Raw genomic sequence first — 47,462 nt, 5'->3', positions numbered from 1 at the left:
GGGCGGTGAAGCTGCCGCATAACACACCGGGGAAAGCGGTCGCTTATCTATTGGAAGATCATAAGAAATACTTTATTATCAAAGCGGTTGTGGAAATGAAAGATCGTGAATTGATGGAAGACAAGCAAGACGGCGTGATTGGAATCGATATCAATGCGGGTCATATCGCAGTGAGTGAAACGGATGCCTGCGGCAACTGTGTCCTGTTGAAGACCGTTCCGATGCCCTTAAGAGGAAAGAAGAAGAATCAACGGAAGCATCAGATTCGTCAGACAGCGAAAGAGGTCGTGCTGGAATGTGTGAGAAGTCATAAACCGTTGGTGATGGAAGCGTTGGATTTTGAGAATAAGAAAAGCAACATGCGATATGAGAATCAAAAGCATAATCAAATGTTATCCGAGTTTGCGACGAAACAGATTCAGGAAGCAATAGAGAGGAGATGTTGGAAGGAAGGGTATGGCGTTATTCAAGTAAATCCAGCATACACAAGCCAAATTGGGAGAGAAAAATACAGCCGGAAGATGGGCTGTACAGTGCATCTGGCCGCTTCGTTTGTGATTGCAAGACGAGGAATGGGATATCAGAATTAAATAGAAACGCGGTTCTTCAATCTGTCCAAAGATGACAGTTTCCAGAGGAGAAAGCTGGAATTCGAGGCAGTATGAAATTGAAGAACCGCAAGACAGAGAATACGCCTGAAGGAAGAAATCTTCGAACCAGCCTTGAACTTTGGGAGCAGGGGGAGAGGAGGAAGAACTCGGAAATCAGGAATACCCTCCAGGCAAGAAACTGACGAGGGTTCTGAAAGGCTTTGCCTTTTAGAATGATGCTTGCATCATTTTTCTTGTTGTCTTCGCTAAATCTCAGAATGAAACTTAGCTTAATAATAATAGCCAACTTCAAGAGAAACAGTTTCATAATGAATCCTTTCTAGCGAAACATCCGCAACGGGCTTGACTGGAGCGGATTTTTTCGTTGTTTCCCTTGCTACGTCTATACAATAATACATGTGTTGCCATATATTAATAACTTTTAAAAATTTGGTGTAACGCGCATATAAGGATAAATCAATATAATAGACAAAAAGAAAAAAACAGAAATTTCCAAATGTAACTTTGCTGAATCAGCTCGTCGATAAATCGGATCGCACGCCGTTTGATCCTCCCTGGTAAAGTAAATTCTTGTAAATATGCTGTCAGTCGTCTGGCTTTTCATCCATCACTACTTTACAGCTGCGTTTAACGAGCGACGGTTAGACATCGTTTCTGACTTTATCATATCATAAGCCGGCGGCGAACTTCCATGATATAATCAAGCTAACAGAGAGAGGGAGGTCAGACCTATGCGAATTGACGATTATGCAAAATGGCTGCGGACGTTGGTTTCCGAAGCTGTCGTTCAGAACTATATCAAGCGCTGCCAGCGCGTAGAAAAGAATCTGGACATCAGTCTTGATCTGGAATTCAGAAAAGACAGGGGGGCTTCCCTGCTGGATCAATTAACGTATACGATGGAAGACTGGCAGAAACATCGGCCGCTGCGCTGCTCCATAAATTTCAGGGCGGGATCGGACTGGTATAAGGGATTGGCTTCTTTAAAAACAGCGGTGAATAAATATTTTGAATTCTGTCAGGTTTCCGACGCCTCGCGGGACTGTTGAGCTTTTGATCAGAATCAAAAAGAAGGAAATGCGCGGTACAGACAGTGCGGGTTAGCTTGATGAAAAGCTGGAAATGGAGGATCAGAAAATGAATGAAACACTGCAATTTGCCACGCGCGGAGAATTCAGGGCATGGCTGGAAGACCATAGCTTGTCTGAGGAAGGGGTCTGGCTGATACTGGGCAAGGCCGGAGGACCGAAAACGATCAAAGCGGGCGAAGCGCTGGAAGAAGCGCTTTGTTTCGGCTGGATTGACGGTCAGATGCAGAGTCTTGATGATAAAACGTATCGCAAATACTTTTCGCAGCGCCGCGGGAAGAGTAAGTGGTCGGAAAAGAACAAGCAGCTTGTTCAAAGGCTGGAAGAACAAGGCTGGATGACCGATTCAGGCCGGAAAAAGATCGCGGAAGCCAAAGCGAACGGACAATGGGACGCACCAAAATCGGCGGCGGTCACCGAGGAACAAATCGCGTCGCTTTCCGCTGTTTTGGAAGCTTATCCGCAGGCGTATTCCAACTTTCAGTTGATGTCCATGTCGGTTAAGAAAACATACACCCGCGCTTTCCTGGATCCTAAAACCGAGGCCGGGCGGAGAAAGCGGATCGCCTGGATTGTCGACCGGCTGAACAAGAACTTAAAACCGATGTGAAGAGAAGCAAAAATAAACAAGTATGAAAAAACGCTGTCGAATTCAAAGGCAGCGTTTTTCCTGGAATTTAAAGATTAATTTAACGGTATGAAATAAAAACTGGCGTTCTGTTGCAGAACGCCAGCCGATGCCTGAGTTTAAAACAAATTTAACCAGTTAATACGGGAATCAAAACAGGTTTTTTATTTTCCGATCGCCTGAGTGAAAAATTCACGCATATCCGCTCCGAGTAGTTTCGCGCTTTCTTCCCCCAGATAAGCCATGTGGCCCGACGGATATTCGCCGATCACCACCCGGCTTGGATCTAAATGGGAATGCGTTGCCAGATAACGGGCATTGCCGGCCGTCGTGCAGAGATCGTACAAACCGCTGGCAAAGAAGACGCGCAGTTTTGGATTGCGCCGCATCGCTCCTGCCAATGCCTGAGCCGGCGAGGATTTCGACTTCCGCTGCCACGTTTCGTTGACGTCGAAGACTAGTCCCTTACTGCTGCGGTTGAAGCTGATGTTTAGCTCCTTGCAGATCAGTGCGAAAGCCGTCTGGAAGGCCGGCGTGTACTGACCCATTGCCGGGTCGTCCGCAATGACGTTGGAATCCCGGATCGCCGGATCGTCTTTCCAGGCGTAACGTCCGTCATAGAAGCCGACGGCCAGTCCCTGATCCTTTAACAACAGGTGGGCGAATTCCTTCTGCATGTCGATCCGCAGATGATGGCGAATCCAGAACTCGGTTTCAATGCCGGTAAAATATGCCAGCTTTTCCGCGATCGCTTTCTGTTCCTCTTCCGGCAGCGCGTCGCCCTGAAACAAAGCGCTCAGGTATTCTGTCTTGGCAAAATCGAAAGCCTGGGCGATAAAGGTATCGCGATCCGGTTTGCCATCCGGGTGATGATAATGATTCGTTGCTGCCATCGTGATCAGATTTACGGCTGACGGTTCCGCCGGATTGGCTTCAAAGAAGGTGCTGCCTAAAAGCATGATGCCGCTGACGGACAGCCCCAGCGTATCCGGCTTGATCGGTCCTGCGCCCAACAGCTCGGCCGCTAACAAAGCCGACCGGCCGGTGCCGTAGCTTTCCCCCGCTAACAGAATCGGACTGTTGCGGCGGTTGTAACGGGTCAGCCATTGTTCGATGAACATCGCCATCGCTTTGACATCGCCGTCCGCGTCATAAAAATCCGGACGGGCTTTTTCCTGGATCAGGCGTCCGAAACCGGTGCCTACGGGATCGACCAGAACGATATCGCACAGATCGAGCAGACAATGCGGATTGTCTTCCAGCTCAAACGGCGGCACGGTCGGCAGATGCAGCTCGTCTTCCAGCTTCACGCGCCGCGGGCCAAACAGTCCGGCATGAACCCACAAACTGGAGCATCCCGGCCCGCCGTTGTAAGCGAACAAAACCGGACGGGTCGACGGATCCGCCACGTCGCTGCGGAAATAAGCATACGAAAAGATCGTCGCCGTCGGCTGACCTTCCTCGTCGACAAAGAAATTATCCTCGCAGACGGTGCGGTATGGGATCGGCTGACCGTTTAAGACAATGGAACCCTGGGCTTCAAATCGGGACTTTTCAAGACATTCTTCAATTCTCATGGATTTCTCCCCCACTTTCTGATTGCTTAGTTTTTAGTATACACCACGGCTGAAGCGAATGACAAGCGGCGCATATCAAACGATCGGCATTCCGATAAAATCAAAGTCCGGCTGGAGTGGCGAGACAGGCCAGCGTGCCTATGGGCAGACCGGTGCGCAACGCCAGAACGGAACATTTTATCTTCAATAGAAAATAGCGACTTTTCTCGGGTTGATCGATCAGACACTCATAATTAGCCTGACCTTTGCATAACAAAAGATCGGCTTGATGATAAATCGCCTGGAACTCCGGACTGGTGCGCGGCAGCAGTGTGCCCAGCGCGTCGTCGCCGTTGCTGAGAATTTGGGCATAGCGATGAATACCGGCCTGACGGGCGTCCGCGGCGATCACATCGTTAACGACTGGTTGCCCGCGCACGGCATAGACCAGATTCAAGTCAGGATTCAGCTGGTGGATCTGTTCTAAAAGCAGCGCATCGATCACAACCTCGCCAAAGTTGTCTCCTAACACTAGCAAAGTCCTCGCTTCGCTCAGCGCCTGTTTCAGCGTCTTCGTTTCGAGAACGAAAGGGACGTCCAACGCGGTCTTGAATTCAGTCAGCATTCGATTGAAATTGGGATGATGAATCGGGTTGAAATCAAAGCTGTTAGCCAGAATCGCCAGCCGCAGCGCTTCCGCAAATGGATCGGGAGCTTGGCTGATCCGCAGGCTCAGCGCCGGCACCTCCGCAAGCAGGCTCTCGTTCACCCTTTGCCGCAGCGAAGCATAGGGATCCTCTGTTCGCAGCGTCTGTTTTACAAGCTGGTAAACAGCGCCAATCGCCGCCGGTGCCGGCTGATTAAAATCAAGCTGAGCTAACATGTGAAAGACCGAACGGTAAAACGCGGGGCGGTCAGATTCTGGAATCAAAGCGGCACAGCTGACCGTCTGAGCCGTTATGCAAGGCAGGCAAGCATCTTGGATCTTCATCGTATTCCTTCTTTCATGAGAGATCTTCTGCGGAATTCTGGACGCAGGATTTTTCCCTGCTTCCAGCGTAACAAAAGAATGGGGACTTCCGCAAGTCAAAGCGTCAGCTTACAGATACTTTCTGATCGCCGCTGACCTGGTTTACAAGGCATAAGAGGAAGACCTGGCAAGCCGATGTATAGAAAAAAACGACAGAGGCCGCGAATCTCGCCGGGTTTCTGCCGTTTTCTTTGTTGTGTGTTGAAGATCGATTTATTTGTTGGCCGCTGCCAGCTGACCTGCGATCCGTCCGTAGTAGACAGCGCCGCCGATCGCCATGCCGCAGCACGGATATTCGTCGCCGAACAGACCGGTGAAGGCAACTTCGCCCGCAGCGTACAGACCCGGAATCGGATTGTTTTCCGTATCCAGAACCTGCGCGTTGATGTCGGTGACCAGACCGCCGAAGGTGACGGTTACGTTTGGCCGCAGCTTCAGCGCGTAGTAGGTTTCACCTTCAACCGCGATCATGTGATCCGCCGGTTTGCCGAAGTCTTCATCCTTACCCGCAGCGCACAGCTCGTTGTAACGATCGATTGTCGCCTGCAGCTCAGCCGCGTCAACTTCCATCAGCTTCGCCAGTTCTTCGATCGAATTCGCTTTCAGTGTCTTGTCCAGCGTCATCGCGTACTGAACGGTTGGCGCCGGATCGTTGGCCGTAGCGATATACCAGCCGTAACCGCTGCCGCTCTTGGAGATCGCGTCCGCAACATGGTACTGATAAGTGTATTCGTTGGCGACACGCTTGCCTTCCGCATTGACGATCAGGCCCGCTTCTTCATTGATGCCTACGCCGGAATTGAAATCCAGGTAAACTGTCTGCGTTGCCGGTGCGTCATAAATCTGTGCGTTGACCTTTTCCGCCATCGTCAGACCGTCGCCGACATTGCCGGCTGGAACGGAGGTGACAAAGCCTTCGGTGGTCTGCGTATAGCGCTTCATCATTTCTTTATTCTGCGCATAACCGCCGGTCGCGATGATGACGTTTTTCGCATTGACCGTCAGCTTGCTTCCGTCAGCTTTCGTTCCGCTTAAGCCGACGATTGCGCCGTTGGCGTCAGTCAGAATTGTATCCGCAGTCGTATTGTAGTAGATTTCGCCGTTGTTCTTCAGATATTCTTCCGTCATCGGCACGGTGATGTTGCCGCCGAAGCCGTCGGTCATGCCGCCGCCGTGATGGCCTGCCGCATTGGTCGTGTTGTGTACGCGCCATGGGGTCAGGGACTGGTGAATCGCTTCAACGTCATAGATCATGACGCCCATGTCTTCCAGCCAGGTCATGTTTTCAACGGAATCATCGCAGAACGCCTTGACCATTTCTTCATTCAGCTGGTCCGCGCCGTCCATTGTTTTCATGTAGTCGAGCATCTGCTGCGGGGTGTCTTCATAGCCCTGCTTCTTCTGCCATTCCGTGCCGGCCGCTAAGAGCTTGCCGCCGCTGCGCGTCGTTGCGCCGCCGGTTACGCCCTGCTTTTCCAGGATGATAACCTTGGCACCCGCCCGGGAAGCTTCGATGCCAGCGGCTAAACCCGCTGCACCCGCACCCGCGATGACAACATCCGCATCCAGCGTCTGGTCTTCTGCGGTTTTCTCAACCGGAACGTTCTTCAAGGCTTCCGCGTCGCCGCCGGCTTCCGTGACCGCGCTGGCGACCGCGTTCTTGATCGCCGCGGTTGTGATCGTCGCGCCGGTGACGTTATCGACGCCTAACGACTGCGTTTCGACAATCTGCTTTGGCAGGACTTCCACCGGGGAGGTTTCCAGACCGTAGCCGATGCCGTAGGTTTCCTGATGTTCTTTGACGACGACGTCCGTGATCGCGTCCTCGCTGACGGTGACTTCTACCGTAACGTCACCCTTCATGCCGGTTGCCGTGCCGGTGTACGTTCCGGCAGTGTAGGACTGCTTGACTGAAGCGTCCGGGGTTGGTTCGGTTTTCTTACCGCCGTCGCCGCAGGCCGCTAACGACAGAACCATCGCTCCGCACATCAGCAGCGCCGCAAACTTGCTTGCTTGTTTCTTCATTTCTTTCCACTCCTTTTTGTTAAGGCTTTCGCAAGCTCATTATACAATGTCCTGTGACAGGAAGGTCAATCCCCACTTTTTTGACCCGCGGGATTAGTGTAAAATGAAGAAAACAGGGAATTACGTGAGAAGTGGAAGTGCTTTCACAAAGTATCCGTGATTAAACCGTTCCCTTAGGGAATGGTTTGGGATAAGATTTAACTCCTTCGTTCGAATTATAAAATCAGGGATGGAAACGATCTCAGGATCGTAATTTGAGGTAAAAAAGAAACGAGGTGATTTCTTTGCGGATTCAGGAAGTCTGCCGGAAGACCGGGCTGACGAAAAAAGCGATTTATTTTTATATTGATCAGGGATTGATTACCCCTGATCGCAATGCTGAAAATAATTATCTGGATTTCAGCGAAGCCGATGTCGACCGGCTGCAGATCATCGCGCTGCTTCGGCAATACAATGTTCCCGTCGGCGCGGTCGAGGAATTATTCCGTTATCCCAGCATGACCAATTTCTATCTTCACCGGCAGCTGGCGGATTTGCGGGCGCAGCTGCTTCGGCAGCTGGGATTGATTCGTTCGTTATCGACGCTGCTGACCGAGCTGCCGCCGCAGTACAACGTTGCCAATCTTAAGGAACAGGTCGGCCGTTCAACCGCCGCGACGGAAGCGGATCAGTCGATGCTGGATTTGGTGTGTCCGGATCAGGATGCGCGGATGATCTCCATCTTTATCTGGAGTTCGTTTCTGAATGTTCCCAAAAGTGAATACCGCTTGTTTTTGTGGGGGAAAATTACCGAGCAGGCGCAGCAGGAGCTCAAGGGATCGCTGCGGTATGTCGCCCGGATCATTTATGCGCTGGACAGCGAACAGATTGAAAATGACGCGCGTCAGCGTTACCACGATTCCCAGGCTATCCTGAAGATGCAGGAGGACAGCTATGGGCAGCTGCGGCAGCGGATCATGAACCGGCTGCGGCATTTAGCGGACGATCCGCGGGATCAGGCTTACTGGACGCTGAACTATGAGAAAGTGACGCTGCCGCTGGTTCGTTTTGTCAATGGCCCGTTAGGCGATTTGATCGCCGAATATAACTCGGAATATCTGATCTATTTAAAAAACATGCAGCGGCTGGCAGCCAGTGTGCGCCGCGAGCTTCTGGAAGGCGCGGAACGGGACTTGTATGAACGGCTGATACGGGTGCTGAACGGAAAGCTGGATCTGGATCAATACCCCGGACTGATCAGCTTTTATACGTTTGAAATGGGCTTGTATATGATCCTGCCGTTAGCGAAGCAGCGGCAGCTGCTGGAAGAATAGCTAGCGGCTCGCGCCGCGATGTTCGATGAGATCGCAACCCGGGGCTGAACCGAGGCAGCGATCCGGATCAAAACAGAGCTTCGCAGACTGGATATAGCTGAAAGAAAACTCCCTGCCGCCGGGAGTTTCTTTCACTTTACTTTTAAGCTGGATTCTAACTGCTGAATCCGGTCTTCAGCTCGTTTTTTCAACAGGAAGACGCTGAGTATTTCCGCGACATAGGTCAGGACGTTTATCTGTTCCTGATCCCACAGCCGTTTTTCGCGGCACTCGTCGAAGCCGATGTAACCCCGCGGACGCCCACGGTCCTGAATCAGGCATTGCAGCAGCGATTTGATTTTCTGCGGTTCCAGCAGGCGGACCTGCGCGGGATCCAACGATTGAATATCCTGGCAATAGAATAATCCATTTTCATCGAAATTGGCCAGATATCGGCCTTCGAGATCATCTTCATACGAAATGTGCCGCAAATTCTCTTTTTCCGGAGGAATCCCCTCGTTGCACCATTCAAACGTATTGGTGCAATATTGATCATCGTCGCTGTTTTCGAAAATGTAGACGCGGCTGACGTCGAAATGCCGTCCGATAATTTCAAGAATTTCCTGAATACAACGCTCTAAATCCTGAGCTTCATAGAGCTTGTTGAAAATGAATTCGCTGATCCGCGGTGTTTCGTACTTTTTCAACAGGTTGGAATCGATCCGGGCATTGACGGCCGAGGCTCCTTCAACCATTGGAAAGAACGCGTTGTCGTCCGCGAGCTGATTGTAAAAGGCATATTGATTTTTACCCTGGCTTTTCATGGAATACAAGGCCTGATCAGCACGGTGGAACCAATAGTGGAAGTTCGGGTTAGCTGGCGAAGTCATCGCGATCCCGATACTGCAGGATACTTTGAGGATCTTCTGATTGTGAAGCTCAATCGACTGAAAGGCTTCGATAATCTGCCGGGCCTTCTTTTCTGCCAGCTCTCTGTCAGGGATATTCTTCATGAAGACTAAAAATTCATCGCCGCCAACCCGCCCGAGGATATCTTCGCTGCGGAACAGCTGCCGGATCCGCGATGTCGCTTCAATCAAGAAGGCGTCGCCGAACAGATGGCCGAGCGTATCGTTGACAATTTTGAAATCGTCGATATCAATGATCATCAAGGCGTTCTGCGCCGGCTGAGTTGACAGCCAATCCTGAATCAAGGTTTGGGCTGTCTCCTTATTATAATACTGCGTCAGCGGATCGCGCTGCGCCTTTTCAAGCAGCTTTTGGGCCCGCTGCTTATCCTCGTCGATGTTGGAGAGAATGCCGATAGCCTTGATGGGTTTTTGATTTTCATCCAGCTGAGTTGTTACGCGGATTCGGAACCAGTTTGGCTGGCGATGAATGTCATGCAGCTGCAGTTCGTCTTCAATGTAGGCCTGCCCCGCCCGGATGCGGCGGCACAGATCCGCAAATAAACTTCGTTGTTCCGGATAAAAATTTGTGTTCTTTTCATCCAACAATCCGGAGACGGTGGTCTGCAGCGGATAGCCCAGGTATTGTTTCCAGTTTTCAGAAAAGGTGAGTTCGTCCGTCGCGATGTTCCACTCAAAGATAATGTCCTGGGTTTGATTCATGATGATTTCATAACGCTGCAGGCTTAACCGGAATTCCTCGGCGATCCGCTTGGATTCTGAAATGTCGACAAGAATGCAGCAGAAATACTGCCGTCCCCATTCGTCCTGCAGATAACGGCCTTTATCCAGCACCCAGATCGGCTCAGCGTTTTTGCGCAGCAGCCGGAATTGTAATTCTTTATCACATCCGTGGCGCAGCTGTTCGCGCACTTCAACGAGCGTATTTTCATAATCCCGCGGGTCGATCAAAGCGCGGAAGCTGTTGTGCAGTTCCGTGCGGATTTCTTCCCGGGTATAGCCGGTCAGCTGCAGGAAGCTGTCGCTGGTCTGTAAGAGCGTCAGGGGTTCGTCGAATAAACAATGAAAGATTCCGCCCGGCATCTGATCGGGCAGAAACGTCAGGGCCAATTCCTGATTTTGATAAGCGGCGGAGGTGATTTGCGCCGGACTGACCTGAACAAAACAAAATTTTCCGCTCTCCTGATCCTGGATCAGCGTCAGGATCAGGGAATGACAGTCTTTACCCTGCATCAGGGCTTTGACGGTAATTAACCGATACCGCTCGTCCAGCGCGGAACTGACCGGCGCTGTCGTGCAGATCAGCGTTTCGCGGTGCCGGTGCATTTGACTTTCGATATGATCGCGAACCTGACCGAGTCCGGAATAATCCCGGCACGGTTCGGTAGCGTGCCATTGAATGTTTTCATCAAGTAACGATTCTAAACGGGTCCAGTCGTTGTCGACAAACAATGCCTGGATGAGGGGAAAAACCTGCGGTTCGCCAGAGAATTCCGAATTGTTCATGTGGACGATCCTTTCTTCAACTATAAGCGTATGTTCGTTATTCTAAGTTTACACCATTTATCAGCTTTACAAAAGACAGGAATGACGAAATTGCGGTCTTTGTCGAAAGGACACGGAAAAAGCACGGAAATCCCGGTCTTCGCCAAAGCTTCGCCGGAAATTCAGTTTACGGTCATGAACTATTCAAAAACAATTCACATGGCCATGGGAGAATAGCGGTGCTTATTAGAAGTGTGGAAAGCGAGCGTGATGAAATGAAATTCCAATTCTCACTGAAATCCCTGCGATGGACCCGGAAAAAAACGGTGATCCTGGCTGTCGGCGTCTGTCTGGCCGGTGTGGGAAGTTTTTATTTTTCCCGTCAGGGAACAACCCGAAAGAACACCACTCAGGCTTCTTTTATCCGAACGACCGTCCTGAAAAAAACAACGTTGAACAATTCGATCAGTCTGACCGGCACGGTGGAAAGCGCGTCGGTATCGAACGTAACGACGAACCAGTCGCTGGCGGTGAAGTCGATTCCCGTCCAGGTCGGGGACTGGGTAGAAGCCGGGGATATCATCTGTGTTCTGGATACGGATGAAATTGACAAGAACATTGAAAAGACGCTGGAAAGCTTGCAGGAGAATATCGATAACGCGAAGGATTCACTGGCTTCCGCGGAAGAAAATCTGACCTGGGCGCAAAGCGACGCGGACAGTGCGTGGAATGCGATGGCGGAGAAAGAAAGCGCGATGAACAGCGCAAAGACGGCGTATGAATCTGCGCGCAGCTCTGTTGACGCGTTCCAGGCTAATGTCGATCAGGCTCAGGCGGCCTATCAAAGCGCGGTGGAAGCGGAAAATCAGGCGCTTTCAGCCCTGAACAGCGCGATCAGCGACGGGACCTGCACGGGGCTGGAAGATACGGCCTGCGCGGCCGGTTCAGCTTATGACGCTGCCAGGCAGGCCTCCGCCGACGCAAAATCAAAGGCTGACAGCGCTCAGCAGGATTTAAAATCCGCTCAGGCGGCGATGAATTACGATACCCTGGCGGCGGCCTACAATACAGCCCAAAGCGTCTACAACGCTGCGCTCACCGCCTGGAATACAGCCCGCAATAACCGCGACAGCTGGCAGACGAAAGTCGAGGACGCCAAAGAAGCGGTCACGAAGGCTTCCTCCAGCGATACGCTCGACGATCTGTACGAGAAAAAGGAAAACTGCACGCTGACCGCGGAAACAGCCGGCAAGGTCACGGCGATCAACGTCACAGTCGGGTCGATGGCGACCAACAACACAACGATCGCGACGATTCAGGACACAGACGCGCTGAAAATCACGGTGACGATTCCGGAATATGAAATTCAGAACGTCGAATTGGGGATGACTGCGAAAATTACGACGGACGCCACCGAAGGGGAAATCGAAGGGACGCTGACGCAAATCTCGCCGGTCGCTTCTTCGCAAAACGGCGGATTCTCAGCCGAGGTGACGGTCACGACGCCCAACAGCGGTCTGTATGTCGGCATCAACGCCACGGTGGAGATCATCCAGTCCACTGTGGATAACGTCTTCGTCGTTCCGATCGATGCGGTTGGCACCAATGATGCCGGGGAATCGATCGTGTTCGTCAAGGAATCCGGTTCCGGCAGCGACGCCGTCTTTAAGGAAGTCGTCGTGACCACCGGGGAGGAAAATGATTACTATGTGGAAATCAGTTCAACTCAGCTCAGCGAGGGCATGGAGGTGCGCAGCAGCGCAGATCCGGAACAGGCTCAGGTTAACGGCAGTGAAAGCGGCGAACAGGTTCAGATGAACGGCGGTATGCAGATCGACATGGGCGGGGCGATGCCTTCCGGAGAAATGCCTGCCGGTCAGATGCCTTCCGGAGGACCGGGCGGAAACGGAGGCGGAGCGCCAGGCGGCCGGGGAGGCAACGGATGAGTCCGGCACAGCCTGTTATCGCGATGCAGGGCATCGTCAAGCGGTATTACATTGGCAAGCCCAACGAGCTTGAGATTCTGCACGGCATTGATCTGCGGGTCGAGCCGGGGGAGTTCGTCGCGATCGTCGGTGAAAGCGGCAGCGGCAAATCCACGATGATGAACATTCTGGGCGCGCTGGACCGGCCGACAGAAGGTCACTACAAGCTTAACGGCGTGGATATCCAGATGGCCGGGGATAAAGAACTGGCAAACATCCGCAACCAACAGATCGGCTTCGTCTTTCAGACCTTCAATTTGATCGGCCGGATGAGCGCGCTGAAAAATGTCGAGCTGCCGATGCTGTACGCCGGGCTGCCGGCCCGCAAGCGATCGGAACGGGCGGCGGAGCTGCTCGATCTGGTCGGCATGGGCGAACGGAAAAAACACCAGCCTAACGAGCTTTCCGGCGGGCAGAAGCAGCGGGTGGCGATCGCCCGGGCCATGGCGAACGATCCTTCGCTGATCCTCGCGGACGAACCGACCGGCGCGTTGGACACGGCGACCAGCCGGATTGTCATGGATCTGTTTCACAAGCTGCATGAGGAACAACACAAAACGATCGTGCTGATCACGCACAATCCCGAGCTGGCAGAGGAAACCCAGCGCGTGATCACGCTGCGCGACGGTCAGATCGTCAACGTTCGGAAAGGAGCGGGCGTCCATGGGCGTACTTGATAATATCCTGATGGCGCTGGCTAGTCTGAAAGCGAATAAAATGCGTTCGCTGTTAACGATGCTGGGCATCATCATCGGCATCAGCTCCGTCATCGCGATCATGACTGTCGGCGACTCCTTGACCGGTTCGATTACCGACAGTATGTCAGGCATGGGCGCAAGCAACATCACCGTATCGCTGCAGAAAAAAAGCAGCTCGTCTTCCGACAGCGGTGGCGGCGGCCGGGTGTTGATGTTCGGCCCGAGCAGCCCTGACGAGGAAGATCTGATCTCGGAAGCGATGATCACGGAATACCGCTCGCTGTTCGACGGCCGGATCACAGCGCTATCCTGTTCAGAGAACGTTGGCAGCGGCACGATCAGTCAGGCCGGGGTGTCCGGCAGCGTTAGCGTAACCGGTGTTAATCCTGACACCCTGACTGTCGAAGATCTGGACATGATCACCGGGCGGTTTATCAACGAGAAAGACAATACGGATACGAAACGCTCGGCTGTGATTTCGGATTATCTGGCGGAAAAGCTGTATGGCTCCGTTGAAAAGGCGATGGGCGAAAAGCTGGAGGTCAGTCTCAACAACGGCGTGCAGGTGTTTTATGTCGTCGGGATTTACCACTATGATACCTCTGGAAGCATGATGGCGGCGCTCTCGGACAGCGATAATCTTTCGACTTCGATGTATGTTCCGGTTGCCACGGCAAAGAAAATCACCCAGGCCAGTCAGGGCTATCAGTCCGTCACGGTCGTCGGCGCGACGGGCGAGGACGTTGATACGCTGCTCAGCGATACCGAAGCATTCTTCACCAGCTTTTATACGCATAACGATTCTTACACGATCTCTGCGTCGAGCATGAAGGAAATGCTGGAAACGATGACCGAGATGCTGGATACCGTCAAGGTCGCGATCGCGGGCATCGCGGCGATCAGTCTGTTGGTCGGCGGCATCGGTGTTATGAATATCATGTTGGTGAGCATCACCGAGAGAACCCGTGAAATCGGCACCCGTAAAGCGCTGGGCGCGCCGAATCTGGCGATCCGGATTCAGTTTATCATCGAAGCGATGATCATCTGTATGATCGCGGGACTGCTGGGCGTTTTATTAGGCGTGGCGATGGGCGCGGGCGTAGCGAATTTGTTAGGCTATCCGGCCAAGCCGTCGGCTGCGGCCTGTGCCTTAGCGGTCGGCTTCAGTATGGCGATCGGTGTGTTCTTCGGCTATTACCCGGCTAACAAAGCGGCCAAGCTCGATCCGATCGACGCGCTGCGCTACGAATAAATTAACTTTGAAATCGATCCCGGCGGGTTGCGGATGTGTTTTCTGATGATGCTCGCGCTACTTTCAGACGGCTCCGGACAAAGCGGTTAAATTACCAGAAAGATCTGATCCTGTCCAGCCTTTCCTGTTATAATAAAGGAAAAGGGGATGACGGGAATGAAACGGATCGAAGCGGGTTTAATCCGCAAGGCCATGGCCGAACCGTGGGAGAAACTGAGCTTTGCGTTAACGCTGAATTTACTGACGCTGACAATTTCCTTTTTCAGCGGTACACTGTGGTTGTTGTTTTTTGCCAGTCTGATCATCGATGTGTTAGCGGGTTTGGAAGCGTTGGTTCAGAAAGCGCGCGCCAGACGCTTTGTCCGGGATCTCGATCTGAGCGAATCGCTGCCGTTGTGCAGGCAGGCCGACAACACGTTCTTTCTGCCCAATAAGCTGATTTCCTGGTACCGCGGCAAAGGCTTGTGCGTGCGTTACGAACAGATCAAGAACTGTTATCTCAATCAGATCAACGAAAATTCACGGATGAAATTTGACAGCCGGCGGCGCAGCTGGAAATTACAGATCAACTGCCGTGATAAGCGCTATACCGTTCTGGCGCTGGAACGCAAGGATGATTGCATGAAGGTGCTGCGGTTTCTCAAAACCGTGAATCCGGCGATCGTCGTTTATTACGAAATCCCAGCCAAACCGCTGACGCTGGCGGAACTGCCTGAATATGAATGAAACCGGGGGAGATTGAAATTCACAATCCTTCGGTTTTTTTGTACAATATTTGAAATCTGTATAAGAAAAGAATAATGAATACGAGAAATAAGAAAAATATGATACAATGAATTTAACGGAGGTGATGGTTATGAAACACATCACAGAACTCATTCAGAAACAGGTCGTCAAAAAACACAGCCGGGCGCTGATGTTCTATTTATTTTTGTTGATCGCGGCAGCCATTCTGGCCTGGATCAGTCAATCGCTTTACATCAGCTTGTTCATCGTCGCTTTCCTGGCGGCACTGGCCGTTCGCTTAATTCAGGCGGTGCATGAACTGGGTCAGGTCAAACGTTTCACCCAGAGTCTGCGGGGACCGCAGCGGCTGCTTTACCGGCAGGTCGATACGACGTTCTTTCTCGAAGACCGCTGGATATCCTGGTTTAACAAGCAGGGCGTCCAGGGGACTTATGATGAAATCACAATGTGCAGCTACGCGCAGGTGCCGCTGCGGAAGTCGGAGAAGCTGTACGCTCCATGTCAGCTGCAGATCAATGCCCGGGGACGCAGGACAACCTTGATTCAGCTGCAGCATGATCGCGACGCCCAGACTGTCATGGCGTTTCTGAAAACGCAGAATCCAGCGATCCTGTTCTCAGAGAAGCTCACCGAACGGAAAGTGCGGCTGGAAGATCTGCCGGAAAAAATGGAGTAAATTTGTGAGATTGTGTGAAGTGAAGCAGAAGTCTTGTCAGAAACGAGGACTGGAACTATAATTTTCAACAGATAGATATTCAATGCATTGAATATTTAGAAGTGGAGGATTTATGAGTGAGCAAGTCATGGAAATGATGTCGCTTTTGCGGCAGATTAATATGCGCCTGCATCATTGCCTGAAGGAACTGTACGAACCACTGGGCCTGACCGGTCCGCAGGCGGTCGTAATGATCGAGCTGTTTAAAGAAGACGGTCAGCGGATCTGTGATCTGGCGGAGGCAGCCGGCATGACCGTCAGCAATATCTCAGCGATCTGTCAGCGGCTGGAACGCAACGGCTTTCTGCATCGCGTGCGTTCCCAACAGGATCAGCGCACGGTGCGGATCTGTCTGTCGGAAAAATCGCTGCAGCTGATCCGCGACTGCGATCATCAGATCGCGCTTCAAAGTGATCAGATTTCGTTAAAGATGACGCCGGCGGAGCTGGATGAAATTAATTCAGGATTACGGAAGTTAAACGCGTTCCTGGATCGGGAGGATTTATGAAAACAGAAAAACCAAAAAATAAGAAACCGTTAATTTATTATTATTTCGTGATGTTGATCGCGCTGATGGCATTTAATTTGTTCGTGACGCCGATGATCCAGAACCAGCGGATCAAGGAAGTCGGCTACAGCGACCTGATCGCCGCCCTGGATGAAAAACAGGTTGAAGAAGTCCAGGTGGACAACCAGACCGGCAAGATCGCTTACACGATCAAGGATAACAAGAAAAATGTGTTCGTGACCGGCATTATGCCCAACGACGCGACGCTGACAGAGCGGCTGGAACAGAGCGGGGCGCAGTACACAGCGGTTATTCCGCAGCAGAATTCCTTCTTGATGGATATGTTGATGTGGCTGGTGCCGATCATCATCATTCTGGGCGTCGGCCAATTGTTCTCGAAACAGCTGGCGAAGAAAATGGGCGCGAACACGATGACGTTCGGGAAGTCCAGCGCGAAAATCTATGTGTCGGCGGAAACGGGCAAGACGTTCCAGGACGTAGCGGGGCAGGATGAAGCGAAGGAAGCGCTGAACGAGATCGTCGACTTCCTGCACAATCCGGATAAATATAAGAAGCTGGGCGCGAAGATGCCGAAGGGCGCGCTGTTGGTCGGGCCTCCGGGCACCGGTAAGACGCTGCTGGCCAAGGCGGTTGCGGGGGAAGCGAACGTTCCGTTCTTCTCGATTTCCGGTTCGGAATTTGTGGAGATGTTCGTCGGCATGGGTGCTGCGCGGGTCCGTGATCTGTTTAAGCAGGCGCAGGAAAAAGCGCCGTGTATCGTCTTCATCGACGAGATTGATACGATCGGCAAAAAGCGTGACAGCGCTAACGGCATGGGCGGCAATGATGAGCGCGAACAGACGCTGAACCAGCTGTTAGCGGAAATGGACGGCTTCGACGGAAGCAAGGGCGTCGTCATCCTGGCGGCGACCAACCGGCCGGAAACGCTGGATAAAGCGTTGTTAAGACCGGGGCGGTTCGACCGGCGGATTCCTGTCGAACTTCCGGACTTAAAGGGCCGTGAAGAAATCTTGAAAGTTCACGTCAAGGACATCGTTGTCGACAGCGATATCGATTACCGCACGATCGCGTTATCCACCTCCGGTGCTTCCGGCGCAGAGCTGGCGAACATTGTCAATGAAGCGGCGTTAGCGGCGGTGCGCAATGGTCATTCCAAGGTCATGCAGCATGATTTTGATGAAGCGGTCGACACGGTGATCGCCGGGAAGGAACGCAAAGGCGCGGTCATTTCCGAAAAGGAAAAACGGATTATCGCCTATCATGAAATCGGTCACGCCCTGGTCGCCGCGGTATCGAAAAATTCTGCACCGGTGCATAAGATTACGATTATCCCGCATACCAACGGTTCGCTGGGCTATACGATGCAGGTGGCGGAGCAGGAAAGCGTCTTAATGAGCAAGGACGAAATTCTGGAAAAGATCCGCACGCTGACCGGCGGCCGGGCGGCGGAAGAATTTATGTTCAATATCTGCACCTCCGGCGCGTCCAACGATATCGAACAGGCGACACGGCTGGCGCGGGCGATGGTGGCTCAGCTGGGCATGAGCGATCAGTTCGGCATGACGGCGCTGGAAACGGTGAACAACCGATATCTGAGCGGCGACGCTTCGCTGGTTTGTTCGAATGAAACGGCAACCTTGATCGACAAGGAAGTCATGGCGATCATCAAGAACGCGCACGCGGAAGCCCGGAAGATTCTTGAGGACAACGCGCAGCTGCTGCATGAGGAAGCGGAATACCTGCTTCAGAAGGAAACGATTACCGGCGAGGAATTCATGGAAATCTTCAGCCGGCATCAACAGCTGAAGGCGCTGCCGCAGCCGAGCGAGGAATAAAAAAAGGCAATCATCAAAAAAGCTAGACTGGGGAGAGAAGTTCTTTCCAGTCTTTCATTATGAACCCGGATGGCCTTGCAGGGCAGTGGATATCAAAATGATTCGCTATTCCCTTATCCTTAAAATGCGGGTAAACGTGTGAGTTATCTTATGGAAAAGCGCAGGAAAATACAAACTCAACCACCCGTCGGTCGATGTTTTTGAACTTCTGTTATAGAATAACGGCAGGAGGACGGAGTTATGTTTGAATTAGATAAGCAACAATTCGGAGCGTTTGTCGCCGATCAGCGAAGACAGAAACAAATGACGCAAAAAGATCTGGCGCAGAAGCTCATGATTTCAGATAAAGCGGTCAGTAAATGGGAACGCGGTCTGAATATGCCGGATATCACGCTGTTAGTGCCGCTGGCTCAGGCTTTGGATGTGAGCGTGGCGGAGCTGCTGGAATGCCGGAGAATTTCTCAATCGGAACCGATGAGCGCCCATCAAGTCGATAAGCTTGTAAAAAAAGCGATAACGATGAGCGAGGAAGATCCGCAGGTGAGAAAGCAGCGCAGCTGGAAAAACGGCTTGCTGCTTTTGCTTTGTTTCGCGATTTCTCTGGGGGAAATAGGAGCGCTGCGGCACTTTCATCAAGTGACTTCCATGGCGTTCAACGATTTATACTTAGCGGAACTGCTCAGCGTGATCTTTGGTCTTTACTTTTGCCTGTTCGCGCGGGAAAAACTGCCCGCTTATTATGATGAAAACAAAATCAGCAGTTACAGCAGCGGCGTCTTCCGAATGAATCTCGTTGGAATTTACTTTAACAACCGCAACTGGCCGCATATCATGAAGGCCGGCCGGAATTGGGCGCTGAGTTCGTTAGTGCTGATGCCGGTTTTGTACGGACTTCTGACGCTTTTGTTCCAAGGTAATCCATGGCTTGTGAAGATCGTTCTGCTTCTGACCTATCTGGCGGGCCTGTTAATCCCGATGATCTATGCGGGAAAGAAATACGAGTAAAAGGATATTTTTACAGGAATTCGATGCAATGAAAAATAAAATACTGACAGCTTCTGATTGGAAATCGGACTGTCAGTTTTTTTGTTATTCATTGTTTTCAGCGGTTCTTTGAATCCAGATTTTCAATCGTTCCAGAAATACCTTAACCGCAGGGGAAAAGGTCTGGTACTTCTTGGTGACCAGCGTCAGATCTACGGATAATTCCGGAGTGATCGGACGGAAAACGAGAGGCCGCCCCTCTGTATTGACCAGATGATCCAGACATAACGCCGCGCCGATACCTTTTTCCACAAAGAACATCGCGTTATAAATCAGATTATACGTTCCGACAATCTGCATCGAATCCAGTCCCAGTCCCTCTAAAATCTGGTGGCCGGAAAAAGTTTGTTCCGCGATGATCAGCGGCAGCTCTTTCAGTTGTTCAACCTGAATGGAGCGTTGCCCTGCCAGCTCGCAATCATCCCGCATTAACAAGCCGTAAGTATCCCTTTGTTTCAGCGTGAGATAATCATATTTCTCCTGCCGCACTGGGCCGAGAAGCAGGCCGATATCAACTAAACCCTTATCCAGCCGTTCCATGACCAAATCGGCAGCGCCGCTGTAAGTGTGAAGACGAACGTCAGGATAGTGTTGATGAAAATGAGCGTATTCATCCGCAATCATGGACATCGCTGAAGTTTCGCCGCATCCAATCGTAATATCGCCGCTCAGATGACTGCCCTGAGAGTGAAAAGCAGCTTCGGTATTGTCGATCAGTTCTAAAATATCCTGAGCTTTGTTGCGCAGAAACAGGCCTTCTTCCGTTAACGTCAGCTTGCGTTTCCCACGGATAAATAACGATTTGCCGAGCTGGAACTCCAGATCCATCATCTGTTTGGATAAAGTTGACTGGGTTATGTGCAGGGTCTCCGCCGCTTTCGTGATGTTTTGTTCCCGCGCGACGGCGAGAAAATAAGTCAGAAGCCGGGTTTCGATCATTCATTTCACCTCATTCCGTAACCAAGACACGTTCTCTTTGTATTTTAACATGTTTTTATCATTCTTAAAAACGATGATTTATGATTCATAATAACTGTTTGCGATCAGGTGAAATTCTCATTATGATACAGATAGAAGGAGGCTTGGTTGAGCTTGAGGAATTCTTCGACAGAGCTTCAGCTCTGGATGTCCGTCTGTGATTTCCCAAAGGAGATCCAGGATCAAATCCGGCAGGCTGTCCGGGATCATCAAAGCGCGGAGCTGTTATACCTGCTGCAAGGCCAACGTTGTCAATTGATGGATCAGCTGCATGCCGCGCAGCGGAAAGTGGACGCGCTGGATTATGGACTGCGGTTGGCGGAACAAGGAAAAAAGAAACTCTGACGCTTACGTTAGCTTTTAGACAAGGTTCAGACAATGCTTTTAAGATCACAGGAGGTGAGGACAATGAAAAAAATTCATATTTGTCTGTTTCTGTCGGTCTGCTTCTTGACAGCCTGTTCAGGATCTGGGAATTCACAGTCCAGTCCGGAGCCGTCCATAGCGGCGGAAATTCAACAGGAAACACATGGAGAACAGACGACACCCACCGGGATACCGGAACACATGGGAGTTCAGGATAACAAGGAGGAAAAACCGATGAGAATTCAAATTGAATCTGAAACCGTTACGATTCTTTGCGAGTTAAACGACAGTCAGGCGGCTGCGGATCTGGTTGTCCAACTGCCGCTGACCATCGAAGTGGAAAATTTCAGCACCAACGAAAAAACATTCTATCCGCCCGAAAAGCTGGATATTTCCGATGCACAGCTGGCAAATGCGGAGAAGGGAACGCTGGCTTATTATTCGCCGTGGGCAGACGTTGTTCTGTTTTACGATCATTTCGGACAAGGAAGCCAACTCTATGAATTAGGCCAGGTGATCGACGGAATCGATGAAATCGAAGCGCTGTCCGGCACGATCACGATTACTGTCAGCGAATAGGAGGAGAAAATCCATGGAATATCAGAAACTAAGCAACGGCGTGAAAATGCCGATGGAAGGCTACGGCGTTTTTCAAATTACCGATCCTGCGGCTTGTGAACAGGCGGTGCTGGATGCATTAAAAACCGGGTATCGTTTGATTGATACTGCCAGTTCTTATCAAAACGAAGCGGCGGTCGGCCGGGCTATTCGCCGATCCGGGATTGACCGCAAGGATTTATTTATAACGACTAAATGTTATATTCAACAAATGGGCTACACGAAAACCCTGCAGGCCTTTGAGGAATCTCTGGATAAGCTGGGTTTGGATTATCTCGATCTGTATTTGATCCACATGCCGTTTGGCGATGTTTACGGCTCGTGGCGGGCACTGGAGGAGCTTTACAAAGCAGGAAAAGTCCGGGCGATCGGTGTCTGCAACTTCATGCCGGACCGGCTGATGGATCTATGTTATAACGTTGAAATTCTCCCGCAGATCAATCAGATTGAACGTCATCCACATTATCAACGCCAGGAAGATCTCGTGCTGATGCGGCAGTTCGGTGTTCAGCCGGAAGCCTGGGCGCCGTTTGCGGAAGGCTTGAAAGGGATGTTTGACGAACCGGTGCTGAAGACCATCGCCGCAAAATACGGTAAAAGTCCCGCTCAGGTTATCCTGCGCTGGAACATTCAACAAGGGGTGATCGTGATTCCGAAGTCGGTGCATGTCCAGCGGATGAAGGAAAATCTGGCCATCTGGGATTTTTCGCTGGATGAGGAAGATCTTCGGAATATCGCCGCCTTGGACAAGCATTGTCCATCGATGCTGGATACACGAAAACCTTCCGAAGTCAAACGGGTTTACGATTATCTGAAGAATCCAGTGTTAACGAGTTTATAAAAGAAAGAAGAAAATACAATGAAACAAAAATTAGGAAAATGGACGTTACTGCTTGCTTTGTTTTGCCTGACCGGATGTGGAACAGCGAAACAACCCTCCACGACTGTGAATCCGCAGACGACACCTGCGCCGGCGGAACCCAGTCCGGCGGTTAGTACGGATCCGCTTCTTTCACCGGAAATTCCGGAGGAGGCGGATCGGACGCTGGTCGTTTATTTCTCTGCCACAGGCAATACAAAACCGCTGGCTGAAGCAATTGCGGAGATCCTGCAGGCTGATCTGTTTGAGATTGTCCCGGCTGAACCTTACACCACGGACGATCTGAATTACAATGATGACGACAGCCGGTCAAGTCAGGAAATGAACGATGAGACCAGCCGTCCGGCTCTGGCGGAGAACGTGGAAAACTTTGAGGATTATTCCATCGTCGTGCTGGCCTATCCAATCTGGTGGGGTCATGCGCCGCGGATCGTCAGCACCTTTGTGGAAAGCGTAGATTTCACCGGAAAGATTGTCATTCCGTTCTGCACCTCCGGCAGCAGCGGCATTGGAAGCAGCGCCGTTGATCTGCAGGCTCAGGCGGGAAACAAAGGAACCTGGCTGGAAGGCCGCCGCTTTGCGGCCGGGACAAGCCGCGAGGAGCTTGCGGACTGGATTGACAGTCTGACGCTTGACGAATAAAGAAAGCCGGAAACAAAGGCAATCGTTTCCTCAGTTTAACCCATAAGAAAATCAGGAAGATGCCGGCGGTGATCAGAATTGGATCCAACACCGATTCCAGCTTCGTGCAATGTGGAAATTCATCCCATGGATGGGCAGACGCTGAAAGTTGGATCACGCCCATGCTTGTTCATCCGCAAACCTGAAATACAAAACAAAAACTCCCAGCGATGAAGTCCGCCGGAAAGCGTGCGATTCCCAAGAAGGAATCATTTCAAAGCCGGGAGTTTTTATCATTTGTTTCTTATCCAAGGGGTGCCGGAGTTTTAGGAATGAAGGAACCTGGAATCTTTTTAACTATGAACTCAGAACGCTACTTCTTTCTTAATGATCTGCGAAGTCATGCGGTAGAAAATCAGATAGAAGATCGTGAAGATCACAGCGCACACACTGACGCAGGCATAGGTGAAGATTGGGTTTGTCAGCTTCAGCGCCACCAACAGCGTCTGCATCAGCGGCGTGGCAAATCCGGTATGAATTAAAGCAGTAACCAGCGGCAGGAAGAAGACGAGCATGACCTGCCGGTTGATCGTCGCGGACACCTCTTGTTCGTCCATACCGACTTTCTGCAGGATGATGTACTGTTCGCGATCATCCATCGCTTCCGAGATCTGCTTGAAATAAATGATCAGCACGGTTGCCGTCAGAAATAAGATCGAGAAGAACACGCCGACAAATAACAATCCGCCGTACATACTTTTGAATTCCTGCCGGTCGTAATCCAGACAGGTTGCATATTGAACCGGCCCCAGACTGCGAACCTTCTGGTTCAACGCCTCGTAGAACGCCGTGCGGTCTTCCAGCGTGCCGGCGTAATTAACGCCGATCCGGGTGCTGGTTTCCCATTCACCCTCCTGAAGATAATCCTGAACCGGCAGCATCGCCGCTTCATCCGCGAAGACCAGAAACACCAGCTCGCTGGAATCCGAAGAATTCGTGCCGCCGCCGTTGTTGTATTTGCGCTGCGTGAACGGCGTACTGCGCTGGATATCCCGAACGGCGTAGGTTTTATCCTGAATCGTTAATTCAGAGAGATGAATTTGATCGTTGCCCGTCAGAATCAGAAGCTCGTCGTCTTGAAGCTCCGGAGCCTGACCGGTAATCCGCTGATAGGTGGCGGCCGGAATGAAAAAGATATCGTAACCGTAATCGATCACCGCGCTGCGGAAACCGACGAGATAATCATCGTTGGTAAACGGACTCAGCGTCTTTCCTTCCAGTTTGGAATACGCTTCGCCATAGCTGTAGATCTGCACATCCTCCAGCGTAACATGATGCGTTTCAGCCAGTTCGGCGGCAGCCGCTGTAATTTCATCCCGTTGAGAGGAAGTCAGTTCCTCACTGAGCGTGTAGGTCAGATCGTCGGGGTTGGATTCAGAAAGCGCGTTTTCCTCGCCGAAGAACAAGGCCGCGCTGCCGCCCATCGTCACTAACAACATCGTGCTGAGGATGCAGATCGTCGTCAGACTGGCGGCGTTGCGGCGGATCCGGTGGGAAAGCATCGACACCGCGACGAAGTTGTCCGGTTTGTAATAGAAGGACTTTCTTTTTTTCAGCCGGCGCAGAAAGAACGTCGTGCCGGATTCAAAAAGAATCGAAGTCGCAAAGATCACAAGCATACAGTCGAAGAAGAAGACCATCAGCGCGGTAAACATATTGTTGGTGAACAATGCGACGGCGTAGGCGGCGATCAGGCAGATCAGGCCGATCCCGGTTTTAACGGCCAGGAAACGTACCGGCTTATCCGCCTGCTTTTCACTGTGAAGCAGCTCGATCGGATTGATCCGGTGGATCTGAATCAGCGAAATCCCGGTCGTTGCCAGATACAAGCCGAGAAAGACAACAGAGGTCCAGCCCAGGGCGGTCCAGGAAAAGGCATAGGGCAGACCGTTAGGACTGTTGAGCATCCGCAGCAGGATCATCCACATCAGCCGGCCGCCGATCCAGCCCAGCGCCAGACCCAAGACGAGTGAAGCGAGGGCCTGAAGGGTGTTTTCCCAGAACAGAATCAGTGAGATATGCTTCTTTTCCATCCCCAGGATCGTATATAAGCCCAATTCCTTCTTCCGCTTTTTTAAAAGCATCTGATGAATCGAGATCATGAACAGAATCGCGAAGGTCGTGATGACGAACACACCCAGCTGGAAAATAAAAGCCAGCGTCGATCCGCCGCGGATTTCCGGGACATGCGGATTAAACATCATCGTCATGATCAGAAAATGTAGGAATACTGTGACCGTACTGGCGATGAAAAACGGCAGCGTCACATTTTGCGTGCGTTTCAGATTGGCGCAGGCCAGCCGGAAAGCATACCGGATCATAAGCTCTCCCCGTCCTGACGCGTCGCCATGGACAGCGAAGCGGTAATCCGGTCGTAGAAGACTTGTTGAGACTGATCGCCGCGGCATAATTCCGCGAACAGCTTGCCGTCGCGGATAAACAGCACCCGCCGGGCATGGCTGGCTGCCAGCGAGCTGTGCGTCACCATCAACAAGGTCTGGCCTTGTTCGTTCAGCCGGTCGAAGATGTTCAGCAGCTGCTGAGAAGAATGGGAGTCCAAGGCCCCGGTCGGTTCATCCGCCAGAATTAAGCGGGGCTCGGTAATGACCGCCCGCGCCACAGCGGTGCGTTGTTTCTCACCGCCGGAAATTTCAACCGGGAAATGATCCAGCAGCGGCTCAATGCCCAGGCTGGCAACGACCGGTTTCAGCCGCTGTTCCATTTCCGCTAACGGCGTCCGGCTGAGCACCAGCGGAAGCAGGATGTTGTCGCGGACAGTAAAGGTGTCCAGTAAATTGAAATCCTGGAAGACGAAGCCCAGCTTTTCGCGCCGGAAGGCCGCCAGGTTTTTCCCTTTGATCTGTTTCATGGACTGTCCTTCCAGAAACACCTCGCCGCTGGTCGGCGTATCCAAGGTCGCCAGAATATTAAGCAGGGTCGATTTACCCGATCCCGACGCGCCCATGATCGCAACGAATTCCCCCGCTTCCACGGAGAAGCTGACCCCGGCCAAAGCACGGCACGGTTTGCCTCCGGCGCGGGTGTTATACACTTTTTGAATGTTTTCTGCTCGCAGCAGTTCCATTTTGCATCCCTCATTTCTTTCATCTGATCCCATTTTATCGCAGCGCTGAACCTCGCTCCATCGACTTGACGAACAATTTCCCGGGCAATCGAACATTTCTGTCACGATGCGCAAAGGAAGAAATCAGCGGTAGAAAAACAGATCGGGAGAAGGGAAAATCAGATGGACCTGCGTGCCTTTCTCTTTTTCGGATTCAAGATGCAGCTTGATATTGAGTGAATCGGCAGTTTTCCGGCAGAGATAAAGCCCGATCCCGCTGGCCTTGAAATCATGATGGCCATTATAGCCGGTGTATCCCCGCTCAAACAGCCGTGCCTGATCCGCGGCGGCGATGCCCCGGCCGGTATCAGCGATGATTAAATGCGGCGTTGGATCACAGAGAAAGGTGACGCTGATCGTGCCGGCGTCAGTATATTTTAAGGCGTTGGACAACAGCTGTTCCAGAATGAAGCCCAGCCACTTGCGGTCAGTGACGATGGTTTGATGAAAAGGTGTGAAGTTCAGCTGCAGCTTTTTCAGGATGAACGGCAGCGCCTGCTTGCGGATCACTTCCGCGCACAGTTCGCCCAGATCGCACGGTTCTAAAATCAGGTCCTCTTTCAGATTTTCAATCTGGATCGCTTTCAGCGCGGTTTGCGCGTACTGTTCCGTCCGCATCAGCGCCAGTTTCATTTCATTGAGATGACTGGCGGAAATTGTGTCTTCCGGTTCCAGACTTTCAAGAATCAAACTCAGCGAGGCCAGCGGCAGTTTAATCTGATGCATCCACATCGTGACCAGTTCTTCCCGCTGTTTCTGCGCGGCGTTCTGCTTTTCCTTTTCTTCCGTCAGAATGGCGCGTTGTTTCAGGATCAGCTGTTGATAGCACTGCTCCAGCGGATCGCGGGTGTCCGGCATTTCCCGTTCCAGACTGATCCACGCTTCTGTCAACGAGTCCAGCTGCCGCAGCCGGCGGCGGTAACGGCGGTAATCCAGCGCAGAAATCAAGACCAGAAGCGTCAGGACGATCAGCGCGGTGTAGCCGATTGATTCCAGCGGATACCAGTAGAGATATTGCAGGAAGGCGTAGATCGCCAGAACGATCCCCGTCCAGAGAAACAGAAACTGGCGATAGCGCAGATAGCTTTTAAGCATGAAGCAGATACCCCAGTCCCTTGCGGGTTTCGATACAATCATCGATCCCCAGTTGTTCCATTTTCCTGCGCAGGCGGTTGACGTTGACGGTCAGCGTATTCTCATCGACAAAGCAGTCGTTGTTCCATAGCTTCAACATGATCTTTTCCCGCGATACGACTTTATTTTTATTTTCCAGAAGCAGCTGCAGAATTTTAAATTCATTCTTGGTCAGCTCGCATTGCCGGCCGTCTTTGCTTAAGGAAGCGTCGGCAAGATTGAAGACCGCGCCCTGAAACTCCATCAGCGTACCCGAAGGCTCATAGCTGTAAGCCCGGCGCAGCAGCGCCTGAATTCGGGCAACCAGAATTTCCATGGAAAACGGCTTGGTCAGATAATCGTCGCCACCCTGGTTCAGGGCCATGATAATATCTAAATTTTCGTTATGCGAGGACAGGAAAAGAATCGGCACCTTGGACAGCTTGCGGATTTCCGCACACCAGGCATGACCGCTTTTCCCCGGCAGCGAAACGTCCAGGATGATCAGCTGCGGCTGCACGCTTAAAAACTCTTTGTCCAGCTGATCAAAATTCGTCGCTGCTTCGCAAGGATAGCCCCATTTTGTTAAATTTTCCGAGATCAGCCGGGCCAGGCTGGCGTCATCCTCGATAATCCAGATCTTGTTCATAACGGATCCTCCTCCATCTTCCTTATTATAATTGAAAAACGAGGAGAATTGGAGATTGTGACAAAAATGATCGGTACCGTTTGCCGGATCAGGGTCGTTCAGCTCAGTTCCAGTTTTGAGATCCGAGATGAACGCCGGCGGCGCGTTCGACCTTCTCCAGCTGATTCCGATCAAAATTCACGGGCAGAATTAAAAAGGATCGATCTCCGTCTGCGATAAACCACTGGGTCATCGGACGGTTGACGACATAGACCAGATCCGGCGCGAACGGGGAGATTTTCAAGTCCCCATGCTGATATTCTTTGTCTGGAAATAACGACGCAGGCATCATGTCCCTGTTTTCCAGCTGGATTTCCAACTCACCGACCTGTAAAGAACCGTGAAAATGATGAAATTGATCGACATATCCTTGAAGATGAAGGTCCATGAATTCTGCCGGACACGCACCGATGCAGCGCATGGACAGCATCTGATCAATCTGACGCGGCCGGATGATCGAAAGGGTCTGAAGCACGAGAAAACCGGCGATCATCAGGATGAAAATTCCAAGCGCGGCCAGAATCCGGAATCCGCGGCGGGGTTGTTTCTTCATAAAAGGGACTCCAATCTAAATTAAAAAGAAAGAAAATGCGGGAACTTAAGATCAGGTCTGCCCGGCAGAACAGACAAGCAACAGTCTGTGATTTCAGTATGCGCAACAAACCAAGGACAATTTCGCACTTTATATCGAGATTTTGGGATCGGCTCTTTCTTTAATCCTTAATTCTAGTTTATAATAAAAAGACAGAGAAAGAAAGCAAATGGCGGCCAGGGATGGGGGAGAACAGGATGAATCAGGAAAAAACCAATGAGAAACGACTGCGGATTCTGAAATCGGCGGCGAATTTGATCGCTCAGAAGGGTTATTACGGGGTTGGCCTGAAGGAAATCCTGGATGTCTGCGGCATTCCCAAAGGATCGTTTTACTATTTCTTCCCCGGCGGCAAGAATCAGCTGGGCGTCGAAGTCTTAAATTATGCCTACGAGCGCATGGAACAGGGGATTCTGGCCTCGATCTTCCCGGTATCGGATAACGCTGAGGAAGTGTTTGTCAAGATGGCGCATCACATTGCGGATATGCTGGAAAATCACAAGGGGTATGCGACGTCGCTGGTCATCACATTCATCGGCATCGAAGCTTCCGATATCAGCGTCGAAATGGAAGCGGCCGCGAAACAGGTGTACCAGCGTTGGATTCAGTTATACTGCGATAAGCTGATTGCCTGCGGATACAGCCTGGAACGGGCCAAGCAGATCGCCCCGCAGATCTGTGCGCTGATCCACGGCATGACGCTTTCCTGCTGGATCCGCAAAGATACCTCGGACATGTTGGCGCTGGAACCGGCGATCCGCGCGCTGCTTCAATCGTGATTTATTTAATTAATAAACAACAATAAAATAAAGCTTCACACTGAACAATCCCAATCCGGTCTTGGATTCAGGGACAGCGATTCTGTGCGGAGCTTTTTTTGAGGAGATGGAAGGGACGCACGATCAAAAAAGGAGAGAGAAAATAAAAAGTTCCCGGAACAGAAGAAAATTCAGGGAACTTCGAGGGGATCGTGGGAAGAGGTTAAGCCGCAGCTGTCAACCGTTCCTGTTCAAGAAACGCTAAGAGCGAAGGCAGCGTGCTTTCGTTTACGTTAAAGAAGAAAGCCATATACCTACATTTCTGAAATGATTCGCCATCCAGAGTGAACGTATAACCCGTCTGACAGCGGGGATTGCAGTCGTCCGGATCGATCAGCCGCTTACAAACCGAGGCTTTGCGGATCGCTTTTTTCATTGCTTCCGGCAGCGTGCTTAAAAATGCTTCATACCGGGCTAAGCCTTCCGGGTACAGGCGCAGCTTGACGCCGGTTTTCCGACAGACGAAGTTCGCCAGCGTTTTGCGGTCCGGCTTCAGGTAGCTGACGGTGTATCCGCTTTTGGCTTCGTTGATCTCCGCCTGACAGCCCAGGTTTAACAAGACCTCATGCAAAGCCTGAACTCCCGCTTGTTCCGCAGGCTTCAGACTCTGCTTAAAATCGTCAAAGGCGGCGCTCATTGCACGTTGCCGGATTGAGCGCGTACCACGGGAATCCACACTTCAAAGCGGGCCTGGGAAGGATCGGGTTCCAGATAAACCTCGATGTCCGGGCCGTTGTCGTATTCATATCCGGAGGTCGGCAGCCATTCCGTGACAATTCTTCGTTCCAGATCCTGAATCGCCTGCGGACAAACGCCCTCTCCGGAGAAGATCGCCCATGTGAACGCCGGCACGACGTATTCCTCCAACGGGGCTTCCGCTGGTTGGTCGGTCGCCACGGAGATGAAGTATTTCCAGTTTTCATTTTCAAAGCAGGCGCTGACGCCTAAGATCCCCATCGGCTGAGCGTTCATCATCGTCGCCAGTTTTCCGATCCAGCCTTCCTCTGCCGCCCGGCCCCACAGCTGCGGGACGACGCTGAAGTTTTCCTCAGTGTTGCTTTTCATCGGGGCGGACAAGCCCACAATCCGAAACGCTTCTTTCTTTTCAATCCGATAATTCATTTCTTCCACTCCTTTGACAGTGATCCGGAAACTGATCGGCGGGAAGGTTTTGACGGAGCAGCCCGGCTTGCGGACGGCCGAGGGCGCAAGGCCATGCACGCTTTGGAACGCCCGGTTGAAGGCGGTCGGCGAAGTATAGCCGTATTTCAGGGCAAGGTCGATGACCTTGATTTCACTCTGCTGCAGCTCGACCGCGGCGATCGACATCCGCCGCCGGCGCAGATATTCGGAAAGCGGAAGACCCGCGATGTACGTGAACATGCGTTGATAGTGATAGCTGGAACAACAGGCGATCCGCGCAAGCTCCTCGATCCTGATTTCTTCTGTTAAATGTTCCTCGATGTAATTCAGCGAGGCGTTGAGGCGGTCAATCCATTCCATAGTTTCCAGATCCTTTCTGTATCCTCATTGTACTTCAAGCCATAGAGAACATCCTCGCATTTTCAGACTGGAAAAAGCGAGCTGTCAGAGGTTGATCGCGGCTTTGCGGGCCTGACGGGTGAGTTCCTTGACCGGCAGCGTATAGAGCCGGCCGTCTTTGATGAAATGCGTTCCGCACTGGCGGAATTCAAAGTGCTTGTGATGACGTTCGCACTGGGCGCGCAAATCCAGAATCCAGGCGTAGTCTAACGGGCGGGCGCAGCGGTCGGATTCCCCGCCGGCGACGACCAACTCAATTGATTCGTCATCCAGCCATTTTTCCAGATCTATCGCTTCCAGCATCGGCTGGCAGATAATGCTTTTATGCACGATCGGCAGCGAGGCGAACAGCGTTAACCGCTCATCCGCGCGACGCTGATTCTCGACGGTACAGCCGATCGTCACATTGGGATAGCCCGCACCCCAGTCGTCCGGCAGACCGATGGAAAACCGTTCGATGCGCTTGGTCAGAAACAGAAAATGAAGATCAGGACGCTGACGGATGATCTGCCAGGCTTCCGCGCGCCACGGATCAGCATCTTCGACAAAGAAGTCGGAGGCGAAGCAGACATAGACGATCTGCCCGCTTTTCATTTTCCATTCGCCATTGGCTTTCTTTTCCAGCGGCGCGTTAAAACGCTCGCTGCGTACAATTTTATCCGTATCGACGCCGCGGCGGGCATCGCCCTTGTGGATATAACAATAGCGGCAGCCTTCGCTTTGGCGGTGACAGCCGCGCCAGGGTGTCCAGAATGCCATGATTTTCCCTCCATGATTCTGCGGCTGACGGCCGATTGCCGGATCATCCGCAGGTTTGTGCCGAATCGTTCAAGGATAGAACAAATCCGCTTCGCTCAGTTCTTCTTCCATTATGCGAGAGGAATGCGGGAAAGTAAACCGGGAAATTCAGGTTTTTCCTGGCGGCAAGGGAAAGGCGTACGGACAGAAAGCAGCTCCACCTGCGGCACAGCGCATCCGGAAGCGTATTTTCTAAGCCTTGACTCCGGTGAGAAAAGGGGGTTAACCGTTGCCGGCCAGAGAGTGTTTTCTCAGGATAAGTCGTGGATCGGAAAAAGTTGGAAATAAAAAAACAAAGGTCTGCCGCAGCGACAGACCTTCTTCAATCCTTGATGTTGTGGCATCACAGCGAGCAAACCTCCATGAATCCCTGGTGTTGCGGCGCTGCGGCGGGGTGTTTATTCGCCTAGGCTGTTGACCGCGCTGATGCCGGCCAGCCGTCCGGAGGTGTAGGCCCAACCCTGAGCCGCGCCGCCATAGGTGACGTATTCACGCTGTTCCGAGAACAGAACGCCCAGGGAATCCGTGCCGACTGCGTACAGACCATTGATCGGCGTCGCGTTGTCAGAGCCTAAGACCTGCATGTCAGTGTTGACGTCCAAGCCGCCGACCGTGGAGTAAATGTAGGAAGCGCCGACGAAGGCGTAATATGGACCTTCTTCGCCGATCTTCATCGTTAAGAAGTCCGCGGCCTTGCCGAATTCTTCATCCTTGCCTGCTTCCACCGCAGCGTTGTAGCGGTCAACATTGTCTTTCAAGACCGCTGGGTCGAGGTTCAGCTGCTTTGCCAGATCTTCCAGCGTATCTGCTTTATAAGCGATGCCCTTTTTCACGCACAGGTCGATCAGCTCGTCTACCGGCAGCGGTTTGCCTGCGTCAATGCCGCCCTGGCAGGTCAGATCGTCGTTGAAGCTGACCGGCAGACCGTTCTTCTCAACGTTGCGGAAGAAGTCGTCCGACCAGATTGTGTAGTAGCGCGGGCCGGATTTCCAGGTCTGGAAAGTGCCGGCTTCGTTGGAGAAGCGTTCGCCCTTCATGTTGACCTGCAGCGCGTAAGCGGCGCTGGCCAGTGCGTTCGGGAAATCGTTGAGCGAGTTGCGGCGCGGCAGCTGTGTCCAGAAGCCTACGTCGTTTTCATCGCCGACGACCTCAACCGGATATTCGTGCAGCGTGATCGGCGCGCCCTGTAAGTGAACCATCGGCGGCATTCCGATATTGTAGGTGCCGGCGCCCAGATCCAGCGCGGAGCCGATCATCGTGCCGTCGTTCTGCTGCATGCCGTACATCAGCCAGCTGCCCTGCAGCGGATAATACTGGTTAGACAGGTATTTTTCCTGCAGCGCGGCGTTGTTGGAGAAGCCGCCTGTGCCGATGATGACTTTCTTGGCGTTGATGGTGTACTGCTTGCCATCGTAACGTTCTGCCTTGACGCCGGTCACCGTGTTGGTGTCCTTGTCATAAATCAATTCCTTGGCTTCGACTTCCAGCATATACTGGCCGCCGGCCTTTTCATAGTCGGCGATCATGCTGTCAAACATTTCGCCGGTTTCTTTCTTCCAGTTGCCGTAACCCTGGCCGGTATACTGGAATTTGACGAACCAGATATCCTCGTCGGTGAAACCGCGCTGCGGTCCGCCGTATTGATAGCCTTCGCCTTCCGGGGAACCCTTGCCGTAATCAAAGCCGTGGCTGATCAGCCAGTCGACCGTCTTGCCGGATTCGTCGAAGAACAGATCCAGAAGATCCTGCTTCGCGTCGCCCTTGGTGAAGTTGTTCCAGTCTTCCTTCATCGCTTCAGCGTCGACATAATCCTTGCCGCCGTGGTAGGTTTTGTCGTATTCCGGGGCGTTGATGCCCATCGTGTCCGCGGTGATGCAGGAGGTGCCGCCGTATTTGCCGGCTTTGTCAATCGCCAGAACGCTGACCTTGGAGGCATCGTTGCCGTTGGCCGCATACTGAGTTTCAGCCGCGCTCATCGCCGCCGCTGTGCCGGAGCCGCCCAGGCCGACGACTAAGACGTCGACGTCAATCGTTTCCTGTTCTGTGGATTTGGCCGGCGTCTTATAGAAATTTTTGATCGCCGCCGCCTCGGAACCACCTTCGGCCAACGCCTGGGCAACGGCTTTTTCTGTAGCCTGCTTAATGCCTGTGCTGGAGCCGGTGCAGCCGGTGATCGAATCGACGGTGACCGACTGATTTTCCAGAATCCGCGGAATCAGTTTTTCCTTCGCCGCTTCCAAAAACGGGTAGGTGTCGCCGTTGTCCAGCACTTCAATGTTTTCAATCTTGTCTTCGCTGACTGTGACCGCGACTTCCATTTCCTTCAACAAGGAGAAACCGCTGGCGGTGACGGTGTAGGTGCCGGCCTTCATCTTGGCGGCCGGAATTTCTGCGCTTGTACCGTTGTATTCGTCGATGGCTTCCTGCACCGCGGTTTTAATCGCGGTGGAAGTGATGGTTGCGCCTGCGACGCCGTCCACGTCTGTGCTGCCTGCGTCAACGATTTTCGCCGGCAGTTCCTGGATCGCCTGACCGCCGATCGTCGGTGTTTCCTCATCGCCGGCCGCCTCCACGCTGGTCAGCTTGCCGTCTTTGTCAAAGTTCACGGTGACGGTGACGTCGCCGCCGAAACCTTTGGCTGTTTTTGTGATCGTCGCTTCGCCTTTTGAACTACCGCTTCCCTGGGCCGGTTCGTTCTTCGTCCCGCAGGCCGCGGTGGTCATCATCAGGCCCGCAAGCAGAAGCGCCGTCAGCTTTTTACTGCTTTTCATCATTATTTCCTCCCTTTCCTGATCCGCGGACGAGAAACACTCCGCTGATCTCGTGGGTATTTTATCATGATAAAGAATTATCAAGGATTAAGTGAAGATTAATTTTTCTGTTTATTAGTTCTAGTATTGAACTGTCAAATGTTATGGATCGTGATCGCCCGCAATGTCGTGTCCGCTTCCTGCTTCGCCGTGAGGTAAGAAAATCCGGCGGAAAGAATTGATTTTCCGCCGGGGGTTCACTATAATGGAACGCACAGAATAGGAGTGAAAAAATGCTCAAAGAATTTAAGAAATTTGCGCTGAAAGGCAACATGATCGATCTGGCAGTCGGCGTAATCATCGGCGGCGGCTTCAATGCGTTAGTCACGTCGATGGTCAACGATATCATCATGCCGGTGATCAGTCTGTTTACCGGCCGGCTGGATTTCACCAATATGTTCATTGCGCTGGACGGCCAGCATTACCCGACGCTGGCGGAAGCGCAGGCGCATACTTCCACGATCGCTTACGGCAGCTTCATCGCCGGGCTGATCAATTTCCTGTTAACCGCGTTTGTCATCTTCCTGGTCATCCGCTGGATGAACAAGCTGCGCGCCAAGGAAGAACCAGCGCCGCAGCCGAAGACGACCAAGGTTTGTCCTTTCTGCAAGACCGAGATCGATCTGCATGCCACCCGCTGCCCGCACTGCACTTCCCAGCTGGAAGCGGAATAAACAAACTTGACCGGAAGCTCTCCTTCGAGGAGAGTTTTTCTTTTTTCTTACAATTCTTTAAATTCAATTTTCGTCAGATTGATTTGTGGTACAGTAAACGTATTGAATCACAGAAAGAAGGCGATTGACTTGGAAAATAAAACGCTGCTGCAGGCCTTCGAGTGGTATCTGCCCGAGGATCAGCAGCATTGGAAGCGGTGCGCCGCGCTGGCGGAAAGCTGGGCCGCGCTGGGAATCAGTGGCGTCTGGCTACCGCCGGCCTATAAAGGCACAGGCGGAAAAAGCGACGTCGGCTACGGCGTGTATGATACATACGATCTGGGAGAATTTGATCAGAAGGGCACTGTCGCGACGAAATATGGAACACGCGCGGAGTATCTTGAAGCTGTCGCAGCGCTGCATCGGGCCGGAATCGAAGTGATGGCCGATATCGTGCTGAACCATCGGCTGGGCGCGGACGCGCAGGAAGAAGTGCTGGCAGTGCAGGACGCCGGGGACAACCGGAATCAGGCTGTCGCGGATCCCCGTCCGATCCAGGCCTGGACGAAGTTCACATTTCCGGGACGAAAGGGAAAGTATTCTGATTTCACCTGGAACTGGAGTCATTTTGACGGCACGGACTGGGACAGCGATTGGAAGTACAGCGGGATCTTCCGCTTTGTCGGGAAACAATGGGATCAGGAAACCGACGGCGAGAACGGAAACTATGATTATTTGATGGGGGCGGATCTCGATCTGTCCAATCCGGAGGTGATCGCCGAGCTGGACCGCTGGGGCCGCTGGTATTATGACACCGTGAAAATGGACGGCTTCCGGCTGGACGCTGTGAAGCACATGGATTTTACGTTCTTCACGCACTGGCTGGACGCATTGCGCCGAGACAGCGGCAGGGAATTGCCGGCGGTGGGCGAATATTGGAGCTGGGAATTGGATAAGCTGCGGCATTATCTGGACGCCTGCGGTCATTGCATGCGGTTGTTCGACGTGCCGCTTCATTACCAGTTTGTCAAAGCTGCCACCAGCAACGCTCAGTTTGATATGGCTCAGATTTTGAGCAACACTTTAGTTCAGACCGAGCCGGACGCTGCCGTTACGTTTGTTGATAATCATGATACCCAACCCTCCCAGGCGCTGGCGTCATGGGTGCCGGCCTGGTTTAAGCCGCTGGCCTACGCGCTGATTCTGTTGCGGAAAGAGGGCATTCCGTGCGTCTTTTACGGCGATTTAGTCGGAATTCCGCATGACCGCATTGCGCCGGTGATGGGCTTAGAACGAATGATCCGGGCCCGCCGGGATTATGCCTACGGCGATCAGCGCGATTACTTTGACGATGCCAATCTTATCGGCTGGACGCTGTCCGGGGACGATCAACATCCGCATTCCGGTCTGGCGGTGATCCTGAGCGACGCGCCGGGCGGAACCAAGACGATGGAGCTGGGCAGAACGCTGGCCGGCAAGACGATGCGGGATGTGCTGATGAATCAGACGGAAATCATTCAGCTGGATGAAAACGGCTGCGGCACGTTCCCGGTCGGCGGGGGCAGTGTGAGCGTCTGGGCGCTGGACGAAGCCTATGACGCGCTGACGCTGACCTTATAAAGCGGATTTCGCAAACGATCCAGAAAAAGGACTAAATTATCGCAGGCTGCCGATGGATCGTATTGATATCGCTGCGGAAGTCATGGAAAGGCAGACCTTTCCGGCTTTCAGATCTAGCTTTCATTTAAACAAATTTGCTTGTCGAAATCCGATTGATCGGGTATCCTGAAAACAGAAAACAGAAAACAGAAAACAGAAAACAGAAAACAGAAAACAGAAAACAGACCGGGAAAACCCCGGCCCAGGAGGAATGACGCATGAATCAAGCGGAAGCGGCGCGCAGAGCGATGGCGGAATGGCTGGCTGACGAACACGAACTCGGCAGCATGCCTGAATGTCTGGAACAAACGCAGGAATTTGATCTGCATGATCTGCATTATTATATCTTTCGCTACAAACCAACCCGGAATCATCCCGACTGGCTGCTGGGGGTCGCGGGCGGTTATGAAAAGGACGCGCTCGATCATTGCGGGCATGTGTTCAGCGAAATGGAAGTTTATCAGGAAACAAGCGCCGTCGATCAGGCGGTCGCGTTGGTTGAACAGGTCCGCGCTTATTGCATGCGGGAAGCGGCGAAGCAGGAAGAAGCGGCCGGGATCGGTCCGTTCGCCGGTTTTGTGCTGCTGCGGGAAGCCCGCTGGGATCCGCGGAAGTTGGCGGAAGATTTACGCGAAACATGGCAGATTGAGATCCGTGAGCTGCCGGACGATCCGGATCAGCCGCTGGTGGCCGAAGTCGACGGGATGACCGTGGCCGTCAGCCTGATGGGCGCGCCGGTTCCCGATCAGGAAGCGGAACGCAATGCGGAGAACAATTACCTGTGGCCGCAGGCCGTCGAGAGGACGAAGCAGCATCGGGCGCATTTGCTGGTGGCGGTGTTGGGCCGGGATCAGACAGCGCTGAGTCAGGCATCGCTCTATACGAAGCTGGTTGCCAGCTGCTGCCGGCAGGACGGCGTTCTGGGTGTCTATACGACTGGCACGGTGTACGAACCGGAGCTGTATCGGGAAGTCGCGGAACAGATGAACGAGGGCGAACTGCCGATCTACGATTGGGTGTATCTCGGACTGTACCGCAGCGAAGCGGGCATGTGCGCGTACACCTATGGGCTGCAGGCCTTTGGAAAACGGGAGATGGAGGTGCTGGACAGCGCCGCTTCACCGCAGCAGCTGCACGATTTCCTCTATGCTCTTGCCAGCTATGTCCTCGATCAGGACGTGACGCTGAACGACGGGGAAACAATCGGCTTTAGCGCTGAGGAAAAACTGCCGATCACCTGCGGACCGGGCCGGTCGCTGGATCAGACGATGCTGCAAATCAGTTATCAGCCGGCATAAAGAAAAATAAAAAAACGTTGATTCTCAACCGCCCGGGCAGAAGCCGAAGCGGAAAGCGCGGATCAACGTTTTAATTTCTGGTCAATTGTTGAGAAAGGACAAAGCCTTCAGCGAAAAAGCAAACATAGCCGGAACGAAAATACGGCCGGATCGAAATCGTGAAACTTCGGGAACACAATGTTTTCCATTTTCCGCAGTTTGGCGAAGCCTTGTCATAAAGTCTGACTTTTACAGAAGATTCAGATTTTCCAGCCGTTCCTGTTCGTTTTCCTTCAAAATCAAATCGATGCACTCGGCCACTGAGTCAACGATCGTTTTCGCTTTCGCCTGGATATCCGGCCGGGCATGGCTCATACAATAGCTGTGCGGGATCATCGCGAACATTTCAAAGTCGTTTTCCGAATCCCCGACGACCGCGATTTCATCGAGACTGACGCCGGTCAGCGCGGCGATCTTGGCGATGCCGGTTCCTTTGTTCGCCCCGTCTTTCAGGATGACGATTGAATACGGACTGGTCTGGATGATCTGATATCGCCCGAAGAATTTCCGCTTCAACATATCCTTATAATAGTCGACGCCTTCTTCCTGCTGGAAGTGGCAGAAACAGGCGGTGATGTGCGTGTGGTGCGGATCCCGGATGTATTCGGAAATGGACTCGTCCAGCACCTGCCGGCAGTCGCGGATCCGATGCTTGGGATTCAGCTTATATTCCATCGCCTGTTCCCCGAACGGATCCTCAAAGATGTAGTCGTTGTCCTGCGTGACGACCAGAAAACGATGCTCATAAGCGCTGTCGGAGAAAACCTCCAGAAGCGCGTCAATTTCATCATGGTCGAAATCTGTCTGATAGATGAAGCGGCCGTTGAGCCGGATGGAAGCGCCGCAGATGCCGACGGTGTCGAATACCAGATCGGAGCCGAAATGGAGCGGCAGAAAATTCACAGACCGGCCGGTCGCAATTGCAAACCGCACGCCATGATCCTGGAGCCGGTGGATCGCCGCGCGGTTTTCCTCGCTGACGCCGCTGGTCAGTACCGGCGGGATATACAATAAGGTACCGTCCAGATCGGAGAATAAGATTTTGATCAAAGAAAATCACCTCCATCCCATTATATCAGGGTTTTCCCGGTTTTCTTTTCCACTTTGTTAAAAATGCCGAAAAAAGAAGAAAATAGACGAATTATTGATCCAGAACGCAGCGCGCGTATTTTGACCGCTTGTTTTCCCGATAGGTCAGGCCGGCCTGGTTTAACAAATCCAAGAAAAACGCTTTTCCCGCCTGCGGATCGCCGGTGACCTCAAATTCGATTTCATAATCGCTGCGGCCGTTGATCAGGCTGTGATCCAGGCATAGCTCACCCAGCGGATAAACGCGCAGATGCCGGTGCGTGATCATTTGACCGCAGACATGGACGGGCAACGTGAGTCCCAGTTCGTCAAATAAAGCCCGGATTTCCGGATTATCCAACGCTTCCGGACTGTTTTCCGGCAGCTCCATCTCCATTTCCCGAACGCCCTCGGCCTGAGGAATCTTCATTGTGAACCAGTGTTTTCCCTGGACGTCGCGGATCCGCATTGCGATGTGCTTTAATGTCGAGCTGGGCGTACAGTCGTAATACACGTTGGACTGCACGAGAACCTGATCGACGCCGGTCAGATCGCGCAGCTGGTTAAACTCCTGTTCGCTGACCAACATTTTATATTCGATTTCAAGATTTTCATTCATTGGAAAGTTCACCTCTTCTCTGTATGATATAATAAGGAAGCAGAAAAGAAAAGGAAAACCGCGAGGGAGAAAGCTTTGCGGGGCAAAGGAGAAACGCATGAATCAACGACCGGCATTAATCTGGGATTTCGATGGAACCCTGGCTTATCAGGAAGGCAAATGGTCCGGCGCGATGCTCGCGGCGATGGATGAGCTGGCCCCGGGGCATGGTTTGACATTGAAGGATGTCCGGCCGCTGATGAGCAGCGGATTTCCCTGGGACGAACCGGAGAAGCTTCACCCGGAACTGACGGATCCGCAAGCCTGGTGGGCCTTTTTGGAGGCGTATCTGATGCGGGTGGCGCTTGCGCTGGGGTTCAATGAAGATCAAGCGCGTCGGATCGCCCGCCAGGTCCATCATGTCCAGGCCGACAGCCGTTCCTATCATCTGTTCCCGGATACCCGAGCGACGCTGGATCGCCTGAAAAGCGAAGGCTACCGCATGATCATTCTGTCCAACCATGTGCCGGAGCTGCCGCAGATTGTCTGCGACCTGGGCTTGACGGATGCCTTTGAAGCCGTGCTGGGTTCCGCGCAGACGGCGGTGGAAAAGCCCCATCCCCGGGCGTTTGCGCTGGCGCTGGAAACGCTGGGAAATCCAGCGGCAGCGGTGATGATCGGCGATAATCCAATCGCAGATGGTCACGGCGCTCTTCAGGCGGGCCTGCAGCCGTTATTAGTGCACAGTTCAGATAAATCCGCTCTATTTTGGCATTGCGGTCAGCTGTGTGAAATTCCCGCGCTGCTGGCATCACACAGTTTTAGCACAGAAAGATAAAGGGCTCGGAGCGATCCTGGATTTATACTTCTGCCGCTGATCTTCCGCTTGCCGGACGGGCGGAAAGGAATCGGGCGGAGATCCGCTCATTGTGCGGAAACAAATTTGAAGAAGAAACGACAAAAGAAAATCAGAAGGGAATAAAACCGCTTCAAAGGGAGTGCGCAAGACCGCCGGACGAAGGAAAACTCCTGCGGCCCTTAAAAGAAACAGTGAAGAAAGCGAGAAAGAATATGAAACAAAAGTTTGCGGTCGTTCACCGGCCGGATGAAACGTCGCGGCAGCTGAAAGACGAGCTGGCCGGCAAGCTGGGCGAGGCGGGCTGGACGGAAGATGAACGGCAGCCGGACCTGGTTTTTGCGATTGGCGGGGACGGGACGTTTCTGTATGCCGTGCACGAATATCTGGATCAGCTGGAAAATGTGAAGTTTGTCGGAATCCACAGCGGAACGCTCGGCTTCTTCTGTGATTACCGCTGTGATGAAATGGATCTGTGCGTTCAGGACGTCACGCACCGCAGTCCCCAGTGCGAAAGCGCGCGTCTGCTTCAGGTCACGGCACGCGGCGGGGGACAGGAAAAGACGATTTACGCGTTAAACGAAATGCGGATTGAAAACGTGACGAAAACGCAGCTGATGGATATTGATATCAACGGATCTTTCTTTGAAACCTTCCGCGGAACCGGCTTGTGCCTGTGTACGCAGATCGGCTCTACCGCGTATAACCGCTCTTTAGGCGGAGCGGTGATCGAAAGTGGTCTTCCGTTATTGCAGCTGAGCGAAATTACCGGCATCCATCACCGCGCTTACCGCTCATTGGCGTCGCCGCTGATCCTGCGGCCGGAATCAGTGATACAACTGCGGTCCGCCAGCTTCGAGGGTGCGTTTCTGTGCTACGATCACCTCTGCTTCAACCTCGATCAGGAAACCGAAATCGAAGTGTTCCAAAGCCAAAAGCAGGTTCAGATTGCCCGGTACCGGGATCTGGCTTATCTGCAGCGGCTGCGGATTCTATTTTAGCCGGGAGCCGGTTGAACAAATTCACGGATGGGAGATCCGGGAACGGATTGAACGGAGGGAAATCGGTAATGGAAGGTTGTCTTAAAGCGCATGGAAGGCTGTGCTGAAAACCCGCTTGAAACCGACCTTCGTTATATAAAGGAAAAGGAGTGATGAACATGCAGCCGAATGTCATTATGATCTTGATCGACGATTTGGGATGGATGGATTTAAGCTGTCAGGGAAGTTCGTTTTATGAAACGCCGCACATCGACCAGCTGCGCAAGGAAGGCATGGCTTTCGATCAAGCCTATGCCGCCTGCCCGGTCTGTTCGCCCAGCCGCGCCAGTATTCTGTCCGGCAAGTATCCGGCCCGCTTAAAGGTGACGGATTGGATCGATCATGAGAACTATCATCCGTGCCGCGGCAAGTTAATCGATGCGCCATATATCAAGGAGCTGCCGGTCAGTGAGTTCTCGATGGCGAAAGCGTTTCAGGAAGCCGGTTATCAGACCTGGCATGTCGGAAAATGGCATCTGGGAAAAGAAGCGGCGTATCCGGAGCATCACGGTTTTGATGTCAACCTCGGGGGCAGCTGGTGGGGCCATCCGAAGAAAGGATATTTCAGTCCATACCACATGGAAAACCTCAGCGAGGGGCCGGAAGGGGAATACCTGACCGACCGGATCGGCGCGGAAGCGGCCGCCTTGATCCGCAGCCGCGACCGTCAGCGTCCATTTTTCCTGAACCTCTGGCACTATGCGGTGCATACGCCGCTGCAGGCCAAGGCGGAAGATATCGCCTACTTTGAAGAAAAAGCGAAGCGGATGGGACTGGATCAGCAGGATTCGTTTGAGATCGGCGATCCGTTTCCGATCATGCAGAAAAAGGATAAGCGGATCACCCGCCGGATTGTTCAGTCGGATCCGGTGTATGCCGCGATGATCAAGGCGCTGGACGACAGCGTCGGCCAGCTGAGGGCGACGTTGAAAGCGGAAGCGCTGGACGAGGACACGATCGTGATTTTCACTTCGGATAACGGCGGACTGGCAACGGCGGAACATTCACCGACCTGCAACTTCCCGTTATCGGAAGGCAAAGGATGGATGTACGAGGGCGCGGTGCGGGAACCGCTATTTGTGCGCTGGCCGGGGAAGATTGAGGCGGGAAGTCTGAGTCACGCGCTGACAACCAGTCCGGATTTCTATCCGACATTGTTGGAACTGTGCGGCCTGCCGCTGCGTCCGCAGCAGCATTGCGACGGGGTGAGCCTGGCTCCGGTGCTGTTGAATCCGCAGGCAAAGTTTGACCGCGGGCCGATCTTCTGGCATTATCCGCATTATGGCAATCAGGGCGGAACCCCGGGATCCGCGCTGCGCTGCGGGAAATGGAAATACATCGAATTTTATGAAGATCACAGCGTCCGGCTGTTTGATCTGGAACAGGATGTTTCGGAAAAGCACAATGTGGCTGATGTCCATCCGGATTTAGTCCGGCAGTTCCACAGTCTGCTTCATGAATGGCTGGAAGCGGTGGACGCGTGGTATCCGGAGGTGAATCCCAATGCAGAACAAGACATGGCGTGACGATATCCGCGCTTACGTTCCCTTTAACGAACAGGAACGAAACGATAAAGCGCGGTTTCTGGAAGTGCTGGATCTGGAAAATATCCTGACCCGGGAGAATGAAGAAGCGCACGTTTCCTCCTCGGCCTGGGTGATGAACGACGCGCTGGATCAGGTGCTGATGGCCTACCATAATATTTATCAGTCCTATTCCTGGCTCGGCGGTCATGCGGATGGGGATCCGGATTTGTTTGCGGTCGCGCTGCGCGAAGCCAAAGAGGAAAGCGGAATTACGGAGCTGACGCCGTTTTCGCAGGACATCCTGGCATTGGATATCCTGCCGGTGCCGGCCCATATCAAGCGGGGCAAGCCGGTGAAGGAACACGAACATTTGAACGTGACCTATTTGTTTATCGCGCCGACCGATCAGACGCTGACGGTCAAAGCGGATGAGAACAGCGCCGTTGCCTGGATTCCGATCGCGGATCTGCCCAAGGTGGTCAGTGAAGCGCGGATGCTTCCGGTCTACGAAAAGCTGATCGCGCGCTCCCGTCAGTGGAAAGCGGAAGCGCTGCGTGAAAAGGGGCCGCGATGAAAAAAGAAATTGTAGTGGCCGGCGGATGCTTCTGGGGCGTTCAGGAATATTACCGGCGGTTAAAAGGAGTTGAGGAAACACGCGTCGGGTATGCTCAGGGAAGTCTTGAAAACCCAAACTACGCGCAGGTGAAGCGGCAGATCAGCGGGCACGCGGAATGCGTGCGGATCGTCTATGATTCTGATCAGATCACGCTCGAGCAGTTGTTCGATCATCTGTTTCGGATCATCGATCCAACGTCCCTGAATCGTCAGGGCAACGATGTGGGAACGTCCTACCGGACGGGAATTTATCCGGCTTGTGCGGAAGACGAAGCGATCGCGCGGCAGTTTGTGGCCGAGCGGCAGAAAGACTATGATCGTCCGATCGTGACGGAAGTCGAACGTTTAGTCTGCTTTTATGATGCTGAACAGGAACATCAGGATTATCTCGTGCGTCATCCGCAGGGGTATTGCCACATTGACTTTTCCGTGATGCTGCCGCAGGAGCGGAAAGCATAGCGGGAAATCTCAGGTATTAAGCTTCGATGACGATGGATCGGATTGATCGCGATCGAATTTCAGTATTGGAAGAGCATTAAGTTTCTTCAAATTTTAAAATGAAAAGAAGGTTGTCGGCTGCGGCAGCCTTTTCTCATTTTTTGAGCGGAAAGTCGTTTTCCGCAGCGGTCACTTTCCTGCATTCTCTGCCGGGATCCGGGAATTAGTCTTTCCAAAGCGGGTGAACTCCGGTATCATTAAAGAAGAAAACGGGAGGAAATTCAATGTTAAAAGAATATGCGCTTCACTATTATGAGCAGGGATATAATTGTGCGGAAAGTCTGGTTTATGGGGCGAACGCGGCGTGGAATCTGAATTTAGATGAAAATGCCTGTCATCTGATGGCGGGTTTGGGCGGCGGCCTGCAGGTAGGAGATGTGTGCGGAGCGTTGACCGGGGCCGTGTGCGCGCTGAGCTGTCTGATCGTGAAGACCAAGGCGCATGACTGCGCGGAGTTAAAGCCCTTGACGCAAACCATTGTCGGCCAAGTGCGGCAGCGGCTGGGATCGCTGCGCTGTGAGGAAATTAAACCGCGGCTGTTTCAGCCGGAACGCCGGTGCGCGGCGACCGTGGAAAACTGCGCGGATGTTTTGGAAACGGTGCTGCGGGATGCCGGCTTGTTGCCGGAACCGGTAAATCGCGCGGATGAAAGCGCGGCATAACGTGAAACTGGAGTTCGTGAAGACAGACTGTCGAAGGGAACAGGGTGGGAAAAGCCTCAATGCGTAGTTGTTAGCCGCTTACGCAGGATTTTTAAATAGAGAAAGCGAGGAAGAACGATGCGGATAAAACCTCATCTGCTTTATGTGTTTTTGACGGCAGTTAACTTTTGGATCCTGCCGGCAGTGATCAGGAATACGGGGATGGCAATGGTTATGATGTTGGCCGGCCTGCCGCTGATCACGTTGATCATCGCGGCCGTCCATGCTTGGAAAGCCGGTTCGGCGATCGTTTTTGCGATTGTGACCGGAATCTTGTTTATCCCTGCGATATTTCTATATTTTAATGAAAGCGCGTGGATATACGCTCCGGCGTATGCGGTGATCGCGCTGATCGGCGGAGTTGTTGGAAAGAGCTTGCGCTCGGGGAGAGGAAGCGAGTAAGTCATGCCGTTTGAAATTGTCAGAAAAGATTTGAGCGAAGTAACCGCCGATGCGGTTGTTCGTTTTGTAAACACCGGCACCGGTGTTCGGGTGTTTCATCGCGGAAGTTTCCCACCTTGTCTCATGGCTAAAGAGCTGGAATTTGCTTTCACGCCAAGGGCAGTCGTCCTGATCGAGGTATCCTTGCCGCAAGGCGGGGACGGGGAATTTAATCCGGCGTTGTTATTGACGCAAGCTTATCGGCAGGCGCTGACGGCGGCGGTCCGGGAACATTGCGGGTCGGTCGCCATTGTGTGGCCGAAGTTCAGCTTACCCGGGATATCGGAAGATGACCTGTTATCCATACTTGTGCAGGGGGAACGCGAACTTCTGACAGAACAGGAATTATGGGTGACGCTGGTTGTAGAGGATGTTCGCAGATTACGGCTGTCAGATTCGTTAATCAACGCTGTCAGTCGTTATATTAAGGATCATTACATTCAAGCGCTTCCGCGAGAAAAAACAGGTCATGTTCTTGCGAAAGTGAAGAACTTCATCGCGCCCGTTGAAGCAGAGTTGGAAGAAAACGAAGAACTTACAGATATTCCTGCGGAAGAAACATGTCTTTTTAAAGAGCAGGAAGAGGCTCAGGCTCCATCGAATAAATTTTATGCTGAACCTAAAATGCGGTCGGTGGATCCGCGCTTGTTTGAACAGTTGATCGCTCAACATGAGGAATCGTTTTCGGAATCGCTGCTGCGGATGATCGACGAGAGAGGAATGAGTGATCCGCAAGTTTATAAAAGAGCGAATCTTGACCGGAAATTGTTTTCCAAGATTCGGATTCAGAAGGATTACCGGCCGAGTAAAACAACGGCGCTGGCGCTGGCAATTGCGTTGGAGCTGAATCTGGATGAACTGAAGGTTTTGATCGGCCGGGCCGGCTATGCCTTGACCCATGCCAGCAAGCTGGATATTATCGTTGAATATTTCATCGGTCAGGGAATTTATGATTTGTTTCAGATCAACGAGGTGTTGTTTGTTTTTGATCAGCCGCTTTTGGGTGGTCGCTCGTTTTAATTTGTTTTGTCGCCTGCCAAGCGACCTCCACTGATGGCTTTCAGTTTAAACTGGAAGTACAGAGGAGGCAAAGGCAATGAAGAAAATCATGAAGGAAACAATGGAAATCGTATTTATTTTGGATCGCAGCGGCAGTATGGCGGGTTTGGAACAGGACACGATCGGCGGATTTAACGGCTTGATTGAAAAACAGAAGCGGGAAGCAAGCTCGGCGCGGGTATCGTTGGTTTTATTTGATGATCGGACCGAGGTGATTTTAGATCGTGTTCCGATTGAGGATATCGGGAGTCTGAGCGAAGAAGAATATTATGTCCGGGGCAGCACAGCGTTATGGGATGCGGTCGGTCGTTCAGTATTGCATATCGCGCGGGTGCATCAAAAGATGAAAGCGGAAAACCGACCGGAAAAGACGTTGTTCATCATCACGACGGACGGTATGGAAAATTCCAGCGTTGAATATTCTCTGGATCAGGTGAAGCAGTTGATCGAACGGCAGAAAGAGCGGGATCATTGGGAATTTTTATTCCTGGGCGCGAATATCGACGCGGTGCAGACTGCGGGCAGTATGGGAATCGGGGCGAGCCGGGCTGTGAATTTCCATGCGGATAAACCAGGAATGCGGAAGAACTTCGGAATTTTGGCAAGAGCGATGAAATTATATGAAGAATCTGAAGAACTGGACGAAAACTGGGCTGAGGATATCCGGAAAGATTTTGAAAGTCGGGAACAAGAAGATCGTTTTTCGAAGTAAGAAAAAATAGAAAAATCATAATGAGCAGAGTTTTGGATTAAAAATCCAAGGATGTTTCTGCATTGATCGATATCAGAAAAGCGGCAGTCAGATCTGCCCTTTTTATTTTGATTTTTATGGATAAGAAAAGTCGTTGAGAAATAAGAAAGCTAAATTGAAATCAAGACGTTTCTGAGTTATAATGAGTACGTAAAATTAACTCAAGAAAGTATTTTTTAGTTTTTTTAATTATTTTAGGGGGC

At 52.4% G+C, this 47,462-nt stretch carries 45 protein-coding genes; 29 read left to right on the top strand and 16 right to left on the bottom strand.

Annotated features, from left to right (window positions below):
• The 3 genes from DWY25_RS16460 to DWY25_RS16445 all read left to right on the top strand — a co-directional run.
• Nucleotides 1-590: IS200/IS605 family accessory protein TnpB-related protein (locus tag DWY25_RS16460; RefSeq protein WP_147336710.1), on the top strand; the 590-nt coding region annotated here is incomplete at its 5' end.
• A 752-nt stretch (nucleotides 591-1,342) separates the two neighbouring features.
• Nucleotides 1,343-1,660 carry a hypothetical protein gene (locus DWY25_RS16450; RefSeq protein ID WP_117896146.1) on the top strand — a complete coding sequence of 106 codons (318 nt, stop codon included), beginning with the start codon at nucleotides 1,343-1,345 and terminating at the stop codon, nucleotides 1,658-1,660.
• An 88-nt stretch (nucleotides 1,661-1,748) separates the two neighbouring features.
• A complete protein-coding gene (locus tag DWY25_RS16445) occupies nucleotides 1,749-2,309 on the top strand; it encodes a YdeI/OmpD-associated family protein (protein WP_117896150.1) in 561 nt (186 codons plus the stop codon).
• Nucleotides 2,310-2,491: 182 nt separating this feature from the next.
• On the opposite strand, the gene DWY25_RS16440 is transcribed toward DWY25_RS16445, so the two are convergent.
• From DWY25_RS16440 to DWY25_RS16430, 3 genes are all read right to left on the bottom strand, one after another.
• Entirely contained in the window at nucleotides 2,492-3,904 is a 1,413-nt protein-coding gene (locus tag DWY25_RS16440; protein WP_117896145.1) for a S10 family peptidase, read from the bottom strand.
• A gap of 100 nt (nucleotides 3,905-4,004) precedes the next feature.
• A complete protein-coding gene (locus DWY25_RS16435) occupies nucleotides 4,005-4,874 on the bottom strand; it encodes a damage-control phosphatase ARMT1 family protein (protein ID WP_117896144.1) in 870 nt (289 codons plus the stop codon).
• A gap of 252 nt (nucleotides 4,875-5,126) precedes the next feature.
• Nucleotides 5,127-6,938, bottom strand: a complete 1,812-nt coding sequence (locus DWY25_RS16430; protein ID WP_117896143.1) for an FAD-dependent oxidoreductase — start codon at nucleotides 6,936-6,938, stop codon at nucleotides 5,127-5,129.
• Between the two features lie 284 nt (nucleotides 6,939-7,222).
• On the opposite strand from DWY25_RS16430, the gene DWY25_RS16425 reads away from it, so the two are divergent.
• Nucleotides 7,223-8,251, top strand: coding sequence for a MerR family transcriptional regulator (locus DWY25_RS16425; RefSeq protein WP_181981883.1), 1,029 nt, complete (start codon nucleotides 7,223-7,225; stop codon nucleotides 8,249-8,251).
• 131 nt (nucleotides 8,252-8,382) lie between these two features.
• On the opposite strand, the gene DWY25_RS16420 is transcribed toward DWY25_RS16425, so the two are convergent.
• Nucleotides 8,383-10,665, bottom strand: coding sequence for a sensor domain-containing diguanylate cyclase (locus DWY25_RS16420; RefSeq protein WP_117896141.1), 2,283 nt, complete (start codon nucleotides 10,663-10,665; stop codon nucleotides 8,383-8,385).
• A gap of 218 nt (nucleotides 10,666-10,883) precedes the next feature.
• Between DWY25_RS16420 and DWY25_RS16415 the strand changes: the two genes are divergently transcribed.
• The 8 genes from DWY25_RS16415 (at nucleotide 10,884) to DWY25_RS16380 (ending at nucleotide 19,410) form a co-directional block, all read left to right on the top strand.
• The gene (locus DWY25_RS16415) at nucleotides 10,884-12,590 is read left to right on the top strand and encodes an HlyD family efflux transporter periplasmic adaptor subunit (RefSeq protein ID WP_147336709.1); all 1,707 of its coding nucleotides are present in this window, start codon (nucleotides 10,884-10,886) and stop codon (nucleotides 12,588-12,590) included.
• A complete protein-coding gene (locus tag DWY25_RS16410) occupies nucleotides 12,587-13,306 on the top strand; it encodes an ABC transporter ATP-binding protein (protein WP_117896139.1) in 720 nt (239 codons plus the stop codon). Before DWY25_RS16415 ends, DWY25_RS16410 begins: the two co-directional genes overlap by 4 nt.
• A complete protein-coding gene (locus DWY25_RS16405) occupies nucleotides 13,293-14,579 on the top strand; it encodes an ABC transporter permease (protein ID WP_117896138.1) in 1,287 nt (428 codons plus the stop codon). The genes DWY25_RS16410 and DWY25_RS16405 overlap by 14 nt, the downstream gene beginning before the upstream one ends.
• 156 nt (nucleotides 14,580-14,735) lie before the next feature.
• Complete coding sequence (locus DWY25_RS16400; protein WP_147336708.1) at nucleotides 14,736-15,305, top strand: hypothetical protein; 570 nt, start codon at nucleotides 14,736-14,738, stop codon at nucleotides 15,303-15,305.
• Nucleotides 15,306-15,435: 130 nt separating this feature from the next.
• A complete protein-coding gene (locus DWY25_RS16395) occupies nucleotides 15,436-16,002 on the top strand; it encodes a hypothetical protein (protein WP_117896136.1) in 567 nt (188 codons plus the stop codon).
• A 112-nt stretch (nucleotides 16,003-16,114) separates the two neighbouring features.
• On the top strand, nucleotides 16,115-16,549 hold the full coding sequence (locus tag DWY25_RS16390; RefSeq protein ID WP_117896135.1) for a MarR family winged helix-turn-helix transcriptional regulator: 435 nt from the start codon (nucleotides 16,115-16,117) through the stop codon (nucleotides 16,547-16,549).
• Nucleotides 16,546-18,405, top strand: a complete 1,860-nt coding sequence (gene ftsH / locus DWY25_RS16385; protein WP_117896134.1) for an ATP-dependent zinc metalloprotease FtsH — start codon at nucleotides 16,546-16,548, stop codon at nucleotides 18,403-18,405. The genes DWY25_RS16390 and ftsH overlap by 4 nt, the downstream gene beginning before the upstream one ends.
• A 240-nt stretch (nucleotides 18,406-18,645) precedes the next feature.
• Nucleotides 18,646-19,410, top strand: coding sequence for a helix-turn-helix domain-containing protein (locus DWY25_RS16380; protein WP_117896133.1), 765 nt, complete (start codon nucleotides 18,646-18,648; stop codon nucleotides 19,408-19,410).
• An 84-nt stretch (nucleotides 19,411-19,494) separates the two neighbouring features.
• On the opposite strand, the gene DWY25_RS16375 is transcribed toward DWY25_RS16380, so the two are convergent.
• A complete protein-coding gene (locus tag DWY25_RS16375; RefSeq protein WP_117896132.1) occupies nucleotides 19,495-20,388 on the bottom strand; it encodes a LysR family transcriptional regulator in 894 nt (297 codons plus the stop codon).
• A gap of 147 nt (nucleotides 20,389-20,535) precedes the next feature.
• Between DWY25_RS16375 and DWY25_RS16370 the strand changes: the two genes are divergently transcribed.
• The 4 genes from DWY25_RS16370 (at nucleotide 20,536) to DWY25_RS16355 (ending at nucleotide 22,933) form a co-directional block, all read left to right on the top strand.
• Nucleotides 20,536-20,772, top strand: coding sequence for a hypothetical protein (locus DWY25_RS16370; RefSeq protein WP_117896131.1), 237 nt, complete (start codon nucleotides 20,536-20,538; stop codon nucleotides 20,770-20,772).
• Between the two features lie 63 nt (nucleotides 20,773-20,835).
• Nucleotides 20,836-21,372: a cyclophilin-like fold protein gene (locus tag DWY25_RS17900; RefSeq protein ID WP_220412970.1), complete on the top strand. Its 537-nt coding sequence runs from the start codon at nucleotides 20,836-20,838 to the stop codon at nucleotides 21,370-21,372.
• A gap of 13 nt (nucleotides 21,373-21,385) precedes the next feature.
• On the top strand, nucleotides 21,386-22,252 hold the full coding sequence (locus tag DWY25_RS16360) for an aldo/keto reductase (protein ID WP_117896130.1): 867 nt from the start codon (nucleotides 21,386-21,388) through the stop codon (nucleotides 22,250-22,252).
• Between the two features lie 18 nt (nucleotides 22,253-22,270).
• On the top strand, nucleotides 22,271-22,933 hold the full coding sequence (locus DWY25_RS16355) for a flavodoxin (protein WP_117896129.1): 663 nt from the start codon (nucleotides 22,271-22,273) through the stop codon (nucleotides 22,931-22,933).
• Nucleotides 22,934-23,277: 344 nt separating this feature from the next.
• Here DWY25_RS16355 and DWY25_RS16350 read toward each other — a convergent pair whose 3' ends face one another.
• The 5 genes from DWY25_RS16350 to DWY25_RS16330 all read right to left on the bottom strand — a co-directional run bounded on the left by DWY25_RS16350 (nucleotide 23,278) and on the right by DWY25_RS16330 (nucleotide 28,450).
• A complete protein-coding gene (locus DWY25_RS16350; RefSeq protein WP_181981882.1) occupies nucleotides 23,278-25,293 on the bottom strand; it encodes an ABC transporter permease in 2,016 nt (671 codons plus the stop codon).
• Nucleotides 25,290-26,057, bottom strand: a complete 768-nt coding sequence (locus DWY25_RS16345; RefSeq protein ID WP_117896127.1) for an ABC transporter ATP-binding protein — start codon at nucleotides 26,055-26,057, stop codon at nucleotides 25,290-25,292. The genes DWY25_RS16350 and DWY25_RS16345 overlap by 4 nt, the downstream gene beginning before the upstream one ends.
• Before the next feature lie 123 nt (nucleotides 26,058-26,180).
• The gene (locus DWY25_RS16340; protein ID WP_181981881.1) at nucleotides 26,181-27,191 is read right to left on the bottom strand and encodes a sensor histidine kinase; all 1,011 of its coding nucleotides are present in this window, start codon (nucleotides 27,189-27,191) and stop codon (nucleotides 26,181-26,183) included.
• Nucleotides 27,184-27,858: a response regulator transcription factor gene (locus tag DWY25_RS16335; protein WP_117896125.1), complete on the bottom strand. Its 675-nt coding sequence runs from the start codon at nucleotides 27,856-27,858 to the stop codon at nucleotides 27,184-27,186. Before DWY25_RS16335 ends, DWY25_RS16340 begins: the two co-directional genes overlap by 8 nt.
• A gap of 103 nt (nucleotides 27,859-27,961) precedes the next feature.
• Entirely contained in the window at nucleotides 27,962-28,450 is a 489-nt protein-coding gene (locus DWY25_RS16330; protein WP_117896124.1) for a hypothetical protein, read from the bottom strand.
• 236 nt (nucleotides 28,451-28,686) lie between these two features.
• Here DWY25_RS16330 and DWY25_RS16325 point away from each other — a divergent pair, with 236 nt between their 5' ends.
• Nucleotides 28,687-29,268 (top strand): TetR/AcrR family transcriptional regulator, encoded by a 582-nt coding sequence (locus DWY25_RS16325; RefSeq protein ID WP_181981880.1) that lies wholly within the window; start codon nucleotides 28,687-28,689, stop codon nucleotides 29,266-29,268.
• A 202-nt stretch (nucleotides 29,269-29,470) separates the two neighbouring features.
• Here DWY25_RS16325 and DWY25_RS16320 read toward each other — a convergent pair whose 3' ends face one another.
• The 4 genes from DWY25_RS16320 to DWY25_RS16305 form a co-directional block, all read right to left on the bottom strand.
• Entirely contained in the window at nucleotides 29,471-29,944 is a 474-nt protein-coding gene (locus tag DWY25_RS16320) for a hypothetical protein (RefSeq protein WP_117896122.1), read from the bottom strand.
• Nucleotides 29,941-30,810 carry an AraC family transcriptional regulator gene (locus DWY25_RS16315; protein WP_117896121.1) on the bottom strand — a complete coding sequence of 290 codons (870 nt, stop codon included), beginning with the start codon at nucleotides 30,808-30,810 and terminating at the stop codon, nucleotides 29,941-29,943. The genes DWY25_RS16320 and DWY25_RS16315 overlap by 4 nt, the downstream gene beginning before the upstream one ends.
• 84 nt (nucleotides 30,811-30,894) lie before the next feature.
• Entirely contained in the window at nucleotides 30,895-31,608 is a 714-nt protein-coding gene (locus DWY25_RS16310) for a DUF5131 family protein (protein WP_117896120.1), read from the bottom strand.
• Between the two features lie 437 nt (nucleotides 31,609-32,045).
• Complete coding sequence (locus DWY25_RS16305; protein ID WP_181981879.1) at nucleotides 32,046-34,418, bottom strand: FAD-binding protein; 2,373 nt, start codon at nucleotides 34,416-34,418, stop codon at nucleotides 32,046-32,048.
• Between the two features lie 272 nt (nucleotides 34,419-34,690).
• On the opposite strand from DWY25_RS16305, the gene mscL reads away from it, so the two are divergent.
• The 3 genes from mscL to DWY25_RS16290 all read left to right on the top strand — a co-directional run bounded on the left by mscL (nucleotide 34,691) and on the right by DWY25_RS16290 (nucleotide 38,067).
• Nucleotides 34,691-35,131, top strand: a complete 441-nt coding sequence (mscL, locus tag DWY25_RS16300; RefSeq protein ID WP_117896118.1) for a large conductance mechanosensitive channel protein MscL — start codon at nucleotides 34,691-34,693, stop codon at nucleotides 35,129-35,131.
• Between the two features lie 129 nt (nucleotides 35,132-35,260).
• Nucleotides 35,261-36,730: an alpha-amylase gene (locus DWY25_RS16295; protein ID WP_244926004.1), complete on the top strand. Its 1,470-nt coding sequence runs from the start codon at nucleotides 35,261-35,263 to the stop codon at nucleotides 36,728-36,730.
• Between the two features lie 257 nt (nucleotides 36,731-36,987).
• Nucleotides 36,988-38,067: a DUF4261 domain-containing protein gene (locus DWY25_RS16290; RefSeq protein ID WP_117896116.1), complete on the top strand. Its 1,080-nt coding sequence runs from the start codon at nucleotides 36,988-36,990 to the stop codon at nucleotides 38,065-38,067.
• A 228-nt stretch (nucleotides 38,068-38,295) separates the two neighbouring features.
• Here DWY25_RS16290 and DWY25_RS16285 read toward each other — a convergent pair whose 3' ends face one another.
• Together DWY25_RS16285 and DWY25_RS16280 are read right to left on the bottom strand one after the other, a co-directional pair.
• Nucleotides 38,296-39,156, bottom strand: coding sequence for an HAD-IIB family hydrolase (locus DWY25_RS16285; RefSeq protein ID WP_117896115.1), 861 nt, complete (start codon nucleotides 39,154-39,156; stop codon nucleotides 38,296-38,298).
• A 91-nt stretch (nucleotides 39,157-39,247) separates the two neighbouring features.
• Nucleotides 39,248-39,793 carry a CYTH domain-containing protein gene (locus DWY25_RS16280; protein WP_181981878.1) on the bottom strand — a complete coding sequence of 182 codons (546 nt, stop codon included), beginning with the start codon at nucleotides 39,791-39,793 and terminating at the stop codon, nucleotides 39,248-39,250.
• A 97-nt stretch (nucleotides 39,794-39,890) separates the two neighbouring features.
• Between DWY25_RS16280 and DWY25_RS16275 the strand changes: the two genes are divergently transcribed.
• From DWY25_RS16275 to DWY25_RS16235, 9 genes are all read left to right on the top strand, one after another.
• On the top strand, nucleotides 39,891-40,610 hold the full coding sequence (locus tag DWY25_RS16275) for an HAD family hydrolase (RefSeq protein ID WP_117896113.1): 720 nt from the start codon (nucleotides 39,891-39,893) through the stop codon (nucleotides 40,608-40,610).
• Between the two features lie 233 nt (nucleotides 40,611-40,843).
• On the top strand, nucleotides 40,844-41,629 hold the full coding sequence (locus tag DWY25_RS16270; RefSeq protein ID WP_039864937.1) for an NAD kinase: 786 nt from the start codon (nucleotides 40,844-40,846) through the stop codon (nucleotides 41,627-41,629).
• A gap of 158 nt (nucleotides 41,630-41,787) precedes the next feature.
• Nucleotides 41,788-43,194 carry a sulfatase gene (locus tag DWY25_RS16265; RefSeq protein ID WP_244926003.1) on the top strand — a complete coding sequence of 469 codons (1,407 nt, stop codon included), beginning with the start codon at nucleotides 41,788-41,790 and terminating at the stop codon, nucleotides 43,192-43,194.
• Nucleotides 43,172-43,768 (top strand): NUDIX hydrolase, encoded by a 597-nt coding sequence (locus tag DWY25_RS16260; protein ID WP_117896110.1) that lies wholly within the window; start codon nucleotides 43,172-43,174, stop codon nucleotides 43,766-43,768. Before DWY25_RS16265 ends, DWY25_RS16260 begins: the two co-directional genes overlap by 23 nt.
• Complete coding sequence (msrA, locus tag DWY25_RS16255; RefSeq protein WP_117896109.1) at nucleotides 43,765-44,268, top strand: peptide-methionine (S)-S-oxide reductase MsrA; 504 nt, start codon at nucleotides 43,765-43,767, stop codon at nucleotides 44,266-44,268. The genes DWY25_RS16260 and msrA overlap by 4 nt, the downstream gene beginning before the upstream one ends.
• Nucleotides 44,269-44,531: 263 nt before the next feature.
• Nucleotides 44,532-44,969 carry a C-GCAxxG-C-C family (seleno)protein gene (locus DWY25_RS16250; protein ID WP_117896108.1) on the top strand — a complete coding sequence of 146 codons (438 nt, stop codon included), beginning with the start codon at nucleotides 44,532-44,534 and terminating at the stop codon, nucleotides 44,967-44,969.
• A 117-nt stretch (nucleotides 44,970-45,086) separates the two neighbouring features.
• The gene (locus DWY25_RS16245; RefSeq protein ID WP_117896107.1) at nucleotides 45,087-45,410 is read left to right on the top strand and encodes a hypothetical protein; all 324 of its coding nucleotides are present in this window, start codon (nucleotides 45,087-45,089) and stop codon (nucleotides 45,408-45,410) included.
• A gap of 3 nt (nucleotides 45,411-45,413) precedes the next feature.
• Nucleotides 45,414-46,469, top strand: coding sequence for a hypothetical protein (locus DWY25_RS16240; protein WP_117896106.1), 1,056 nt, complete (start codon nucleotides 45,414-45,416; stop codon nucleotides 46,467-46,469).
• Nucleotides 46,470-46,545: 76 nt separating this feature from the next.
• Nucleotides 46,546-47,220: a vWA domain-containing protein gene (locus DWY25_RS16235; protein ID WP_117896105.1), complete on the top strand. Its 675-nt coding sequence runs from the start codon at nucleotides 46,546-46,548 to the stop codon at nucleotides 47,218-47,220.
• Nucleotides 47,221-47,462: the final 242 nt, after the last annotated feature.

Source organism: Holdemania filiformis (genome assembly GCF_003459085.1).
GTDB lineage: Bacteria > Bacillota_I > Bacilli_A > Erysipelotrichales > Erysipelotrichaceae > Holdemania > Holdemania filiformis.
This window is presented reverse-complemented; position numbering and strand designations above follow the sequence as displayed.

Excerpts from the sequence above, each read along its gene's own strand:
- DWY25_RS16450 (WP_117896146.1), top strand. The coding sequence starts at position 1,343 with ATGCGAATTGACGATTATGCAAAATGGCTGCGGACGTTGGTTTCCGAA.
- DWY25_RS16445 (WP_117896150.1), top strand. The coding sequence starts at position 1,749 with ATGAATGAAACACTGCAATTTGCCACGCGCGGAGAATTCAGGGCATGG.
- DWY25_RS16440 (WP_117896145.1), bottom strand. The coding sequence starts at position 3,904 with ATGAGAATTGAAGAATGTCTTGAAAAGTCCCGATTTGAAGCCCAGGGT.
- DWY25_RS16435 (WP_117896144.1), bottom strand. The coding sequence starts at position 4,874 with ATGAAGATCCAAGATGCTTGCCTGCCTTGCATAACGGCTCAGACGGTC.
- DWY25_RS16430 (WP_117896143.1), bottom strand. The coding sequence starts at position 6,938 with ATGAAGAAACAAGCAAGCAAGTTTGCGGCGCTGCTGATGTGCGGAGCG.
- DWY25_RS16420 (WP_117896141.1), bottom strand. The coding sequence starts at position 10,665 with ATGAACAATTCGGAATTCTCTGGCGAACCGCAGGTTTTTCCCCTCATC.
- DWY25_RS16410 (WP_117896139.1), top strand. The coding sequence starts at position 12,587 with ATGAGTCCGGCACAGCCTGTTATCGCGATGCAGGGCATCGTCAAGCGG.
- DWY25_RS16405 (WP_117896138.1), top strand. The coding sequence starts at position 13,293 with ATGGGCGTACTTGATAATATCCTGATGGCGCTGGCTAGTCTGAAAGCG.
- DWY25_RS16400 (WP_147336708.1), top strand. The coding sequence starts at position 14,736 with ATGAAACGGATCGAAGCGGGTTTAATCCGCAAGGCCATGGCCGAACCG.
- DWY25_RS16395 (WP_117896136.1), top strand. The coding sequence starts at position 15,436 with ATGAAACACATCACAGAACTCATTCAGAAACAGGTCGTCAAAAAACAC.
- DWY25_RS16390 (WP_117896135.1), top strand. The coding sequence starts at position 16,115 with ATGAGTGAGCAAGTCATGGAAATGATGTCGCTTTTGCGGCAGATTAAT.
- ftsH (WP_117896134.1), top strand. The coding sequence starts at position 16,546 with ATGAAAACAGAAAAACCAAAAAATAAGAAACCGTTAATTTATTATTAT.
- DWY25_RS16380 (WP_117896133.1), top strand. The coding sequence starts at position 18,646 with ATGTTTGAATTAGATAAGCAACAATTCGGAGCGTTTGTCGCCGATCAG.
- DWY25_RS16375 (WP_117896132.1), bottom strand. The coding sequence starts at position 20,388 with ATGATCGAAACCCGGCTTCTGACTTATTTTCTCGCCGTCGCGCGGGAA.
- DWY25_RS17900 (WP_220412970.1), top strand. The coding sequence starts at position 20,836 with ATGAAAAAAATTCATATTTGTCTGTTTCTGTCGGTCTGCTTCTTGACA.
- DWY25_RS16360 (WP_117896130.1), top strand. The coding sequence starts at position 21,386 with ATGGAATATCAGAAACTAAGCAACGGCGTGAAAATGCCGATGGAAGGC.
- DWY25_RS16355 (WP_117896129.1), top strand. The coding sequence starts at position 22,271 with ATGAAACAAAAATTAGGAAAATGGACGTTACTGCTTGCTTTGTTTTGC.
- DWY25_RS16350 (WP_181981882.1), bottom strand. The coding sequence starts at position 25,293 with ATGATCCGGTATGCTTTCCGGCTGGCCTGCGCCAATCTGAAACGCACG.
- DWY25_RS16345 (WP_117896127.1), bottom strand. The coding sequence starts at position 26,057 with ATGGAACTGCTGCGAGCAGAAAACATTCAAAAAGTGTATAACACCCGC.
- DWY25_RS16340 (WP_181981881.1), bottom strand. The coding sequence starts at position 27,191 with ATGCTTAAAAGCTATCTGCGCTATCGCCAGTTTCTGTTTCTCTGGACG.
- DWY25_RS16335 (WP_117896125.1), bottom strand. The coding sequence starts at position 27,858 with ATGAACAAGATCTGGATTATCGAGGATGACGCCAGCCTGGCCCGGCTG.
- DWY25_RS16330 (WP_117896124.1), bottom strand. The coding sequence starts at position 28,450 with ATGAAGAAACAACCCCGCCGCGGATTCCGGATTCTGGCCGCGCTTGGA.
- DWY25_RS16325 (WP_181981880.1), top strand. The coding sequence starts at position 28,687 with ATGAATCAGGAAAAAACCAATGAGAAACGACTGCGGATTCTGAAATCG.
- DWY25_RS16320 (WP_117896122.1), bottom strand. The coding sequence starts at position 29,944 with ATGAGCGCCGCCTTTGACGATTTTAAGCAGAGTCTGAAGCCTGCGGAA.
- DWY25_RS16315 (WP_117896121.1), bottom strand. The coding sequence starts at position 30,810 with ATGGAATGGATTGACCGCCTCAACGCCTCGCTGAATTACATCGAGGAA.
- DWY25_RS16310 (WP_117896120.1), bottom strand. The coding sequence starts at position 31,608 with ATGGCATTCTGGACACCCTGGCGCGGCTGTCACCGCCAAAGCGAAGGC.
- DWY25_RS16305 (WP_181981879.1), bottom strand. The coding sequence starts at position 34,418 with ATGAAAAGCAGTAAAAAGCTGACGGCGCTTCTGCTTGCGGGCCTGATG.
- mscL (WP_117896118.1), top strand. The coding sequence starts at position 34,691 with ATGCTCAAAGAATTTAAGAAATTTGCGCTGAAAGGCAACATGATCGAT.
- DWY25_RS16290 (WP_117896116.1), top strand. The coding sequence starts at position 36,988 with ATGAATCAAGCGGAAGCGGCGCGCAGAGCGATGGCGGAATGGCTGGCT.
- DWY25_RS16280 (WP_181981878.1), bottom strand. The coding sequence starts at position 39,793 with ATGAATGAAAATCTTGAAATCGAATATAAAATGTTGGTCAGCGAACAG.
- DWY25_RS16275 (WP_117896113.1), top strand. The coding sequence starts at position 39,891 with ATGAATCAACGACCGGCATTAATCTGGGATTTCGATGGAACCCTGGCT.
- DWY25_RS16270 (WP_039864937.1), top strand. The coding sequence starts at position 40,844 with ATGAAACAAAAGTTTGCGGTCGTTCACCGGCCGGATGAAACGTCGCGG.
- DWY25_RS16265 (WP_244926003.1), top strand. The coding sequence starts at position 41,788 with ATGCAGCCGAATGTCATTATGATCTTGATCGACGATTTGGGATGGATG.
- DWY25_RS16260 (WP_117896110.1), top strand. The coding sequence starts at position 43,172 with ATGCAGAACAAGACATGGCGTGACGATATCCGCGCTTACGTTCCCTTT.
- msrA (WP_117896109.1), top strand. The coding sequence starts at position 43,765 with ATGAAAAAAGAAATTGTAGTGGCCGGCGGATGCTTCTGGGGCGTTCAG.
- DWY25_RS16250 (WP_117896108.1), top strand. The coding sequence starts at position 44,532 with ATGTTAAAAGAATATGCGCTTCACTATTATGAGCAGGGATATAATTGT.
- DWY25_RS16245 (WP_117896107.1), top strand. The coding sequence starts at position 45,087 with ATGCGGATAAAACCTCATCTGCTTTATGTGTTTTTGACGGCAGTTAAC.
- DWY25_RS16240 (WP_117896106.1), top strand. The coding sequence starts at position 45,414 with ATGCCGTTTGAAATTGTCAGAAAAGATTTGAGCGAAGTAACCGCCGAT.
- DWY25_RS16235 (WP_117896105.1), top strand. The coding sequence starts at position 46,546 with ATGAAGAAAATCATGAAGGAAACAATGGAAATCGTATTTATTTTGGAT.